The sequence below is a fragment of the Paraburkholderia sp. UYCP14C genome, from assembly GCF_004197395.1.
Lineage (GTDB): Bacteria > Pseudomonadota > Gammaproteobacteria > Burkholderiales > Burkholderiaceae > Paraburkholderia.
On sequence record NZ_SELS01000020.1, the window covers coordinates 1 to 55,381 of the forward strand.

Here is a 55,381-nt window from a genome sequence, read left to right on the forward strand (position 1 = left end):
TCTTCAACATCAACTACTCCAGTTTGGATCACACGTTTTACCCCAACTCTGTGTCCAGAAAAACCGGAGCCGCCGCAAGGAATTGAAGTTCTCTCCAATCGGTTTGTAATCACCTCGTCCGGGCGGCGCCAGTTCGTAAGACAGCCTCATCTCCGCACAGGCAACTTCAATGTTCTCCTTCGACGGAGCCGATCATGGCAAGCGAAGGCGATGCGTTGCTGGTCGTATCCGTTTATGACGGCGAGTTCTTCGGAGACTTGTCATCTCTCGTCAAGATTTGCGTCATCGAAGGAAGCACCACCTGCTGTGACAGGGAGTCCTTTTCGACCCTCGAAGAGACTTGGAAGTTGTTAGAGATGTGGGCCGAGAAGTGCGCGACACCGCCCCCGCGAGGCGACTGTTTCACTATTTTTATCTGTCGCAAAGACCGAGGCGATACGGAGGTCGAGCCGTTGGCACGGCTGGACGTGTTTGCGCACAACGGCGAAGCCACCACCTGCGTCGTGAGTCGGACTCCGAGTTGGGACACGGAGCGAGTTTGCTATCAGCCCGATGACGGCAGCGTCGCGATTGTGCTCAAAATCTTGCGGGCGAACCTGGGTCACACGGAATACTAGGTTGGTGTGCCGTCAAGTCTCCGCAATACGATGGTGGCTGTCGGTTCAACGAGAGAGTGTCCCGTTCGGGACACTTTGAGACCGCCCCCGAGTCTCCAACCGTGGGCACTGCTCACAGCATAGTCCAAGCCCCCATAACGCAACCTCGGCTTCAACGCCGCTATAGGCCGACCTTCGCACCTGCGCCGCCATCTTGTTTGCGTGGATGAAAGTAGCGGGCTCGGAACCCTCTGTCAACGTTCTCGAGCATCAACCGTCCCCCAGTTCGCCGCGCGACTTCAGAGACAATGGAAAGCCCAAGTCCGCTGCCCACCGACGTTGAATGGTCCATCCGATAGAAAGGTTCAAGCACCCGTTCCAGTTCGCCCTGTGGGATGCCCCTACCAGAGTCAAGAACCTCAAACATCACTTCGGTTTCCAGACACGAAACTGAGATATCAACCTTGCCGCCAACGGGAACATAACGCACGGCGTTATCAACAAGGTTTCTAAGAATCACGGCAACGGCCGCCTCGTCGAGCATCACCATGGTCTCGTCGAATCGCTCGAAGCCCTGGTCGACGTCCCGCTCGCGCGCCATAGGGAGGACGCTATTGACCGCGTCGGTCGCCAAGGCGCGCAGTGACACCGTCTGCATCTCTCGCGGTGTGGCCTGCTCTGAACGTGCAAGCTCGAGCAACTGCTCGACCAGTCGATGTGTTCGGCGAAGTCCGGATTGAAACGCCTTCAGTCTGGCACTCGCGTCGGTCGTGGAAATAGCGCTTCCGAGATTCTCGGCCTGCAGTGATAGCGCTGCCAACGGCGAGCGAAGTTCGTGTGCGGCACTCGCGACGAACCGGCGCTGATGGGTAATCGCAATGCGCAGGCGTTCTATCAGGCGGTTAATCGACCGGACAAAAGGCAAGACTTCGAGGGCAATGCCCTCCTCAGACAGCGTGTCGAGCGACGCCTCGGTCTGACGGTCGACCGCACCTGAAAGTCGAGTCAAGGGCGCGAGCTTCTTGCGCACGATAACGACGATAACGACGAATAGCGTAGGCAGCAGCAATAGCGTTGGAAACAGTGTTCTCATCGCGCCGTCACGGGCAATTTCATCGCGCAGCGCCGACGGCTCGGCAACCGCAATGCGTTCCCCGCTGCCGAGCGTCTGGATATTGACCCGCCATGTCTGTCCGCCACTTTCCATGTCATGTAACCCGTCGGAAATTGTCGCGGGAAAAATGAGTCCGGTTGCCCGCAGCATGCCCGTCGTGCCGTCACCGATTCTGTCGATAACGACTCTGACATCGTCGTTCGGCGAACTCACCACGGGTGTGGCCGAACCCGGGAGCGTCATCGCATGCCGGCCAATCAGTGCCGCAATTTCCTTTAGCTGGCCGTCCTGAAGCTCACTTGCCTCCTGGTAGGCGAAGACGAACGAAAGTCCGCAAGCAACAACGCCCGTTACGACAATGAAGCTGCCAATCCAGACCAGCAGCTGAAAAGTCAGCGAGCGTGGCCGATTCACTTGTCCACCAGCCATCCCACACCCCGTACGTTACGAATAACAGATGTCCCAAGCTTCTTCCGGATGCCGTGAATAAGCACTTCGACAGTATTGCTTTCGGCGCGCTCTTCCCATGCGTACAGCTTCTGTTCGAGCTGCTCGCGCGACAGAACAGTTCCGGGCCGCATCAGCAGGGCACTGAGCAAGGCGAACTCGCGGCTCGTGAGACGTGACTCCCTGCCTTCATACGTCGCAATATGAGTGGCTGCGTCGACCGTCAGATTTCCGGAGCTCATCGTCGAATCGTGATGCTCACCTAGCCGTCGGGTAACGGCCCGCAGCCGCGCAAGCAGTTCGCCGATTTCAAATGGCTTGACGAGATAATCGTCTGCGCCCGCATCGAGACCCACGATTCTGTCTTCGAGGCTATCGCGCGCGGTCAGAATGATGACGGGAACCCGGCTCCGCCCGGCTCTCAATGCACGCAGCATTTCCACGCCATCGCGCCCGGGCAGGTTGAGGTCGAGCAGCACGACATCGTGCTCTCGCCCCAACAATGCGCCCGTCGCGGCCTCACCATCTCGCACCCAATCGGGCGCGTAGGCGGCGTCCTTCAGCGCCTGGACAACCGCTTCCCCAATCATTTCGTCGTCTTCTATCAGAAGCACTCGCATGCGTCCCAGCGGCCCAGACCGCCTCTTAAGTGAAAAATAAGTGTCCCGACCTACCATCCGCAGCGTCGTTTTGCCGGATGTCCATCGTGGTCCACTGTTCGTACGATAGCAAACACGAATCATCGAATCTCGCGGATTCGGTGTCATACCCGCGCCGGGCGTGGCGAATCCTGCTCGCCTGTACTGGCTTGCTGGTCGTGGTCGGCTGTTCCAGCTACGAGCCCCGCCCGCTACCGGATTCGCCGCGATGGGCGACCGACATGGACGCCGGGGCCGCTCCGCTAACAGTCGACCAGGTCGTATCCGGCGCGCTCGGAGCCAGTCCGGATGTCCGCCGCGCCCAGAGAGAAGTGGACGTTGCCAAGGCCAGACGCTACGCGGACGGCCTGCTACCAGACCCGACACTGAGCTTCAGTACCGACCGTCCCGGCGCTGAGGGCTTCGTTCCGGCCTTCATGGTTGGGTTGAGCTATGAGTTGTCGGCGCTCGTCGACCGGCCCGCCAAGAACCGCGCAGCCGACGTCTTTCTCGACGAGAAGCAGCTCGCGCTCGAATGGACACGATGGCAGGTGGCGAATCACGCCTACGCGCTGTATGTGCAGAACGTCAGTCTTGAGCGCCTCGAGGCCGAGTCGGGACAGATGACCGCTCACCTGAACGATGTCTCAACCCGGATGGACACGGCGCTTGAACGCGCTGACGTGACACGGGACGCTGCCATGCTCGCACAAGCGCGCTATCGCGACAGCGCACAGGAATCCGGTGCGTTGCGGCAGGAGCATCTGAAGGCGATACAGGAACTCAATACGCTGCTGGGCCTACGCCCGGGCACCCGGCCCAAGCTCGCCGCTCCCCCTGAACCATCCGAGATTCCCCAGGATGTCATTGCACAGGCGCTCGTTGACGTGGGGCAGCACCGCCCTGATTTACTGGCGCTGCGCGCGGGCTACGACGAGCAGGACGAACGCTACCGGGCTGCGCTGCTGGGGCAGTTTCCAAAGCTGGATGTTGGCGTGACGCGTGGTCGCGACACCTCGGCCATCTACACGTCGGGCCTCACCCTCTCAGTGACGCTGCCTCTGTTCAATGGCAATCGAGGCAACATCGCCATCGAGAAGGCGACGCGGGAAACCCTATACGAGGAATACGTACAACGACTCAATGACGCATATACCGCCGTAGAGGGCATAACGGCAGACCTGAGACTGCTTCAGGAACAGCTGCGCACCGAGCGCGCGTCCGAATTTGCGCTCGAGGGTTCGCTCGACAAGGCGAAGCGTGCGTATGCTCGGGGAGACCTTGCGCTACCTGCGCTGGCTGACCTCGAGTCGCAGTACCTCACCCAGCGCATCGCCTCCGAAAAGCTGGCGAACTCGGTGCTTCAGCAGCATGTCTTGCTCTGTACGCTAATCGGTGTGAGCGCCATCGACCATCAACCGCTTCAACGGGCACTTCCATGAAGCTCAGCCAAATCATGACGCTTGCTGCAGTCATCGCCCTGCTTGGCAGCCAATATGCATCCGCTCAGGATGTCGTGGCGATGCCTGCCGTCCAGAGACATATGACGCAGACCCTGTCGGCACCGGCTCGTGTTCAAGCGGCATCGAACATTGTGCTCACGGCTTCGACTGCGGGCACGATATCTGGTCTGAGCGTCCTGCCCGGTGACACCGTGCGGCATGGGCAGGTTATCGCGCGCCTGACCGGGCCGGCGGTGCGCGCCGAAACCGCGCGTCTGACCTCCGAGCAGAAGTCGGCGGAAATCCGGGCAGCCACGGCCATGCAGGCGGCTACGATTGAACAGCAGAAGCTCGAAGACCAGCTCAGCACACGGGACGCCGCCGTTCGCGCACAGGCAGACCGCGATACGGCCCGTCAGCAGCTCTCTGCCGCGAAGGCGTCGGCCCGAAACTACGAAAGCCAGCTCTCCGTTGCGGCACCCCAGGCAGGTGTCGTGACCGCCGTGAGCGCGGCAGACGGACAGATGGTGAGCACCGGGCAGGCGCTCGTGACCGTAGCACCTTCCAGTGGTCTGTACGTCGTTGCGAATTTCTATGGCAACGATGCCTCGCGCGTCACGCCAGGCACCGAAGGCACTTTTTTGCCTGACGGTTCAAACGGGCCGCTTCAAGTTGTTGTGCAGCGCACGTCCCTGAGCGCAACCATGCCAGGACAGATGGACGCGTGGTTGAAACCAGTTGATGGTCGTGTTCTTCCCGCCGGCGCAGTTGGCACCTTGTCACTCAGCGCCACGACTGAAAAGCTTGCCGTTCCGGCCAGTGCGCTCGTGCTCGACGGTGGCCAATGGTGGGTTCTGGTTCACGACAAACGTGGCAACCAGCGCAGGCACGTCACTCCGGGGACTTCCGACAAGGGATGGACAGCTATCCAGCAGGGGCTCGCACCGGACGAACGGGTCGTGACGCAAGATGCCTATCTGCTCTTTCATCAGGACTTCGCCAAACGTTACCAGCAAGCCGACTGATGCCCAGCCAGAACATCCTCAACGACATCGTCAGGCGGCCATTGCTGTGGGTCATGCTCTATGCGGGCCTCATCGCATATGGGGTCTACGCACTCGTCAACATTCACGCCGAGGTCCTGCCGCAGTTCAACATGCCACAGGTGAGCATCGTCGCCCAGCTTCCTGGCGCAACGACACTCGACCTGGAGGGTCTCATTGCCCGTCCCGTCGAGGCGGAACTGACGTCGCTGCCATCGCTGAGCGACGTGCGGACAGTGATTGGACAAGGTTCAGTCAAGATTGAAGCACGCTTCACCGAGGGGACGACCGCGGCCAGCGCGCTGCAGGACGTGAATGGCGTGATTGGTCGCGTCAGTAGCAACTTGCCCAAAGGCGCCTCCCTGACGAGTGAGATTTCCGGTAACGCCATCAACGAAGTCGCAGACTACGCCGTGCAGATTCCGCCGGGAGTCGATTCATCGCGCGTGCAGCGTGTCATCGAAACCGATATCGTCCCGCGCATCCGGGCGGTTCAGGGTGTGCAGAGGGTGTCGGTCGCTGGACCCGGTGCCGACGCGATATGGGTTCGACCTGACCTGGCAAAAATGCAGCGATTCAACGTCTCGGTGTCGACGCTCGCGTCATCCCTCGATGCGGCAACGGCGATGGTTCCAAGCGGATATGTGGACCTCGGACACCAGGACATCTTCATCGAGGGACGCAGCCTTCCGGTGACGCCAGCCCAATATGCCGGCGTTGCCGTGCCTGCGTCCGGCGGCACGGTTCCGTTAAACGCGGTTGCCGACGTCACGCGGGCGGCGCCCCCTGCCCACCACGCAGTCACGCTCGACAACCAACCGACCATCGCACTGATTGTTTTCAAGCAGCCGGGTGCTTCCACCGTGCCTGTTGTCAAAGCCGTCGACAAGGCGCTGCATGAACTCGAACCGCAGTTGCCGGGTCGCTCGCGATTCGTGCAAATCTATAGCCAAGGCCATATTGTCGGCGTGGTGTCGGCCGATTTGACGCGCAATCTCGCCATCGGCGCGGTGCTGGCTGTGGCGGTCCTGTTCTGGATGCTCGGGGCGAGCCGCGGCATCTGGGCGCTCGCATTGAGCATTCCGCTGTCCCTGCTGCTTGGTATCGCTGGCCTGCATCTGACAGGCCAGAGCCTGAACCTGCTGACCTTCGGCGCCCTGTCGGTGGCGGTCGGTCTGCTCGCGGATGACGCCATCATCGTGCTCGAAAGCATTTATCACCGGTGGGAAGCCGGAGATGGTCGATGGGAAGGTGTCGCGCGCGGTCTGCGCGACATCGCGGGACCCGATATTTCAGGCACGATGACCACGGTTGCAGTCTTCCTGCCGCTTGCGTTTGTCGGGGGGCTGGCGGGGCTCTTCTTTGTCCCGTTCTCGCTGGCGATGACGCTCAGCCTGATTGCCTCGCTCCTCATCTCGCTGAGCCTGATTCCGCTCGTCCTCGGATTCGTGGGTCCGCGAATCGAGACACGGCCGACGTCCGGCTCGCGTGCGGTCGCCTGGCTCAAGCGTCACAATCTGCGGCTCTTTGAGTTTGCACTGCGCCGCCCGAGAATGTCACTCTGGGGCTGCGTCATCATCTTCGTCGTCTCGGTTGTCGGGCTTGTCCTTGTGCCAGTCGATTTCCTGCCGCTGCCGAACGAAGCGGTGTTGCTCGAAAGCTTTACGCTACCGCCCGGCACTGCATTGCATGACGCCCAGGATGCGGCAGACCGCATCTCGACACGACTTAAAGGGCTTCCGTCCGTCGCGCACGTGTTCGCGCGTGTCGGGTCGGCCTCGGGTACCTCGTACACCGAACCCGCGTATGCTGGGGAAATCCAGGTCGCGCTGAAGCCCGACGTGAATGTGGGCAACCTCAACGAAATCGGCAAGCAGATTCTTGATGCTTCAAATCTCCCCGGGGTCCAGACGATTGTCGGCACCCCGACGCTGGAGCGACTCGGCGAAACGCTTTCGGGCCTGCCTCAACCGTTCGTCATCGACCTGTATGGCAATTCCGTCGAGACGTTGCAGTCATTGTCGACCGAGGTCACGCAACGCCTGTCGACGGTTTCGAATCTTTCGGACGTATTTAACAACGACGGCTATCCCGTGACCGAACTGCAAATCACGCCGAGGACGGAGGCTCTTTCGCTTCACGGCATCACCGCCGCACAATTGTTCTCCCAGTTGCACATGCTGCTGGCAGGACAGACGGTCGCGACGGTGCCCGAGGGCAATGGACACCTAGACGTCTATGTCCGTCTTGCCGACCCGACCCATCTCTCGGTCGAACAACTCCGGCAGATTCCTGTGATGGCCAACGGATGGGCCGCCCTGGGCGACCTGGCGAACGTGTCGATGAAGACGGGTCCCAATGTCATCCGGCATCTGGACGGCCTGCGCGCCATCGAGATTCTCGCGACGCCCACCGCACCGCTCGGCCGGGTCATCTCGGAAGCAAAGAAGTCGCTTGCGACGCTGAAATTGCCGGCAGGTTACCAGGTGCAGTTCGGCGGTCTGTATCCGCAACTTGAGCGAGCTGCGCTGAATGTGGCCATCGCCGCCGTCATCGCGCTGGCACTCATGCTCGGCATCCTTACGCTGCAGTTTGATGGCTTCCTGGTCCCTGGCCTCCTGCTTTTGCAGATGCCGCTGGCATTTTCGGGAGGTGCAATCGCGCTTCTGGTCAGCGGCGTTGGCCTGAATGCCATTGGGCTCATCGCGTTTCTCACGCTGATTGGTGTGAGCCTGAATCACGGCATCGTTCTGCTGCAGATGGTTAAGCGCAACGAAGCGCAAGGGTTGACGGTTGTCGACGCGGTGAGGGAGGCGGTTGAGGTACGGTTCCGGCCCATCCTGCTGACAGTGCTGACCGCTTCGCTCGGCCTGCTGCCCACGGCACTGGGGTTCGGCAAAGGTGCAGCACCGGAGCAGGGACTGGCCATCGTCACGCTGGGCGGCTTAGCCTGGAGCGGCCTGCTTAGTACGAACCTGTTGCCCGCGTTGTATGTCTACCGGCGAGAGAAACAGTTACGTAAGGGTTCAACGGTGAGATGACGGCACGCATCCAATTGCATGGCATTACCGTGGGCTTGCGCCGTTGACCCACATCAATGCGACCGAGCCGTAGATAGCCGGTAATGGATGTACGCAGGAATCGAGCCATCGGGGACCGCTCTCCGCTTGGCGTTCAGGTAACGACTGGATATTTCCTTGACCATGCCGGCGCCGGACAATCGCAAATCGGGTCGCTTCCACTGGCGCGCCGGAGCGTCATCGACGGAAAAATCGGGCACGCAAACACTTAAAGCAAGGTCCGTCGGCGACATTATCCGAAGCAACGTCTTCACGAGGTTCAACGCCCTGCTTGGTGGACTATGTCTGGTCGTGCTTATTGCTGGCCAATGGCAGGATGCCCTATTCGGTGGCGTTCTGGTTGCCAATACGGCAATCGGCATTCTTCAGGAACTACGCTCAAGGCAAAAACTCGCGCGACTCGCATTGCTCAGCCAACCCAAAGTGCGGGTCCGTCGGTCGAGCGCAATGGCGGAAGTGAGCGCGTCGGAACTTGTCGTCGGTGACCACATTGAAGTGGCAGCAGGAGACCAGATAGTCGTGGACGGTATCGTCTCCGAGTCAGGCTCCCTCGAGATAGACGAATCCCTTCTGACGGGAGAGTCAGAGGCGGTAGCAAAGACTGCAGGCGCTAGCGTCATGTCGGGCAGCTTCGTTGTATCCGGTCAGGGCAACTATCGCGCAACGCGGGTCGGCTCGGACGCGTACGCCCATCGACTGGCAGCCGAAGCAAGACGATTCGAACCGACGCGGTCCCAGCTGCGAGCAGGCATTGACATCATATTGCGTCACGTCGGCTGGGCAATCGCTCCCGTTTCGCTTCTTCTGGTGGTGAACCAGCTGTCAGCTGGTGTGTCGGCCGCGAAGGCAGTCGTTTTCTCCGCCGGTGGCGTTGTCGGAATGGTGCCGGAGGGACTCGTCCTGCTTACAAGCGTTGCGATGGCCACTGGCGCCATGCGGCTCGCCAAGCGAAACGCTTTGACGCAAGAGCTCGCCGCGACCGAGACACTCGCGCGGGTAGATGTGCTTTGCCTCGACAAGACAGGTACCTTGACGACCGGAAAGCCGTTTTTCGAGCGGGTCGAGATGCTTACGCCGAATACCGATGCAATCAGTGCGCTCGGTGCGCTGGCGGGCGCGGACCTCGCGCCGAACGCCACGCTTCGCGCAATTGCGGTCGCATGTCCGGCACTTTCTGATTGGCGTGCGACGGAAGCACTGCCGTTCTCGGCCGCGCGCAAATGGTCCGCGGCGAGCTTCGAGGGAAGGCAGACGTGGGTTCTGGGCGCTCCAGATGTTCTTTTGCCTTCTTCGGCACCGAATGAGGGTGCGCTGCAACTTGCCGCCCAGTACGCGAGTTCGGGCAACCGCGTGTTGCTCCTGGGGACGTCACCGCAGCCTCTCCGGGAGAACGACCTTCCGACAGATCTTCAGCCGGTTGCGTTGGTCCTGCTCGGAGAAGAACTCAAGGAGGACGCGCTTGCCGCACTGGGTTTCTTTGCAAAACAGGGAGTGGCAGTAAAGGTCATCTCGGGGGACCACGCGGCAACGGCAGGCAATGTTGCGAGACGAGCGGGTTTGAAAAATTCCGAAATCGCCTTTGATGCCAGAAATCAACCTGAGCACCCGGAGTCGCTGAAGGATGCGGTTGAGCGCCATACCGTATTCGGACGAACGACGCCCCAGCACAAGAAGGCAATGGTCGCCGCGTTGCAGGCAAACGGTCATACCGTCGCCATGATAGGCGACGGAGTCAACGATGTGCTTGCGCTGAAGCAGGCAGACATTGGTATCGCAATGGGTAGCGGTTCAGGGGCCGCCCGCACGGTCGCGCAACTTGTGCTGGTCGATGACCGTCTTGCGTCGCTACCGGCTATTGTGGGCGAGGGGCGGCGAATCATTGGCAACGTCGAGCGTCTGGCAAACCTCTTCGTGACCAAAACTGTATACGCGATGCTGCTCGCAATTGCCGTGGGTATTGCCGACCTGCCGTTCCCTTTCCTTCCGCGGCACCTCACTCTTGTGGGCGCATTGACGATAGGCATACCTGCCTTCCTGCTATCCATGGAGGCCGGTGGCGACCGCGTCAAGCCCGGCTTCATTGGGCGAGTGATGCGATTCGCCGTTCCGGCAGGTCTTGTGGCCGCCATTGGCACATTCGCAGCCTATTTCACGGTGTTTCAATATGAAAACGGAGGCCTTGAAAGCGCGCGGACAATGGCCGCCATCGCATTGTTCTGCGTCGCATTGTGGACCCTATACCTGTTGTCCAGGCCGGTGAATCTTTTTCGGGCGCTATCGATTGGCGCAATGACTGCATGCTTCGTCCTGGTCGTCGCATTGCGGCCACTCCGAACGTTCTTCAACCTCTCGCTGCCGTCACCGATGATGCTGCTCACATCGGCCGTCGTGGTGCTGGTAGCCACCTTTGCACTCAAGCGGGTCGTCGACAAACTTTCGGCCGCGACATTTGCGCCCGGAAGCGAGATTGGCATGTCCAGCGGACAGAGGATTACCTGGCATCTGATTTACGAGCGCATCGGCGTCCGCAACCTGCTTGTTGCAACTGTACTGGTGATTGGTGGCGTGTGGCTCTTCTTTGGCGTGCTCGAGGATGTCGTCAGTCATGACCCGCTGGTAGACGTGGACGTTGCTATTCACGCCGCCATGCAGCGCCTTCGCTTTCCCGCCCTCGATTCGGTGATGGTCGCTGCGTCGGAACTCGGCGACGCGGCGGTCACCGTCCCTGTGATTTTCGTCGTGCTCGGCTGGTTCGTCTGGCAGCGCGAATTGCGAAGTGCTCTTTACTGGATAGCAGCAATCGGGTTAGCTGAAGTCTTCGTCGAGACGGTGAAGTTCGTCATTCAGCGGCCCCGGCCGACGTTGATTTACGAGGGTGTGCACAGTTTCTCGTTCCCGAGTAACCACGCAACACTGAGCGTCGTCACCTACGGTCTTCTTGCTTACTTCGTCGCGCGTACCTATCGCGGCGTATGGCGCCAGCGCATTGCCATAGCAGCGGGCCTTCTCATTGCGCTCATCTCATTTTCGCGTCTCTACCTCGGAGCCCACTGGTTCTCGGACATCCTCGCTGGCATCAGTTTTGGTATCGCGTGTATCGCCTCGGTGGCCTTACTTCACCATGTTGGCGACGGCGGCAGAAGCAAGACGCTTTCCCTGGGTGTTGCGACAATGGTCGCCCTCTTGCTCACCGCGGGCACATACATTTTCATGCAACACAGTGCCGACCTGATTCGGTATGCGCCGAGGTAGCTCGGCTGCGTCCGCTATCCGATTTTGGTTCATATCCTCTCCATTTAGTTGCAGCTTCTGCGAAAATTGCCCGCGCTCGTGAGCGACCCGCGACGCATCCTTAAAGTTTGAAAGGTTCTGGAGTGCTTGGGCATGCAACCTGATGGGCAATTGCAATCAAACTCGACGACATCGAATACGGGCCATACTCGACCTGAAGAAAACCACTCGTCTCCGTGGTTTCTGTTTTTGCTCTTTCTCCGGCTTGGAATGACCAGCTTCGGTGGTCCCGCGGCCCATCTTGGATACTTCCGCAACGAATTTGTGACCCGCCGTCAATGGATTGACGAGCACACATACAGCGATATCGTCGCGTTATGTCAGTTCCTGCCGGGTCCGGGAAGCAGTCAGGTGGGGATTGCGATTGGGCGCCTGCGCGGTGGCATCATGGGTGCGTTTGCCGCATGGCTCGGATTCACGCTGCCTTCGGTGATATTGCTCGTCTGCTTTGCATATGGGTACGGGCGCCTGGCCGATACGGCGTCCAGCCATTTACTTCACGGGCTGAAGCTGGCAGCTCTCGCAGTTGTCGCGCAGGCGGTATGGTCGATGGGTCGGTCTCTGTGTCCCGACAAGGCACGGGCGACGATTGCGGTCCTGGCTGCCGTGCTGGTCGTTACCCTCGGCGCAACGACCGGGCAAATTGCCGCTATTGTTCTCGCCGGCATCTGCGGCGCGGTGTTCCTCCACTCCGTCACAGAAGTCCCGCCGTCGCCAGTAGGCATGCCGGGCACGCGAAGCGAGGCTTTCGTTTGCCTGATATTGTTCATCGGGCTCCTTGCAGGGCTCCCTGTGGCTGCAGCCCTTGCCCATCAATACTGGCTGGAACTTTTCGCGAGTTTCTATCGCGTTGGGTCTCTGGTATTCGGTGGCGGTCACGTCGTCTTGCCGATGCTTCAGGCCGTTGTTGTTCCCCACGGCTGGGTGTCGGCCAATCAATTCCTTGCGGGCTATGGCGCAGCTCAAGCCATCCCTGGCCCACTTTTCACGTTTGCTGCATTCCTTGGCGCCGTAAGCCAAGGCCGCCCAAACGGGCCTGTTGGCGCGGCATTGGCAACAGTGGCGATTTTTTTGCCGTCCTTTCTGCTTGTGGGTGCGGCATTGCCCCTATGGGGAAAGCTTCGCAGCCTTCGCGCCATGCGCCGAGCCATGGCAGCAATCAATGCGGCCGTGGTTGGAATTCTTCTCGCTGCTCTGTACAACCCCGTATGGACAAGCGCTGTTCACAGCGCACCTGACTTCTGTCTTGCCGCTTTCGCACTCTTGCTTCTTACGTGGTGGCGTTGTCCATCGTGGGCGGTCGTATTATTGACCTCAGTCGCAGCGTGGTTCTTCGCTTGATGCACACGTATCAACGTTGGATATAGATGATTCACGTTTCAGCTTTGCCTGTCGCCGGGACCTGTCATTGAGAACCTGATGACGGCGGTGGTCGGTCATCTTCTTCCATTCCCGGATTTCTTCGCGCGTTCGAAGACAACCAACACAGAAGCCTGTCTTGCCATCAAGGGTGCATACATCAATGCACGGCGAATTTACTGCCATTGCTCAGACCGCCATTCGCGTCGGATTCACTTCCACTGTCACGTGCGAAAGTCCCTTGAAACGCCTTAGAGCCGCGTGATAGAAGCTCGGACCGCGCTGCGCTTCATTAGTCGCAACCGATATGACAGCACTCATGTGGCCTGGACCGAGGCGCCACACATGAAGGTCGAGCACCTTGTCACCGTTGTCTTCAATCGCGTGACGGACGTTGTCAGCCATTCGTCGGTCCTGACTCATGTCGAGCAGAATGCCCCCTGTATCGCGCATCAGGCCCCATGACCAGTTCGCAATCACCAGTGCGCCGATAACGCCCGCGAGCGGGTCCATCCAGAGCCAGCCATATGCGCGTGCGAGCAAGAGGCCGATGATTGCAAGAACCGACACGGCTGCGTCTGCCATGACGTGAATGTACGCGGACCGAATATTGTGGTCACGAGTCGCAGCAGCCTGTGCATCATCGTGAGTGTGCTCATGCTCTTCGAATTCGATTTGATGTTCGCCATCTGGCAGGCGAACGACCGCTTTGAATGCATGAGGCTCTGGAATCGCTTCTTTCGATTCAAGGTAATCGCCCCAATCAGCAAACGAAAAGGTGTGACGCGTGCCGTCAGGTCGAATCGTCGTGACAGAAACAGCATCCGCGGTCAGCCTCGAAGTCGTTGCCTCGGGCGTAATCCGGAACACCGGCGGTACGCCATCTTCAAAGATGGACACGGCGAACACTCCGGAGCTATTGAAGATGCGTTGAACCTCATCCTCGTGGGTGTGTTCGTCTTCATGGGCGTGGACGTGGCTGTGCCCATGACCGTGGCTATGTCCATGACTGTGACCATGATGACCGCCGCTCAGCAACCAGACACTGGCAAGATTGACCAGCAGGCCGACCACGGCGATGGGAATCGCCTGGCTGAAGTGGATGGGCACGGGTGAGATGAAGCGCAATATAGCCTCGTATCCAATCAGCAGGGCAATCATGGCCAGCACGATGGCGCTGGTAAAGCCTGCAAGGTCACCCAACTTGCCAGTCCCGAAAACGAATCGCGAGTCCGTAGCGTGCTTGCGGGCATACGTGTAGGCCAGCGCCGCTATCAACATCGCGCCGGCATGCGTCGACATGTGCAAACCGTCGGCGACGAGCGCCAGTGAGCCAAACAGGCTGCCACCCACGATTTCAGCCACCATCATCGCGCTGCACAGCGCAATAACCATCCAGGTCCTGCGCTCGTTCTCTTCGTGGCCTGCACCCAGGAAGATGTGGTCGTGTCCCGCCCCGAAGGCGGTGTTCTCAAACTCGTTCATACCCGTCTCACTTGAAGTAGCTGTGGACTACTTCGATTAACTGCTCGGTCCCACTGCCATGTTCGTCGTTTGGCTCGGCGTCCACGAGATGAGTGCGTATGTGGTCTTCCAGCACGACGGCAAGCAACCCATTCATCGCGCCTCGACAACTGGTGACTTGCTGCAGCACGTCCATACAGCCGCGCTCTTCCTCTAGCGCGCGCTCAATGGCCTCAACCTGCCCCTTTATTCGACGAATGCGGTTCAGTAGCTTCTGCTTCTCGCGAATCGTATGGCTCACATTTAACCTCCCGTTTGCGGCCGCAGTGTAGCATCAATAGGGTGGGGGGGTATACTAAAATGAGATTGACCGTCGCACACACTCGCCTGTAGAATCGCAGCACTCTTCGGGGAGTAGCCGCTCCGGACGCGATGTCCGGGGGCACACGTCAACATACTTGTTTGCCTTCGGGCGACATGGCGCGTGCAGCATGAGCCTGGCAAGACCGACGACGTACATCCCCACCTAGCCGGGTCGCGGGGTTGTGTGTCGTCGCGTATTGACCGTGCGGCCCGGTTACGAAAAACCCAATGGAATCCTTTCTCGTCTCGACTAGCGTCGTGGCCCTCGCCGAAATTGGCGACAAAACCCAACTGCTTTCGCTGGTTCTCGCTGCGCGTTACCGCAAGCCCGTTCCAATCATTCTCGGCGTCTTCGTTGCAACACTAGTCAACCACGGATTTTCAGGCGCGCTTGGTGCGTGGCTCGCCAGTGTTATCGACCCCAAAGTGATGAACTGGGCAGTGGTTGCTTCGTTCGGGCTGATGGCCATCTGGATTCTCATTCCTGACAAGCTCGACGAGGCGGATGCTGTCACAAAGGGGCATATGGGCGTGTTCGGCACCACGGTGGTGACGTTCTTTCTCGCGGAAATGGGCGACAAGACGCAGATTGTGACGGTGGCCCTAGCCGCGCGCTTCCATGAATTTTTCGGGGTCGTCGCCGGTACGACGCTAGGCATGATGCTCGCCAATGTTCCGGTCATTTATCTGGGTCACAAATTCGCGGACCGACTGCCAACAAAGGCTGTGCACGCAGTGGCAGCTGTCATTTTCGTTGTTCTAGGAGGCTTTGCACTTAGAACAGCGCTGTATCCGCAGGCACACCCGATGTTTTGACGCATCGCTGCACTACAGTGCTCGCATTGCAACTATCTCTGTGGGAGTTGGTCCTCTAGCGCCGCCGCTTGCGGGCTCGACAACACGCGTCGCGCTGATACGAAGAAATCCGAGGGAGACTCCCGTTGGGGAGCGGTCGATGGCATCGGGTGAGAAGCCATCTATTGCGCCGTTGAGGCTCGGCTCATCTTTACATCTGTGGTGGTCAGCGATGCGTTTCGTCTTGGCAGCCCTCGCACCATGCGTAAAGCGCGTCGTACATCACCATCCCGTATCGGAGCATTTCATGGTCGTCAGAAAATTTCTTGGACAGACCAAGCGATATCGCGTACAGCCCGGCTGACTGTGGCGTCAGGTCAAGCCGGGATGTGTCCGCGCCTCGCACAATAGCCGCAAGTCGCTTAAGCGGTGGGGCATTGAGCTTGTACTTTGCGAGTAAGGCATCGAAGCTGCACAACTCGCCGACATGTGAAAGTTCGACGCCCGGGATGTCATAAGGCACCGCGCCTTGAGCCTCTGCTACAGCAAGTACGTCCTTTGCCGGAACGTAGATGAATTCCGGAGCGTCGTCGATGAAACGCGCGATGAGCCATGGGCACGCAACGCGGTCAATCTTCGGTCGCTCTCGCGTGACCCATTTCATGACTGCCTCCGGCTCATCTGCGCAGTCTGCAACCGCAAAGCCGCGTTGTCCCAGTTGAGGAGACTCGTCAACTGGCTGAGATACTCGGCTCGCTTGTTCTGATACTTCAGGTAATACGCGTGCTCGAAGACGTCGAGAACCAGCAACGGCTGGATGCCCCAGGCCGTCAGCTTCTGATGGTTCTCACATTGAAGAATCATTATCCGGTCAGTCGTGGGGTGATATCCGACAATACCCCAGCCGGACGCTTCGACAGCAGCAGTCGCGGCAAGGAGTTGCGCCTTGAACTTGGCGTACGAGCCGAAGTCGCGGTCTATCGCTTTAGCGAAAGCCCCTGATGGTTCACCACCCTTGCCCGAAATGCTCGTCCAGTAGACCGTATGCAGGATATGACTCGAGAGCTGATATGCCAGCTCTTTCGTGTAGTACTTCACGAGCGCGAAATCGTTGGATTCGCGTGCCTTGGCGAGCGACTCTTCTGCCTTGTTCGCAGCTGTGGCTGCCGGTTTGTGATGAAAGGTGTAGTGGAGCTCGACTGTGCGCGCATCTATATGCGGCTCGAGCGCATCATAGGCAAAGGGCAACGGTGCAGCCTCGTATTTCCCGTTCGCATCCGTCAGCCTGTCCATGTAGCCCGCGGTCTCGGTGGCACCTGCACCAGTGGTTGCCATCATGACCCCTGCACCGGCGAGGCCCGCCTGCTGAATGAAATCTCTTCGTGTTGCCATGATGCCTCCGTGAATACGGCAGCAAGTTTTCAGCCGGGGGGCGCGTGCAGTAGCGGATAAGCGACAAGGCCGAAGACGGCAGCTGCGATGACAATGACGGGCTCCTGCAGCTTCTTGAAACGCCAGAGCAGTAAAACCGTTGCGAGCATCACTACTGCAGTCGGCACATCAACGATTGAACGTTTCGCGATGACCAGCACGGAGCCAGAGATAGCGCCAATAGCCGCCGCCGTGATGCCGTCGACGAATGCCTTGACGGCGGGTAGGTGGCCATATTTCTTGACGTAAGGCGCGGGTAGAACAGTGAACAGATAGCAAGGGAGAAAGGTGCCGAGTGCCGCAACGCAGGCACCAGCCAGACCGGCAACCAGATAACCGATAAACCCGACCGTAATAACGACGGGGCCCGGCGTAATCATGGCAACGGCGACCGCGTCGACAAACTGTCGCTCGGTCAGCCAGTGGTGTTCCGTGACGACACCTCCATAGAGGAACGGTACGATAGCGAGCCCCGAGCCGAAAACGAAGGCACCGGCCTTCGCAAAGAAGACACCTATTTGCCCGAGAAGCGAAAGGTCCAACCCACTTACCAAGCCGCTTATCAAAGGTAGATTTGCGAACGTAAATCCATTCAACGTGCCCTTGTGCAGCCACCTCGGAGGTGCGCGTAGAAACCAACCGATAAGACCTGCAGCGATGAACAGCCACGCAATCTCAGACTCGCTAACGAACGTAACAACCAGAAGAGTTACATAGATTGCCCAGAGCAACCGGTCCGAGCCTACGGTCTTTCGTGTGAGCTTGTACGCGCTCATCGCGATGATGCCGACGACGGATGCGCCAACACCATAGAAGACTGCCTGCATCCACGAAAGGCCGCCGAAATGAGCGTACGCCCAACCAAGGGCAATGACCATGAGGAATGATGGCAAGACGAACGCAATGCCAACCAGCGTTGCACCCAGAATTCTGAAGTGCACATAACCAAGGTACATGGCGAGCTGCGCCGCCATCGGTCCGGGCGCCAGTTGTGCGAGCGTGAGCCCCTCTTTGTAGTCAGCCTCGGTAATCCATTCACGCCTCTCGACCAGGTCCCGGCGCATGTAGCCGGCGAGCGCGACGGGCCCGCCAAATCCGAACGTGCCGAGACGCAGCATGTACATGACGAGCTGGGTCAACGTGTAGGCCGGCACCGATTGGTTGCCTCGGTTCATCGTTTGCCCCCCGACTCGGCTTTCGCGTTCGCCGCAAAATGTGCAAGCAGCGAGTCGAGCACGAGGCTCATCTCTGACAGCATTTCGTTGTCGTTCAGACCGCGCTGCTTCGCCCCGGTCATCACGGCTTCGAAGCCAACGGCTTCGGGCACCGCTGGACCGCCTATATCGAGCGCATGAACCATCTTCCCGAGCTCGACCAATCCAGGTTCCTCGTCGAGACCAAAACTCGCGACAAGTACTTCGAACGTCACCCGGTCTCCGACGTGCGTGAACGGAGCACCATCGAAATCAAAACCAAGCGCGGCCGGCGGACAGTCAGCCGGAGAAGACAACCACAGGAAGGTCGGACTCTTATCGATGAAGCGATGAATAAGCCACGCACTCGCCACCCGGTCGACCCACAGCCGCTGCCGCGTCGCCCATGTGCGGCCCTGGTAATCCTCCCGACGCAGAGAACGGATGTCGGCTTCCGCGGAATGCGGTTCGCCGGGCGACAGAATGGTGTCCGCCAACGCTACGAAGTCCTGCCAGGCCGCTTCAGCGCGGGTTCCTGCTTCATTGGGAAAGAAATCGACGGCAACAAGGGCGTCGTAGTCCTTTCTCGTCCGTCGCAGCAGTCGTTCGACTTCCGCCGGCGAAAGCGCCGAAAGGGTCTTCCGGGTGTCTGCTAGAGCACGCACGAAGGCGCTGTATTCCTCACTCCTGTCAAACAGGGACTGAAACAGGCGACGCTGTTCCTCGTCCCTGCTGCCTACGCGGATGAGATGAGCCGTTCCACCGGCATCGTCGATTCCACGCGCCAGCTCGAGGAGCTCTACTTCCGGAGCGGCTGTAACAGGCAGCAGGTAAGCGCCGTCCCGCAGGACGGCACAGCCTCTGGCTTTTAAAGCTCGCCAGAACCGCATCCGAGCAGTGGCGTTATCGGTCGGAAAGGTCAGGACCAAGAGAAACCAGTCAACGATTGAGGTCATGTAACTTAGTCTACTTCACTGTAGAGAGCGTTACAATATGCCGGTAGCGTAATGGGTCGTCCCTGAACCCGGCCGGCTCGCACGCCAGCAGCAGCCATCTGGTGCCAGACCGAAACGCGACCGAGCAACGGCGCTTTCGGTCGCTGATATCGAAGAGTGAGCATGTCCTTTTCCGCAAATGCTCGAAGTTTTCGCGGATTGGCCTCGCGTCTCGTGTTGCCGCCCGGCACTGGCGGGGAAACCTCTCGAGTCCTTGCGGGACGGTCTTTGCGCGGCTTTTGCGATGGGTACGTGGCCGTGCTCTTGCCTGTGTATTTGCTCGCACTGGGATTCGGGCAGTTGGAGGTCGGCCTACTCAGCAGCGCTACGTTAATTGGCTCAGCACTGGCGACCACTGCTGTCGGCATCATTGGGCATCGGTACCCGCTTCGCCGGATGTTGCTTGGTGCCGCCGTCCTGATGACTGCAACCGGGTTGGGCTTCGCCGGGCTGTCTTCATGGTGGCCGTTACTCCTCATCGCATTCGTCGGAACGCTCAACCCCAGTTCTGGGGATGTCAGCCTGTTTTTGCCGCTCGAACAGTCGCGCCTGTCCGAGACGGCCGAACCGGACGTGAGGACCGCAGTTTTCGCACGCTACAGTCTGGCTGGGGCTTTATCAGCCGCGGTCGGAGCTTTTGCGGCAGCAATGCCAGCATGGTTGGTTTCGCGCGTGGGATTCGACATGCTGACCGGACTGCGGATGATGTTCGTCGTTTACGCCCTCGTTGGAGCACTGCTTTACTGGCTCTACCGTGGCCTGCCAGAATCCAAAACGAGCTCAAATCGGGTCGGTGTTCCGCTGGGGCCATCTCGCCATGTTGTAACCCGATTGGCGCTCCTCTTTAGCGTGGATGCTTTTGCAGGCGGCCTAGTTGTGAACTCGTTGCTCTCGCTGTGGTTGCTGCAGCGCTTCGGAGTGTCACTTGGCATTGCGGCACAGTTCTTTTTCTGGGCCGGATTGTTGACTGCGGTTTCCCAGTTGGTAGCCGTTCCGTTGGCGCGGAAAGTGGGGCTCCTCAACACGATGGTGTTCACGCATATTCCGGCGAGCATCTGCCTAATTGGCGCAGCGTTTTCCTCTTCTCTATGGGTGACCCTTATGCTTTTGCTGGTGCGCAGTGCCCTTTCCCAGATGGATGTCCCCACTCGCACGGCGTACGTAATGTCCGCGGTAACGCCGCCAGAGCGTCCGGCCGCAGCGAGTTTCACTGCGGTACCACGGAGCCTCGCCTCGGCAATCGGACCAACGCTGGCCGGCGCGTTGCTTGCAGCGGGATATGTCAGCGCTCCGCTGGCGGCATGCGGCGTGCTAAAAATCACCTATGACCTCACGCTGCTGCGCGCGTTTCGGCGCGTGAAGCTTGCACACTAGAGCATTTACCGCTTGGCTCGCAGAACCACTGACCGGACATTAGATAGGGTTTCAGCGTGCCGGGTCTTCCAGCTAGCAACTGCAGGTCGGGGGCTACCTGACCACATCCTCAGAGGTGACATTCTATTTGCAAACATTATATTGATTAATATAACGTATTTGTATATATTGAATGTGGCTATGAAACTGTCCCATCTGACCATCGACCTCGCCACGATGCAGTCCGCAGCCTCGGACGCGTGCGCCTTGCTGAAAGTGCTCGCCAATACGGACCGTCTGCTGCTGATGTGCCAGCTTTCCCAAGGCGAGCTGTCCGTTGGCGAGCTGGAGGAACAGCTCGGCATCCGGCAGCCAACCCTTTCGCAGCAGTTGGGCGTGCTCCGGGAAAACGGTCTCGTGGCGACGCGCCGTGACGGCAAGAGCATTTTTTATTCGGTGGCAAGCCCGCAGGCGCTTGCCGTCATGGCCGTGCTGTATGAACAGTTCTGCGCCAATCCTTCTCGGGGCAAATGATGCTGATTGACCTCACCCATTTCACGCCCGGCCTGTCGCTGACGGGAGGCCTTCTCATCGGTCTGGCTGCGGCCATGCTGGTGCTATTCAATGGCCGCATTGCCGGCATCAGCGGCATCTTCGGTGGCCTGCTGACCTGGCCGCGCAATGACATCGGCTGGCGCGTCGCATTCGTCGCAGGCCTCATCGGTGCTCCGGTCATAGCAGGCCTGCTTGGCAAACCAGCAGTAGCGGATATCGAGGCGGGCTGGGGCGAAATCCTCGTCGCCGGATTTCTTGTGGGCATCGGCACCCGCTATGCCAGCGGCTGCACCAGCGGCCACGGCGTCTGCGGTCTGTCACGCGGCTCCGTCCGCTCGCTGGTCGCCACCGCGACCTTCATGGTGGCGGGTTTCCTGACCGTCCTTGTGCAACGACATCTGATTGGAGGCTGACGTGGCAGCCCTCACCGCACTTCTCGCAGGCCTGCTTTTCGGGTTTGGCCTGATGGTTTCTGGCATGGCCAACCCGGCCAAGGTGCTGGGATTCCTCGACCTCGCAGGCCGGTGGGACCCGTCTTTGGCGTTTGTGATGGCAGGAGCCATCGCAGTTGGGTCACTTGCATGCTTCTTTGCGCGTCGCACCAAGAGGTCACTCCTCGGGTTACCGATGCAGCTTCCTACCAGCAAAACCATCACCCTACGCCTCGTCCTCGGCAGCGCCGCCTTTGGTATCGGCTGGGGTCTGGCAGGTTTCTGTCCGGGTCCTGCGTTGGTCGCCCTAGGTGCCGGCTACCCGAAGGCCATCGGATTCGTGGCAGCGATGGTGGCGGGTATGGTCGTCTTTGAACTCGTCGAACGGACGAAACCTGGCGTGCAACGGGCTTAGGCAAGATACACGGCAACGGGGTCTCGCTGGTCGCACGGAACCCGTATCGTGAAACCGACGATTTGGTCTGGTGAGACTGTCGGACCCGGTGCCGGAATCGCGTGGCCAAGTGGCCAAGTCGATAGCCGCTTACCTGGTTCGCTCTGTCTTCGATTCCGGATTTGCCGTTAGACCTTTGATAACCGGAGGAATGGCTGTGAGTAACTGCCTGCGTCAGTGAGGGTGAACGCCACAATATGGACGCAAGGCGAGTCCGGCTATGGCTACGGCATTTGCTGGTATGTATAAAATGGCCCTTGCCGAGGAAGAGCCGCGCTCAGTTCAGTCCGCTACCAATCACAGGCTGTCGAGGAACTGCAGCGGCAAATCAGTCGTCGTCCTCGTGATGATGGTGTTCCCATCCACGGTGCCGGCCGTGGTCATGCCATCGGCGCTCGTCGCGGTAATCGTCGTCATAGCGATATCCGTAGCCATAAACCGGAGCCGGCGCGTAGACCACCGGGGGCGGCGCTTCATACACGACCGGCGGTGGTGCGACATACATTGGCCCAGGAACGCCCAGATAAACGCCGATGTCCGCGTGAGCGAAAGCCGCGCTCGAAGCACAGGCAGCGGAAATTCCCACTGCGATAAGAAGATTAGTGCGATTCATGGAGTTGTCCTGCGCTGTCGGGTTCTGGCGGGTGCCAGACAACGACGAACGACGCTGATTGTGGGGCTGCCAAGCCGCGGAAGATACAGTCGGATTGTCAATTCTGTAACCGGCAGTAAGCGTAAAGGTCTCGCCTATATCGCAGGGTGATTACGACGCGCTGAGGGAGTCGCCCGAGACATGAACGCGCTCACCGACCTGGACCTGTGGCTGCGTCGAATAGTTGAAGTTTCGGTAGCTGCCGTCCTGCATCCTCACCTGTACCTGGTAGCTCGTCGCTTTGCGTACAGCATGCTCGATGCCATTGCCCGCAAGACCACCGCCGACGGCACCGGCAATCGTTGCCACAACGCGACCGCGTCCTCCGCCAATCTGATTTCCCAACAGCCCACCGGCGACTGCCCCGCCTACGGCCCCGAGACCCGTGGTCGCCTCGGGTTCCTGAAGTGTATTGACGGCGACGACTTCGCCAACGTTCGGGTCAACGGCGACTGACCTCGGAGCGTGTTGTGCCGACGATTGATACGCGTCGTTGTTCGCATACCTTTGGGGCTGCTCAACTGACACAGTATGGTGATGATGGACGCTCGGCTGGGGCGCTTCCTCCCGGGTCACACGTTGCTTCACGTCCGGTTGCGGCGAAGCAGCCGGTGCGCTGGCAATTTGTGCCGCGACGGGCATCGCTTGCGTCGGCGGAACCGTCACAGCTCGGGACGTCGGAAGAATGCCTGTCATCGCCGCGATACCCGTAGCGCTGGCGAGGATGACCGCCACGGCTGCGCCAGCAACCAAAGGGTGAATGCGACTACGCTGCGGTGAACTGGAAGTCAGGTTGGTGCTCATGTCGCGCTCCGTTGAGGTGTGTCAGCAAGAACGCCACAGGCGAGTGAGCGGTGCACCGGACCAGTGTGAGATTTGTAAGCAGTTGTAGTGCTCCACGGAGGGTTGAAGGAAAAGTGTCCTCAAGGGCGAACCGTAGAAGAGTCAAGGACAGCCACGCCAGGGCGAACTCTGTATTGCATCTGTCCGTCCAAGATAGTCCGCACGAGTAAATTGCACGCAGTCTTGGCCGACACCTACGTTGTCCCCGGCAGCGGACTGGAGACGAGAACGGCAGCCGTGACGAGCACACCAGCCAGCACAATCGATTCGACGTGCAAGACAGCTGCAAACCGCTTCAGCGGTCGGGCAGCAAATTCCGAAGACGCTTCTCTCAGGGATGGGAGCAGTTGAGGCATTCCGAAGAACCGGTTATGTCCGCCAAGCGCGGCGGCAATACCCACGAGAGCGAGCTTTAGCAGCAGCACTCGCCCGTACACGGACGTCAACAGGTACTCTGGTGCGTTGACTCCGCGCCAGCCGCTGTACGCGCCGGTGATGACGAGGATGGCCAGCGCGAACGTGGCGGCGTCGGAAAGCGACTGAATGAACGTCGCAGTGTTCGCACGCTCAGCGGCAGGTGCACGAGATATGCGGGGCACCACGACGTACGTTGCAACAAGTACGAGTCCCACCCACGCGCTGATAGCAAGCAGATGCACCCAATCCACCCATACCGGAAGACTAAATGCGCCCGCATCGATGGGGTGTCCGCCATGACTGCGCGCCAGCGCAGCAGCTACGAGAGTGAGCCCCAGAGCGGCCTTGAAACGAATCGGACCTCGAGACTGCACGACCGACAAAATTATCGTCACAAGCATGACCCCTGCGACCGCGAGCCACGCATGGCCGAAGTCGGTTTCCACGAGCATTGAGCGAACGGCTGGACCTGCCTCTCCGAGCGTCGATTCACTCATCAGCGCGCAATGAATCCAGAACGCGAACGCACTGGACACCAGCGCGGTAAAAGAAGCGATGCGGAAGGTGAGGAGAAGACGCCCACTGACGCTAGCTTGCCAGCGCGACGTGCTGCGAGATACCCACCTGTCACTGAGCAGTGCGCCCACAAGAACTGCGAAACTGATGTTCTGTAGCGCCACCAATGAGAGCCGCAAAACGCCGAGGAAACCGTCATTCATCACTTCACCGCGAATGTGTAGGTGCCTTTTGTCTTGTGAGCATCATGCGTCATGACCGCCCATTGGACGGTGTACGAGCCGGAAGCAAGCTTCGGGACTGCAACGATGAGCACGCGTGGGTTCGATGAATCGACCTTGGCCTTGTCCTTTGTCGCAGACGCCCCCGATGCATCGACCAGCTTTATTGTGCTGAACGACGACTCGAGGTCTTCATTGAAAGTCAGACGCAGCATTTCAGGCGAGATATCGACTGCGCTGCCCGCCGCTGGTGTGGCGCTCTCCAGCTTGCCGTGGGCAAACGTGAGAGCGGGTGAGAGCACGGCGACTGTGGTCGCTGCTGCAGTGACCAACAGTTTGTGTATATTGGTATTCACGATTGTTTCCTCCCAAAACCAAATCGGGGCGTAGCCTGTACCGCGCCGCTGACACCCCATTTAAATTGCTCACTGCTTCTGCAGCTTCGTCACGGTGAGTGCGCCGTCGATGTCTTCGGCCACGAAGTCAATCTTGTCGCCCACCTTCACCTGTGAAAGCATGGCCGGGTCCTTGACCTTGAACACCATGGTCATGGCCTCCATATCCAGGTTTCTCAGCGGTCCGTGTTTGATGGTCAGTTTTCCGGCGGAGGTATCCACTTTCTTCACCTCGCCATGCGACATGTTGTTCGTCGCTTCCGCGCCCTGTTGCGCGCCGCTTGCCGTGTTCATGTTTCCCGCGTCACCTGCGGCAAACGCGGTCGCAGATACCCCGACGGCACAGCCCAGCAAAATCGAAGCAATTGCCTTCTTCATCATGTTCTCTCCCACAGTTGGATTAACAAATATCGGCCGGAGCCACGTCCGGCTCGCCACGAAATCAGCTATCCGGTAGTTCACCGGTGTACTCGTACGCTACGGTTCCCTTCGGGTGTTTGAACCAGCCCGGGTCACGGTAGTCGTTGCGGCCGAGACCCTCGCGTACCTTCACGACGCTAAACATGCCGCCCATTTCCAGGGCGCCGAACGGTCCAGTCCCCGTCATCATTGGCAGTGTGTTATCGGGTAGCGGCATCTCCATGTCGCCCATCGAACCGCCTGCGCTGCCCATCGCCATGTAGTCCGGCACGAGCTTGTTGATACGCTTCGCGAGGTCTTTCTGCGGCACGCCAATCAGGTTGGGAACCTGATGACCCATCGCGTTCATCGTGTGATGTGACTTGTGGCAATGAAATGCCCAGTCGCCCGGCCGGTTCGCGGTGAACTCGATGACACGCATCTGCCCGACTGCGACGTCGGCGGTGACCTCCGGCCAGCGTGCAGAAGGCGGAATCCATCCGCCATCCGTCCCGGCGACCTCGAAGCTATACCCGTGCAGATGGATGGGATGGTTGGTCATCGTCAGGTTCCCGAAGCGGATACGTACGCGGTCTCCGGCTCGTACTGGCAGCGGGTCGATATCCGGAAAGACCCTTGCGTTCCACGTCCACATGTTGAAGTCGGTCATTTCATTGACGCGCGGCGTGAAGCTGCCCGGGTCGATGTCATAGGCCGACATCAGGAACACGAAGTCGCGGTCCACCGGCATGACGCCACGGTCCTTCGGATGCACGATGAATGTCCCCATCATCCCCATCGCCATCTGCACCATCTCGTCGGCGTGCGGGTGGTACATGAACGTGCCGTGCTTCTCAAGCTGGAACTCATAGACGAAGGTCTTGCCCGGCGGAATGTGCGGTTGAGTGAGACCACCGACACCGTCCATTCCGGACGGCACGAGCATCCCGTGCCAATGAACCGTGGTGTGTTCCGGCAGTCTGTTGGTCACGAAGATGCGGACCTTGTCGCCTTCGACCGCTTCGATAGTCGGACCAGGAGCCTGGCCGTTGTACCCCCACAAGTTCGCCTTCATACCAGGTGCCATTTCGCGGACCACTGGCTCGGCAATCAGGTGGAATTCCTTCCAGCCGTTCTTCATGCGCCAAGGCAGAGTCCAGCCGTTCAGTGTGGCCACGGGTGTATAGGGGCGTCCGTTGGGCGGCACCAGCGGTGGCTGTGTCGCGGTCTTTTCCATCGTGGGTGCTTCTGGGAGAGTCGCCGCGCCAGCCTTGCTGACCATCGCCGCACCAAGCAGCGCAGCGCCCGAGCCGCCGAGAAATGTTCGACGTGAGACCATGTTCATTTACCTTCTGAATTCGTCGGCGATGCCGGGTGGGTCGCGGAAGCAGGCGACGGCGAGTCCTGCGCCGGGGAAGGCGGCGTTTGCGTCGCCGGTATCTGTGCCATCGCAAGCGGTGGAAGCTTGCCGCCGAGCGACTGTTGCAGGTCCGTCTCGGCAAGCCAGTAGTCCTTCAGTGCGTCGATGTATCCGTTGACGGCAGCGACCTGGTCGCGCGAATCGGCAAGCAGCTCGAACACGCTGGCGAGCATGCCGTTGTAGCGCAGCAGCATTTCATCCGAGATAGCCTTACGTATTGGCACCACCTCGTCGCGGTAGTGCTTTGCGACGTCGTAGCTCGTCACATAAGCGGAGTACGACTCACGTACTTCGGAGCGGGCATCAATCGCCGTTTGCGCGAGCCGGTTCGCCGACTGCATATAGGTGGCTTCAGCGCGTGCCACTTTCGCGCTACCCCAGTCGAGGATGGGAATCTCGACACTGATTTCGTACCCACGCTCATGCCCTTTGTCGGTCTCGAAATTGTTGAGATACCCGACGTCCAGTGCATTGATGAACCGGGTTGCCTTGCTGAGCCCCAGAGACGTAGCGACGCTCTGCGTTCTCAGCTTCGCCGCCTGAATGTCCAGGCGGTTCTGCATCGCAAAGCTTTCGAGGTTGTTCAGTTCCGGTCTGTCCTTTGGCAGGTCAGGCAGGCGCTCCGGTAGCGTGAACTGGGTTCCTGAACCCCATAGGCCCATCGTGCGCGTGAGCTTCTCGCGGGCCATGACTGCTTGCTGCCGGGCCCTTGCCAACTGCGCGACCGACTCCGCGTAAAAGGCCTGCTCGCGCGCATAGTCGAGCTTGCTGAAATTACCCGCCTGACGCATGCGCAGCGCGAGTTCCGCACCGGCCTCGCCTGAATCCTTGACCTGTTCGGCGTACAACGCCGCCTGCTCGGCAGCGACGGCGCTCACGTAAGCCTTTCGGGCGTCCGCGGCTACCGAGAGCATTGCGTTGGACGTCTCGAGCTTCGTCTGTTCGAACCGGCGGCTCTCGATGTGCGTCGCCACGGGTAGCGTGAGTACGCCCAGCACGCCCATGGAGAAGGTCCGACTGATGCTGATGCCATCGCTCCAGTGCGTCCGGCTGAATGTGAAGCCCGGATTGGGCAGACGGCCCGCCTGGACGAGGTCGGCCTCGGAGATACCAAGCTCGCCGTAGGACGCCTGAAGACCCCGGTTGTTCAGCAGCGCGACCTGGACGGCTTCGTCCATGCCGAGTGGCTTCGACAGCAACTCCTGCGTCCGCTTGTAGACAGCATCGCGGTCTTCGTCGCTTTTTACATACACGGCGTCTTTGCCAAGGCGTTCCGACGCAGTCGTCGATACGGTGTTGAATCCACCGTCCTTCGAAAAGGTCGTGCAGCCGGCCAGGAACAGCGTCGCTAGAGCAATGCATGTCACTCGGCTGTGCGCGAGCAGTCGCATCATTTCGACTCGCCCCCGTGTTCGTTGTCCTCCTTCCCGTTGGATGCACCACCTGATTGGTGACCGCGCGTCATCCCAGCCATGCCGCGAGTTGGAGTAACGTCGCGGTTCAACTGCTGCCAGCTCGGTGCTTCGCCGTCCTGATACGACCTGTAGCCGTCGAAGGTGGATTGCACAGTGACTGCTGGCACGGATGCCCCTGCATCCGTCGGGTCGGGAGTTGTCGTTGTGGCATGGGCGAGCAACGGCAATACTGCGCCTGCGCTCATGAGCGCCGCAGAAATTGTTCGCATGGATAGTTCTCGTCGTGAATCATCCGGAGACCGATAACGGACTCCAGAAATACTTGCCGGTCGCAGCGCATGGCTGCGAGTGCACGGATTAGACGAGAGTCAAGCGTGGAGGACGTTCGATGCCGCCAGTCAGGAACGACACGACAGCGACAGCAGGGGGCAATGGGACGGGAAAGTGAGCCAGGTCGGCCGAAGCGAAAACCGCAGGCACGACCGGAAGCGCCGCACTGACACAGCAGGAGGCACAGGTCAAACACGCATGAACGTGATGGGCGCCGGTGTGGTCGTGGCCATGATGGTCATCATCGTTGGCCACCAGCGCATGTCCATCAGCTGAATCGTCCAGAAGGGCATGGTGAGCAGTCGCTTCATCATCGACCGCTTCGGAGGCGGCACAAATCATCGAGACGGCCGCAAACGACTGAACCGGAAGGCTCAGTGCAAGCAGAACGACAAGAAAAAATTTGCGCCAGTAGGACATAGATGAAAAGTCTAGCACGGGGTGAAGACCTCTGTAACCGCACGAAAGTGTCCGTGTGTAACGGCGCGCCGACTACGTCGCGGCAGTTCCAATTGCGCGCGGGCGGAAGTTTGCGATTCAAGTCGACAGTTGCGTTCGTGTAGTCACTCGCCGGCGACATGTAATCGACGAACCGTGGGATTCTCCTCACCCGTTGACCTTCCCACCGTGGGAAGGTGCAAGCTGAAGTCATTCACAGTTTGGCGGAGGCAGGAAAATGGAATTCAACGTAGCGGACATGGCCTGTGGCGGATGTGCGAGCGCAATCAGCAGGGCAATAGCAAACATGGACCCGACAGCGAAAGTGCAAATCGACGTCGCGACAAAAACGGTGAAGGTCGAGTCATCGATGAAACAGGAGCAAATTGGCTCTGTCATCAAGGCTGCGGGCTTCCATCCCGTAGCAACCGCGCCCTGAGCGTCGGGAAATGGTGGCGTGCGAACTGTATTGGTAGCGTTGGTTTTCGCGTTCGCGGTCAGGTGCCCGTGCGCGCGGAAACCGTCATCGTCCTGAATTCGGGCGCCGTGAGCGTGAGCCTTATCGACGAGGTGAGCCGGAAAGTGACCCATACCGCTTCCGTCGGAAAGGAATCCCATCATTTGATGGCGATGCCTTACGGTCTCCGCGTTGTGACGCCATAGCAAAGGAGCGCTGCGAGCCACACCGCTGTCAGCGCCAATAGGGCGAACTTGAAATGCGAATTGATGAACAGGTTCGCGACTGACATCAATCCGGTCGTGAAGGCGCCGCTCAGCCCGGCCACCAAAAGAGCGTACGGTTTGCGTTCGGCAAATGCGCCCAGTGCCAGATGCACGAGTAGCACTCCCGCCCCCACGATGTAACCACCGAGAACAAGGAAGACCAGTCTGAGCCAAGACGTGAGTTTGGGCACTGTTGCCAGCAAACGCTCACTGGACATCCCTATGTATTGCAGGTCTTCCGGTAGCAGGGGCGGCCGGACGAATATGAAATAGATGCCCATGAGGATTGTCGCAACGCCGACGGTCGCGAGAAGCCACGCGCACAGAGGCCGACGCAATGTCCGGTGCTTTCCGGTCACGGTATGTAGCACTGGCCACCTCCCTCGCGCGGAACGGCATTAAGCGTTTGGCCCGGCACAGAGCGGGTTCTGAGTGCGATAGGGCGAGCGAGAAACGCTCGAACCGCGACTGGTGCGACGGTCGTGTGCTACGTCCGAGCGGTCCGTAGCCGCAGCGCGTTACCGATGACAGAAACCGAGCTCAACGCCATCGCGGCACTGGCGATAATCGGGCTGAGCACAATACCAAGCCACGGATAGAGCACACCAGCCGCCACCGGAATCCCCACCGCGTTGTACGCGAACGCAAAGAACAGATTCTGGCGAATGTTCCTCATCGTTGCGACGCTCAATGCGCGCGCTCGCGCGATGCCGCGCAAGTCACCCTTAACCAGTACCACACGCGCGCTGTTCATCGCGACATCGGTTCCGGTGCCCATTGCGATACCAACATTGGCCTGCGCCAGCGCCGGTGCATCGTTCACGCCGTCCCCGGCCATCGCGACGACGTGCCCCTTTTGCTGAAGCTCCTGGACATGCTTGTACTTGTCTTCAGGAAGGACGCCTGCTTTGACACCGTCGAGCATTAGCGCCTTTGCGACCGCGTATGCAGTTACCGGGTTGTCCCCGGTCAGCATCACAATCTCGATGCCAGAAGCTCTTAACTGCCGGACCGCATCGGGTGTTGTGCCCTTCACCGGGTCGGCCACCCCAATGTACCCGGCGAGTATGCCGTCTGTTGCGAGGTACATGACTGTCTGCCCGGCCTCGCGCAACCTGTCCGTATCGACCGCTACCGAAGAGCAGTCAACGGCCATGTCATCCATCAGCCGTGCATTACCAAGCGACACGGCATGTCCCTCGATTTTGCCCTTCACGCCTTTGCCGGGAACCGATTCGAACGAGTCGACCCTGCTCATTGTCGTGGCCGACTCCTTCGCACGATTGATGATTGCCTGAGCCAGCGGATGTTCACTGGCACCCTCGAGGCTTGCCGCGTAGCCCAGTACGAGCGATTCTGGTTGACCGCTTGCCGCGACAACCGTCTGGACGCGTGGCTTCCCTTCTGTGAGGGTGCCGGTCTTGTCGACAACGACGGTATCAACTTTCTCCATCAATTCGAGCGCTTCCGCATCCTTGATGAGCACGCCTTCCCTGGCGCCGCGACCGACACCGACGATGATTGAAACGGGGGTCGCGAGTCCGAGCGCGCAGGGACATGCGATGATGAGAACGCTAATGGCAACAACCAGCGCGTTGGCAAGGGCCGGGGCGGGGCCGGCGAAAGTCCAGACGAGGAATGCGACGACCGCCATGCCGATGACCGCGAGCACGAACCAGCCGGAGACCTGGTCAGCGAGCTTCTGTATAGGCGCGCGTGAACGGCCCGCCTCCGCTACCATTTGCACAATCCGCGCGAGCAGCGTGTCAGAGCCGATTTTCTCCGCCCGCATCAGAAAGGTCCCAGTCTGATTCACCGTGGCACCAGTGACCTTGCTTCCGGCGAACTTCTCTGCAGGAATCGATTCGCCGGTAATCATCGACTCGTCGACGCTCGAACGTCCATCGATGACCACACCGTCTACGGGTATCTTTGAGCCCGGCTTCACGCGGAGTGTGTCGCCCACGGCGACCGACTCCAGGGGAACGGTCTCCTCGCTACCGTCCTGTTGAACGCGAACTGCCGTCTGAGGTGCAAGCTTGAGCAGGTCGCGAATGGCGCTAGACGTGCGTGAGCGTGCACGAAGTTCGAGCACCTGGCCAAGCAGAACCAGAGTCACGATTACGGCCGCCGCCTCGAAGTACAGCGGCAATTCACGTCCGTGCCTGAACGCTTGTGGCAACGCATCGGGAAAGAACAGCGCGAAGACGCTAAACACATAGGCTGCAGCCACGCCCAGCCCAATGAGGCTGAACATGTTCAGCTGCCACGTAACGAAAGACTTCCAGCCGCGTGCCAGAAAGGGCCAGCCACACCACAGGACGACGGGTGTCGCCAACAAACCCTGAACGCATTGCGACCAGGATGCCTTCATCCAGTGTGGCGCCCCGGAAAACAGTCCGTTCAGCACCGCATCAATGTCGAAAGGCAGAATCATCCTGCCCATTGTCATGAAGAGCAATGGAATGGACAGGACGAGTCCTACCCAGAAGCGTCGCGTCATCGACTCGAGCTCGACGTTGCGCCCCTCCGCTATGACCGGAGTAAGTGGCTCGAGTGCCATTCCACAAATGGGGCATGCACCCGGCGCGGGGGCCCGTATCTGCGGATGCATCGGGCAGGTGTAAATGACGCCAGTGGTAGGTTCAGGCGCTGGCGTCTTCGTCGTCGGTCGGATGTATGTGTCGGGGGACGCCTGGAACTTTGCCAGGCAGTTGATGCTGCAGAAATAGTACGGTTGCCCCTGATAGGCGTGGCGAAGAGCAGAGTCGCTATCAACCTGCATGCCGCAAACGGGGTCCGTCATCTGGGCAACACTACGCTTCGCGGCGCTGCTCTCATGCTCGTGAATCGAGCTTTCATGTGGATGGGCATGTGAATGAGCCATCGCAGCCGCCTCGCCAGTGTCAATGTACGTGTACCGTATCGTCTTGCGAGAGTCGCGGGATGAAGCGCGGCGTATGTGCTGCATACTCGCGCCATGATTGTCCGAACCGCGTCTCAGAGTCGCGCTCTTCCTGTATCGCAAGCCGCACGTACATATAGACCAGCACCGGGAACATCAGGAGCGTGACAAGCGTCGGCCATTGCAGCAGGAAGCCAAACATGATGACCACAAACGCGACATACTGCGGGTGGCGCACTTTTGCGTACGGACCTGAGGTCGCAAGTTTGCCGTTTCGCTGGGCCTCGTACAGGACATGCCATGCCTGCGACAGCAGATAAAATCCGCCGAACACGAAAACGAAGCTGAGGATGTGCGGCAACGCGAAGTGCGGGTTGCCGTGCCGGCCGGTCATCATCCACCAGATGTGACCAGAGTCGTGAGAGAACAGGTTCGTCTGTGGAAACCTCGCTTGCAACCAGCCCGACAGCAGATAGATGGTGAGCGGAAATCCGTACATCTCCGCGAAGAGCGCGACGATAAACGCCGAGAAGCCGCCAAACGTCCTCCAGTCCCGCTTCGTCGCCGGTTTGAAGAAGCTGAATGCGAAGATGATAAAAACAAGGGAGTTGATGAGGACGAGACCCCACAGGCCGTAGCCGCTACCCATGTTAGTCATGGCTGTCTCCCGAATCCGACGGCGGTTCCTTCCTGAGTGCCCCGTTATGCCTGTGTCCGTGACCATGGTGCATGAAGAGATGCATCAGCGGACAGGACAGCAGCAGAAGGTACGGCAGCACGCCGAGAAAATGCGCCCGGTGTTCGGAGAAAAGCAGGAACAGGGCAATAGCTGCAAACCCCAGCAGCGCAATTGCGGAGCGTGATTTCCAGAAAGGACGCGTGCCGTGATGGACCTCGTTCATCGAACCTCTCCCCTACTGAATCTGCGTGACCGATGAGTCCCAACTCACTGCGTACCGGCGGGGGGTTGCCCCATCCAGTAGTGTTGATGCCACATCATGTTGGTCATCATCTCCTGCTGCATCTTGAGATATTGGTCGGTCATGTACTGGCGTTGCCGCAACTGCTCGGGGGTGAGGTTTGAGTAGTACCCGCCCGTATGCCCCCAACCCGGACCAGAGCCTCCCATCATTCCGTGTCCCATCATGCCTGGCCCCATCATCCCGCTGCCCCACATGCCGTGCATGATGTTCATCGCGCTCTGCATTGTGTCCCAGTGCTGCTGCAGCAATCTCTGTCGCTCCTGCGGGTCCTGAGTCTTGCGAATCTGGTCCATCTGACCTTGCATCTGGGTCATCAGTTGCTGCAGCTTCGCGAGATTCTTGTCGAACTCAGCGGGCTTCTGAACCTGAGGTTTGGGAGTGGCTTGGGCAGCACCAACGTCTTGCGACGCGGCGTGCAGTAAAGGCGAAAACAGAGTCATAGCGATGACCGCTGTTGACAGGATTATCTTCATCACCAACTCCTCGTAGTCGTCCGGCCGTAAGACAGATGCGTACCAGCTTTCAAGTTACGCGCAGAGAAAAGGACGGAATTGATGCACATCAAGGCTGCATCGGTCCGAGTGCGCCAGCCCCGCCTGGAATACGCTCATGGGTGTCTCCACTGGAATTCGCCGTTCAGCGAATTCCAGCCACAGAAGCTGCGGAACTGGTTGACCTGTGTCAAAAAGGGCGGGTACCGGCGGTGTACCGTTTGTTCATTTCGGACACGTTGCGTTGGCACGGTCGCCAATAGTTTGTCGTGGCGTTTCACGAGGCGCCCAACGTTACCTGGTTACTTACATTCCGCACAGAGACATGAGAATGCGAACGCTCTTCGGGTTGCTATTTGTAGCAGTCGTGCTCGGCCTGTCCGGATGTGGGTATAACGCCATCCAGACCCAGGACGAACAGGTCAAGGCAAGCTGGTCGGAAGTCTTGAACCAGTATCAGCGGCGGGCCGACCTAGTGCCAAATCTCGTCAATACGGTTAAGGGATTCGCCAACCAGGAGAAGGAAGTTTTGACGAAGGTGACCGAGGCTCGCGCGCAGGTCGGCTCCATCAAGGCGACCCCGGAACTGCTAGCTGACCCGCAGGCGTTCGCGAAATTTGAATCGGCGCAGGGACAGCTCACGTCCTCCCTCTCCCGTCTGCTCGTAGTGTCGGAAAACTACCCGCAACTCAAGTCCGACGCGAACTTCAGGGATTTGCAGGCCCAGCTCGAAGGAACCGAGAACCGGATTGCGGTCGCGCGGACCCGCTACATCAAGGCGGTGCAGCAGTACAACTCCACCGTCAGGTCGTTCCCGGACAACCTGATTGCAAAGGCGTTCGGTTATCAGGAAAAACCGAACTTTTCCGTTGCAAATGAAGCTGAAATTTCAAGGCCGCCACGTGTCGACTTCGGGGCGACACCGGCGTCGGCGGGCGGGGCAAACAATTGACCTTCATCCGCATACTGTTCATGGTGGTCGTCGCGGCGGTTGCGTTCGCCGGGGCCGACGTTCATGCCGAAGTACCCATCCCGTCGCTGACCGCCCGCGTGACGGACGAGACGGGAACGCTGACGAACGAGCAACGTTCTGCCCTCGAGCAAACTCTCAAGGACTTTGAGGTCCGCAAGGGAACTCAGATTTCGGTCCTTATCGTCCCCACGACGCAGCCCGAGACAATCGAGCAGTATTCAATGCGTGTGGTTGAACAATGGAAGCTTGGGCGGCAAAAGGTTGATGACGGGGCGTTGCTGATTGTCGCCAAGAACGACCGGTCGCTGCGCATCGAAGTCGGATACGGCCTTGAAGGCGCACTGAACGATGCGACCAGTAGCCGGATTATCCGTGAGGTGATTGTCCCCAGGTTCAAGCAGGGCGACTTCTACGGCGGCATCGCTGCGGGCGTTGACAGCATTATCAGTGTCGCCAATGGTGAACCGCTACCCGCTCCGGCACAGCGCCGAGATGAGACCGAGGGCATTGGACGGCTACTCCCGGCACTGTTTGTGATGGCAGTCGTCGCGGGTGGTTTGCTGCGTGCCTTGCTCGGCCGGTTGCCCGGCGCCGTTGTAACGGGCGGTGTTATCGGCGTGCTGGCGTGGATACTTTCTGGCGCGGTCTTCGTCGCCGTCGTCGCCGGGGTAATCGCGCTCATATTCACGCTTGTCGGCAGCGGCATGGGTGCATACGTGGGGGGGCGGTACATTGGTGGCGGGCCAGGCGGGTTCGGCGGCCGCTCCAACCGCGATATCTTCCGAGGCGGTGGCGGCGGATTCGGCGGTGGTGGGGCTTCAGGAAGGTGGTGAACGTGGACCTGAAACGTATCGTCCGGCACCTGATGATGACCCATTGGCGGGTCAAGGCAGCGTTTTCACCGCGTTCCCTGTCGGCCATCGAGAAGGCCATTCAGGAGAGTCACAAAGCCCACGTCGGCCAAGTGAGGTTTGTAGTTGAGGGCGCGCTGCATAGTGCCGCTCTCTTCGATGGACTGACTGCACGTGAACGGGCGATTGACGTGTTTTCCCAGCTTCGGGTGTGGGACACGGAGTACAACAACGGGGTTCTAATCTATCTGCTTCTCGCGGACCGCGACGTTGAAATCATTGCGGACCGAGGCATCCATTCGCGAGTCCCTCGTGAAGAATGGGAGGCTGTCTGCCGGATGATGGAGTCGGAGTTTCAGCGCGGGAAATACCAAGCGGGTGCCGTACGCGGAGTCGACCAGGTCACGGCACTGCTCAAGAAACACTTCCCGGCGCATAGGCCGCCTCGAGAAGACCTGCCAAGTTCTCCTGTCTTGATGTAGGAGCGTCAAGCCCAACTGAACAGTGACGAACGCGATGCCGACTTGGACGCGGCCGTCCTGTTTCGCATTTAGGGGAATACCCCTGACGAACACGATGGAAGCAGAGATTTACAAGGGATATGCACTCTACGGGCACTCAATCCACGAGGGCGAGGTCTTTGCCACCAGTGGGACGGTGCTTCGCGCCGGGCGACTAGTTGGGACCAGCGGTGTACTCGAGTTTTTTCAAACGGAAGTGATTGCGTGTTCCGGTAAAGTTCAGTCGGCGGTTCACCGAGCCCGCAACGACATCCGCGAGCTGAACCAGAGCGCTATTTTTCGAAGAAACCGCAACGATAGACTCGAGTATCAGCTCATCGCCGTGTCGATTTTGAAGACCATCGTGAATGCGCTGCTTCATTCCCTCGATGGCAATCTGGTCGAGCGACTGTTCTTCGTCCAGCGTGACAGTGACATATCGCGGTAGCCCGACCCGCCCGCTGTTCACCTCATGCTCAAGCCCCTTGAGCAGCATGAATTCGTGCAGACGTTGCACGGCGTCTTCGATACTGCGTTTCAAATTGTCTCGACGGACCGCGATGAGCTTGAAGCTTAGATACTCGCGATTCACCTCGATGACATCGAGGTAGTCTGCAATCGCGTCAATGTCCCCTTTCCCGAACCTCGCAAAGTGCAGTTCCCGCTTTGCAAACGTGGAGCTGGCCTTCCACGTGTTGATGGCCTGCGTCACATCGAATACTGCGCGGCCGTTCAACACCCAGACGGCGCCCACGATTACGTGGGCCTCGGTCTTGCCCGTTTCGTCGGCAAACACCTGGAGCGTCTGCCTCGGCGTCGCATCCTCGAGGACTGCATCGCGCATTTCGTCTTCAAGGCCCCTGCGGCGGCGGCGTACCTTCACGTCGGCTTGGAATAGCTCGTATTCGTTTTGAATCTTTGCCCGCGCTCGCACGAGAAGCGGTACGTGTTCAAGCTCGAAAAGATGTTCGGGCTTTATACCATCGGGATTGAAGAACGCAGGCTGGAACTCCGCCCAATATTTGAGCGCCAGAACGATGTCGCTGTTCCGGGCCGCCGGATACATATTCAAAATATATGCGACGCGAGCTCTCTGAGTCGAGAAGTCACCACTGGCGAGCGAGTCGATGAGCTCACGCTTTTCTTTGCGAAGACGTTGCGCCTTCTTCTCCGCAGGGTCTATGACGGCTTCTTGTTCGTCTCCGGCGGGAGCCGCCGCTTGGGTTTCGCCGAGTTCGAGCAGGTCTTCGCTTGTGGACATCATGCCTCACCTTCAACCTTTGGAACTTCAGTTTATCGCGATATTCGTCTGCCGTATGGGGCAGGAAAACGGATGTTAGATGCCGTGCAACCGGAGCCGAACCCCGGGCAGCATATTGCGCAATCAAGGCGAGGTGATACTGGGCGAGCAGCAGGAGCGAGCCGCTAGCGCGGGATGCAGGATGGGAAGGTAGACGCAACGGAAGGAGATGAGACCGGGGCCGAAGCCCCGGGCGACCGCTCATTGCGAGGTCATTTCTGTGCCATTTTTAGGAATTTCCCCCTCGAAACACGGGCGATTTGTCGCGGTGGGAATAGAAGCGTTTACCTCGTAAAAACAATTACCTAGATGCAGAAATCGGCTCCGGAAAAGGGAGATGCGTTTACACGTATACGCTTCTAATTCAAACGTGCACGACGTCCGATTAAGCCTTATGCCGGAGTTGCACTGAACCATCGTTTCCGATTCATCCCGCTCGGAGAGCAACGATTCAACATCCATTCGCTGGAGATCACACGAAGTTGGGCACCCGGATCAAATCGACGGCGTCAACAACCTTGTGCACATCGTAGGTAAGCCGGGGGCCGAGGCCCGGGGAATAACGCGCGCGCGTCAAACTTTGTCAGAAGTTTTCGAGGATGCGCGGGCATTGCGCATTGGCGCGCCCAGAACTTTCAAAAAGCCCACCAGGGGTTACTGCGCCCATGCGGGGAAGTGGCGCGGACACTTTGGCCTGATTGCAATTTTTCGAATAGGCTCCGCGACGCCAGTCGTGACGGGGCCTCCAGACTTACGAAATTCCGGTGCCAAAATGTGTGGGTCCGCGACTCGCGCGGACCTCTTTCCAAGTTCCTATGCGCCGTTACGTCTTCTGCTTCGTCACTCCACCGTCACCGATTTCGCCAGGTTGCGCGGCTTATCCACATCGGTGCCACGCGCGCAAGCGGTGTGATACGCGAGCAACTGCAGCGGCACGACGTGCAGGATCGGCGACAGCAGGCCATAGTGCTCCGGCATGCGGATCACGTGCAGCCCTTCGTCGTTGACGATCTTCGTATCCGCATCGGCGAACACATAAAGCTCGCCGCCACGCGCGCGTACTTCCTGGATGTTCGACTTCAGCTTTTCGAGCAGCGCGTCGTTCGGCGCGACCGTCACCACCGGCATCGCTTCGGTCACGAGCGCCAACGGACCGTGCTTCAATTCGCCGGCCGGATACGCCTCGGCGTGGATATACGATATCTCCTTGAGCTTCAGCGCGCCTTCGAGGGCGATCGGATAGTGCAGGCCGCGCCCGAGGAACAACGCATGTTCCTTGCGAGAAAACTCCTCCGACCACGCGATGATCTGCGGCTCCAGCGCGAGCACGCTGTTGAGCGCAGCCGGCAGGTGGCGCAGCTGCTTCAGATAGCTCGCTTCCTGCTCGTCGTTCAGACGTCCGCGCAGCTTCGCGAGCGTTGCCGCCAGCGTGAACAACGCGACCAGCTGCGTCGTGAACGCCTTGGTCGACGCGACGCCGATCTCGCGCCCCGCGTGCGTGAGGAACGACAACTCGGTCTGCCGCACCATCGCGCTCGTGCCGACGTTGCAGATCGCGAGCGTGTGCTTGTGGCCGAGCGCCTGCGCGTGCTTGAGCGCCGCGAGCGTGTCGGCGGTTTCACCCGACTGCGAAATCACCACCACCAGCGACTTCGGATTCGGCACCGACTCGCGATAGCGATACTCGCTCGCAATCTCGACCTGAGTCGGAATCTTCGCGAGCGATTCGAGCCAGTACTTGGCAGTGAGCCCCGAGTAGTAGCTGGTGCCGCACGCGAGAATCAGCAAACTGTCGATGTCCGCGAACACCTCGCCCGCGCCTTCGCCGAAGATCCACGCATCGAATGCATCGGCTTGCGGAATCGTGTCGGTGATCGCTTGCGGCTGCTCGAAAATTTCCTTCTGCATGAAGTGGCGATACGGGCCGAGTTCAACCGCGCCGCCATACGCCGCGACCTGACGCACTTCGCGCTGCGCGGCCTCGCCCTGGCGATCGGCGATCCGCACGCCATCGAGCGACAGTTCGCAGACGTCGCCTTCCTCGAGGAAGATGAAGCGCTCGGTGCTGCCCGCGAGCGCAAGCGCGTCCGACGCGAGGAAGTTCTCGCCGTCGCCGAGTCCGACCACGAGCGGCGAGCCCTGGCGGGCGCCGACCACCGTGTGCGGCTGGTCCCTGTGCAGCACCGCGATCGCGTACGCACCGTGCAGCTGCGCGATCGCCTCGCGCACCGCGGCGAACAGATCGCCGCGATACAGGCTATGGATCAGGTGCGCAATAACCTCGGTGTCGGTCTGCGAGACGAACTCGTAACCCTTGCCACGCAGCATTTCGCGCAAGGTCTCATAGTTCTCGATGATGCCGTTGTGTACCAACGCCAGCGCATCGCGCGAGAAGATCGGGTGCGCGTTGTCGGTGACCGGTGCACCATGTGTGGCCCAGCGCGTATGCGCGATGCCCGTCACGCCTTCGAGGCGACCGTCGCGCACCTGCCCGTCGAGGTCGGCGACACGCGCGACGCTGCGCGCGCGGCTCGGTCCGCGAGCGCCGAGCACGGCGACGCCGCACGAATCGTAGCCGCGATATTCGAGGCGCCGCAGTCCTTCGATCAGGACGGGAACGATGTTACGTTGCGCAACCGCGCCGACAATGCCGCACATGGTGAATTCCTTTTCAGTGCCGGATTCAGTGAGCGCGCCTCGTGGGCACGCCGTATCGATCAGGTTTTCTTTTTGACCGGGCGCACGTAGCCCGTCCTGCTCGTTTGGGTTTTATCGTTCAGCACCAGCGCGCCGGCCGCGACGTCTTTCCATACCGTGGTACCGGCCGCGATCGTCGCGCCGCGCTGCACGCGCACCGGTGCGACCAGTTGCGTGTCCGAGCCGACGAACACGTCGTCCTCGATCACGGTGCGGAATTTGTTGGCGCCGTCGTAGTTGCAGGTGATCGTACCCGCGCCGATATTCACGCGCGCGCCGACATCCGCATCGCCGATGTAGCTGAGGTGGTTCGCTTTCGAGCCATGGCCGAGCACCGCGTTCTTGACCTCGACGAAGTTCCCGACGTGCGACTCGTCGTGCAGCGCCGCACCCGGGCGCAAGCGCGCATATGGACCGATAACGGCCTTCGCGCCGACTTCCGCACCCTCGATGTGCGAGAACGCATCGACGCGTGTACCGACGCCGATACGCGCGTTGCGGATCACGCAGTTCGGACCGATGCAGACGTTGTCGGCCAGCGTTACGCGGCCTTCGAACACGCAGTTCACGTCGATCGACACGTCGCGGCCGCATTCGAGCGTGCCGCGCACGTCGACGCGGGCTGGATCGACGAGCGTCACGCCCGCGACGAGCAGCGCGTCGGCCACATTGCGCTGATGAATCCGCTCGAGCTCGGCCAGTTGCTGCTTGCTGTTCACACCGAGCGTTTCCCACTCGTGCTCGGGCTGCGTGGTGACGACTTTCAGGCCGGCTTCGATCGCCATCTCGACCGCGTCGGTCAGATAGAACTCGCCTTGCGCGTTGTCGTTCCTGAGCGCCGCGAGCCAGCCGGCGAGACGCCCGGTCGGCGCGACGATGATGCCGGTGTTGATTTCGGCGATCTTCAGTTGCTCCGGATTCGCGTCCTTCTGCTCGACGATGCGCTGCACGTTGCCGTGCTGATCGCGCACGATGCGGCCATAGCCGGTCGGGTCGTCGAGCGTGACGGTGAGCACGCCGTAGCCGTTCTGGCCGGCGCGTTCGGTCAATGCGCGCAGCGTCTCCGCGCGCGTCAGCGGCACGTCGCCATACAGCACCAGCGTGGGCAAGGAAGGATCGAGCAGCGGCAGCGCCTGCTGCACCGCGTGGCCGGTGCCGAGCTGTTGCTCCTGCACCGCGAACCGGATATCGGGCGCCGCGACGGCTTCACGAACGGCTTCGGCGCCGTGGCCGATCACGACGATCAGGCGCGCGGGCTGCAGCGCGCGGGCGGTGTCGATGACATGAGCGAGGAGCGGCCGGCCGGCCAGAGGATGGAGCACCTTGGGAAGCGCGGACCGCATGCGCTTGCCGGTACCTGCCGCCAAAATGACGATGTTCATGGCGTCGGCAACTAGACGAGTTTGGAGCGCACGATTCTATCATGCTGCACCTGCAAAAAAGGCCGCTGACGCGGCCTCGGCGGGGCTTGCAAGCCGGCGGAAAAGCGCCGGAATGCAGCCGGAACAGGCACTGTTCGCGCGTTACAGGTCGTCGAACTGGACCAGCGAAATGGTCTTCGCGCCGGTGAGCGGCGCGCCTTCGTCGCCGCTCGAGCACGGTTCTTCGTCGAACGCGATATCGCCTTGCGGGTCGGCCTCGCCGGTCGCGCGCAGCCCCGCGAACGGAAACAGCTGGTGGTCCATCAGATGCGAAGGCACCACGTTCGACAGCGCGTTGAACATGTTCTCGATGCGGCCCGGGAAGCGCTTCTCCCAGTCACGCACCAGCGCTTTCATTTCCGCGCGCTTCAGGTTCGGCTGGCTCCCGCACAGATTGCACGGAATGATCGGGAATTCGCGCAGCTCCGCGTACTTCTCCAGATCGGTTTCCTTCACGTAGGCGAGCGGCCGGATCACGATGTTCTTGCCGTCGTCCGATTGCAGCTTGGGCGGCATGCCCTTCAGCTTGCCGCCGTAGAACAGGTTCAGGAGCAGCGTCTGCAGGATGTCGTCGCGATGATGGCCGAGCGCGATCTTGGTCGCGCCGAGCTCGCCCGCAACGCGGTACAGGATGCCGCGCCGCAGCCGCGAGCACAGCGAGCAGGTGGTCTTGCCCTCCGGCACGAGCCGCTTGACGATGCTGTAGGTGTCCTGGTTCTCGATGTGAAACGGGATGTCGAGCTGGGTCAGATACTCGGGCAGCACGTGCTCGGGAAAGCCCGGCTGCTTCTGGTCGAGATTCACCGCGACGATGTCGAAATTGATCGGCGCGCGCTCGCGCAACCGCATCAGGATGTCGAGCATCGCGTAGCTATCCTTGCCGCCCGACAGGCACACCATCACCTTGTCGCCGTCCTCGATCATGTTGTAGTCGCCGATCGCCTGGCCGACCTGGCGCGCGAGACGCTTGAACAGCTTGTTGTTCTCGTACGCTTCCTTCTGCTCGCGGCGTGTGAGCGGCGATTTCGGGGCGCGTGCGGCGCTCGGCGCCGCGCTGGCCTCGGCGGCCTGGTTGGCTGCGTTCAGCATGTCCGGTGCATTCATCGCTCAGTCCTCCTTGATGCGGAAGACTTCGACGCCGACCGCATCGCAGTCCGGATACACGTCCGGCTTCTCGGTCGACACGCGTGCGCCGCGCACCTGCGGATGTTCGAGCATCGCGCGCACGAGGTCGTCGCACAGCGTTTCCTGCAGATGGATATGGCCTTGCGACACGCGTTTGGCGATCGTCGAGCGCATGAAGTCGTAGTCGACGACTTCGGTGAGCTTGTCTTGCACCGGCGTGGACATCGCGAGCGGCACGAACAGTTCGACGTTGATCACGACGCGCTGCTCGCCGCGCTTTTCGAAGTCGTGCACACCGATATTGATGTGCACTTCGTAATTGCGCAGGAAAAGCCGGCGGCAATCGGCGAGCCGGGGGTGTGAAAGAGCGGCAAACATGTTCGTTCCAATCAAAAAAGCGTGCGGGGCACGCAAAGGGGCGCTTCGCTACCGGCGACGGCCGCCTCGAAGGCCGGCCGCGGGCGTGTCAGGCGCCCGTCAAAAACATCACGTCGCGCGGCAGCGGCACGAGGTGCTGCCCGCCGTCGACCACCAGCGTCGTTCCGGTGACGCCGGCTGCATCCGCGAGATACAGCGCGGCGGCGACGATATCCTCGGGCCGCGACGCACGGCCAAGAGGCGTCATACGGTGAGCGGCCTCGAACCCGTCCTGGGTCTGGTCGCCCGATTGCATGGTCAGGCCGGGCGCAAGCCCGACCACCCGGACCTTCGGTGCGAGCGCCTGGGCGAGCGCGACCGTCGCGGTCTGCAGCGCCGCCTTCGACAGCGTGTACGACAGATAGTCCGGGTTCATGTTGTACAGCTTCTGGTCCAGCACGTTGATCACGACGCCGCGCTGGCTTTCGTCGCGCAGCGCCGCATTGGGCGTCGCGTCGTAAAGCATGCGCGCGAGCACCAGCGGCGCGCCGACGTTCATCGCGGTCAGCTTCAGCAGCAGCTCGTAGCCGACGTCGCGCGCCGTGTCTTCCTCGAAGCGTGACGCGTTGTTGACGATGCACGATGGGCGCCCGAGCGCGGCGGTGCAGTCCGGCAGCAGCCGCGCGACCTGCGCCTCGTCGCCGAGCTCGGCGTGCAGCGCAACCGCGCGGCGGCCCAGCGCGACGATCTGTTCGACGACTTCGTCGGCTTCCTCACGCGAGGCGCCATAGTGCACGGCCACGTCCCAGCCGCGCGCGGCGAAGCCGAGTGCGAGCGCGCGCCCGATGCGGCGCGCCGCACCGGTAACCAGCACGACGCGGGGCGGTTCAGTCGGCGCTACGGCCGCGCGGGCAGCGATGTCCGGAGAAACGGTCATTTACAATGCGGGGATGAATCCGAAAGCTCACCAACCCGATAGTTTACCTGCTCCCGGCCCGAGCGCGCTTGCGCAGTCCGATGCGCTGGTCGCCGAGATCCGTGCGCAGCTCGACGCGGCCGGCGGCTGGCTGCCGTTCGACCGCTACATGGAGCGCGCGTTGTATGCACCGGGGCTCGGCTACTACAGCGGCGGTGCGCGTAAATTCGGCCTGCGCGCCGATGACGGCAGCGACTTCGTCACCGCGCCGGAATTGTCGCCGCTGTTCGCCGCGACGCTCGCGCGCCCGGTCGCCGAAGCGTTGGAGGCGAGCGGCACGCGCGACGTGATGGAGTTCGGTGCCGGCACCGGCAAGCTCGCGGCGGGGCTGCTCAATGCGCTCGACGCGCTCGACGCCGAATTCGACAGCTATTCGATCGTCGATCTGTCGGGTGAGTTGCGCGAGCGGCAGCGCGAAACGATCGCGGCGGCGGCGCCCGCGCTGCTCGCCAAAGTGCGTTGGCTCGACGCATTGCCGGAGCGTTTCGAAGGCGTGGTGATCGGCAACGAGGTGCTCGATGCGATGCCGGTGCGGCTCTTCGCGCAAAGCGGCGGGGTCTGGCACGAGCGCGGCGTGGTGTGGCGCGACGGCGCGTTCGGGTTCGACGACCGTCGCGTCGTAGCCGCCGCGGATCTCGCGCTGCTCTCCGAAATCGATGCGATCCGCGAGCCGGCCGCCGACGACTACCTGACCGAAACGCACGAAGCCGCGCGCGCCTTCACGCGCACGATCTGCACGATGCTCGCGCGCGGCGCGATCTTGCTGATCGACTACGGCTTTCCGCGCCACGAGTACTACCACGACCAGCGCGCGCAGGGCACGCTGATGTGCCACTACCGGCACCGCGCGCACGGCGACCCGTTCCTTTATCCCGGTCTGCAGGACATCACCGCGCACGTCGAATTCACCGGCATCGCCGAGGCCGGCGTCGAGACCGGCGCGGACCTGCTCGGCTTCACGTCGCAAGCACGCTTCCTGCTGAACGCGGGCGTCACCGAGGCGCTCGGCGAGATCGATCCCGACGACACCGCGCGCTTTCTGCCCGCGGCCAATGCGGTGCAGAAGCTGCTGTCCGAGGCGGAGATGGGCGAGCTTTTCAAGGTGATCGCGTTTTCGCGCGGACTCGACGATACACTGCGCGCCTTTTCGAGCGGCGATCGCTCGCATACGCTGTGATTGTGGATCCGCTCTGGTTCGAGGACTCGCGATGATTCGCTGGCTTTTGACTACCTTCGTTGCGGTCGCGGTGCTGTCGTCGTGCTGGCCGTGGCTGCGCAAGCTGGGCATCGGCCGGATGCCCGGCGACGTGACCTTGCGGCTGTTCGGCCGCGAGTATCCGTTTCCGTTCATGTCGACGCTGGTGCTGTCGATGCTGTTGTCGCTGCTGGCGCGGGTGTTGTAGACGCCGTCGCGCTACTTCACACCCGCGCGACTTCAAGCCAGCGCAGCCTCCACCGCTCGCACCCGCTCCTCGTGCACGGCATCCTTGATGCCGGCCGGCGCGTCGGCGAGCCGCTGCGCCACTGCCCCCGCATCCACGCCTCGCGCGGCCACCAGCGCAACCCTCAGCCGCTCGGCCTGCGGGTACTCGCACATCTCGAAGCCGAGCCGCCCGCGCGCGTCGGACTCGCAGGCTTGCAATGCCTCGGCGAAGCGCGCCGGCTTCCTGATCGCGTCGCTGCGCTCCAGCAGGCGCACCAGAGCCGCCGCCCCCATCTCCATCACGCGACGAATATTGCCGTGCTCACGCGCGACCAGCACCGCGAGATCGCGGCACTCATTCGGCACGCGCAACCGCTCGCACAGCGGCTTCAGCAGATCGACGCTGCGGCCCTCGTGCCCGATGTGCCGCGGCAGCACGTCCTCCGGCGTGGTGGCCTTGCCGAGGTCGTGTGTGAGCGCCGCGAAGCGCACCGGCAGCGCGTAGCCCTGCTGCGCGGCATGGTCGAGCACCATCATCACGTGGACACCGGTATCGACCTCGGGGTGATAGTCGGCGCGCTGAGGCACGCCGAATAGCGCGTCGATCTCGGGCAGAATCCGCGCGAGCGCGCCGCAGTCGCGCAGCACGTCGAACATCCGCGACGGCTTCTTCTCCATCAGTCCGCGCGACACCTCCTGCCACACGCGCTCGGCCACCAGCGCATCGGCTTCGCCGTCGGCGACCATCCGGCGCATCAGCGCCAGCGTTTCCGGCGCGACCGTGAAATCGACGAAGCGCGCCGCGAAACGCGCGATGCGCAGAATCCGCACCGGGTCTTCGAGGAACGCATCGCTGACATGGCGAAAGAGGCGCGCCTGCAAGTCGGCCCTGCCGTTGAACGGATCGATGACCGGCCCAGTCAGTTCGCCGTCGGGGCGCACCTCGCGTGCCATCGCGTTGACCGTCAGATCGCGGCGCGCGAGGTCTTCCTCCAGCGTCACGTCGGGCGCATAGAAAAACTGGAAGCCGTGATAGCCGGCCGCCGTCTTGCGCTCGGTGCGCGCGAGCGCGTACTCCTCGTGCGTCTGCGGATGCAGAAATACCGGAAAGTCCTTCCCCACCGGCCGATAGCCCTGCGCGACCATCTGCTCGGGCGTCGCGCCCACCACCACGTAGTCGCGGTCCTGCACCGGCACGCCGAGCAACTCGTCGCGAACCGCGCCGCCTACCGCGTAAATATTCATGGGCATTCGTCTTGATAGGCGATCGCGTGCGTTTCGCGGCGCGAGGCGTCGATCCATGCATTGACCGCGGGCAGCGCGCCAAGCCGCTCGACATAGGCGGCCGCGGTCTCCGACAACGCCGGCTGCCACGTGTTGAAGCGCATCGCGACCGGCGCGTACATCGCGTCGGCAATGCCGAACTCGCCGAACAGGAACGGACCGCCATAGGTTTCGAGGCAGTCGCGCCAGATCGTTTCGATCCGCGCGATATCGGCGAGCGCGCCCGGCGTCGCGTTCTTGCCCGGAAACGACGCGCGGATGTTCATCCACATCTTCGAGCGCAATTCGCCGAAGCCCGAGTGCATTTCGGCACTGACGCTGCGCGCATGCGCGCGCGCCGCCGGGTCGCGCGGCCACAGCGCGTGCTGCGGGAAGCGCTCGGCGAGCGTTTCGGCGATCGCGAGCGAATCCCACACGGCCTGCCCCGCGTCGTCGATCAGGCACGGCACCTTGCCCGGTCCGCGCGGTGCCTGAGCGCGGATCTTTGCAGTCGTGTCCGCTTCGTACAGCAGGATCAGCTCTTCTTCGAACGGAATGCCGAAGTGCGTGAGCAGCAGCCACGGACGCATCGACCACGACGAATAGTTCTTGTCACCTATCAGCAGTTTCATACTTGTTATCAGGAAGAGAGAGGAAAAGGATCTAGCGCCCTGCGCTGGCGCGGAACGTGTCGAGCCGCGAACCCGAGGCCGCGCCGGTCAGATACGTCGGTACGATCGCCTCGATGCTGACCGGTTCGAGTCCGAGCTCCGGCGCGAGCGGCCCGCTCAGAATATTGGCGACCTTCATCGAATCGAGATTGTCGCGCGAAATCACCGGTTCGCCCGGCGCCAATTCGAAGCTCAGCGCCTGCAGACGCGCGAGCGGCTCCGGCAGACGGATGATGCGCGCATGCTTGCCGATCACGTCGCCGCAGTACGAAACCAGGTCTTCGAGCGTGTAGACGGTCGGGCCGCCGAGCTCGTAGGTGCGGCCGCTGGCGCCGTCGAGATCGAGCACGTTGACGATCGCCTTCGCGACGTCGCCGACGTAGACCGGCTGGAACTGCGCGTCCGGCATCGCGAGCGGAATGGCCGGAAACACGCGCTGCAAAAACGCGAACTTGTTCAGAAACGCGTCCTCGGGGCCGAACACGACCGACGGCCGGAAGATCGTCCACGCAACATTTGCCGCATGCACGGCTTTCTCGCCGTCGGCTTTCGAGCGCGAATACATGCTTGGGCCGTTCGGATCGGCGCCGAGCGCGCTCAGATGAATCAGCCGATGCACGCCCTTGCCTTCGCAGGCGGCGACGATGCGCGTCGGCAGCTCGACGTGCGCATGCGCGAACTCCTTTCCATAGGGCTTGCCGCGTTTGCCGTTCAGGATGCCGACGAGGTTGATCACGCAATCCACGCCTTCGACGAAGCGCGCGAGCTGCACCGGATCGAACACGTCGGTTTCGAGCACGTCGATCGGCTGCATGGTCAGATGGCGCGCGTTGTAGCGTCGCCGTGTGGCGACGCGCACGTCCTTGCCCATCTCGACGAGCGCGTTGATGAGGTAGCTGCCGATGAACCCGGAGCCGCCGATGACCGCGATGGCTTGATGTCGCATTTTTCGACTCCCTGATGGAAGCCGCGGCAACGGCTGGCGAAGCGCGCCGCAATCTCTGAACGAGGTTGCGGCGGCAAGGCGCTTACGGTGCGATGTAACCCAGGCGCGCCTTCAGCGATTGCGGACGGCCTTCGAACAATGCCGCGTAGTAGACCGTGTTGGACAACACATTCTTCACGTAGTCGCGCGTTTCCTGGAACGGAATCGCCTCGGCGAAGACCGCGCCTTCGACCGGCCGCTGCAGCGACTGCCGCCAGTTGCGCGGACGGCCCGGACCTGCGTTGTATCCAGCGGTGGCCAGCACGGCGGATCCGTCGAACTGATTGTAGATCATCGCCAGGTAGTTGGTGCCGAGCAGGATGTTGGTGTTGATGTCGTTCATCTGCTCGCGCGATATCGGCCCCAGACCGATCTTTTTCGCGACCAGTTGCGCGGTGGCGGGCATCAGCTGCATCAGTCCGCCCGCACCGACGTCCGAGCGCGCGTTGATGATGAAGCGCGACTCCTGGCGAATCAGCCCGTACGCCCACTCGACGTCGAGCCCGCTCGACTGCGCGTCCTGCTCGACGATGTTGCGGAACGGCGATAGATAGCGCAGCGAGAAATCGTGCTCGCTCTTCGTGCGGTCCGCGGTGTTGACGGTGCGGTCGTACAGTTCGATGCGGCGAGCGTACTCGGCGACCGCCAGCAGTTGCCGGTCGGACATGGTGCGCAGCGGCCAGTTCCACTCGCGGTTGCCTTCGATCCGCAGATTCAGCGCATAGAAGCGCTGCGCCAGATCGAAGCCCGGCGTGGTGCCGGCCTGCTGCACTTCGGCGTCGGTCACGGTGGTTTTCGGCGGCACCGTGATCTTCTGGCCGAGCTCTTCGAGCGCGAGCTGACCGTAGAAGTTGAAGTTCGACGCGATCGACTGGAATTCCTGGCTCGCCGTGGCCGTGTCGCCGGCCTGCTTCAGCGCGCGCGCATGCCAGTACACCCACGACGGCTGCTTGCGCAGCGACTCGGGCATCTGCTCGATCGACCAGCGCACCATGTTCCAGTCGCCGGCGAGCAGCGCGCTGCGGGTGCGCCATTCATACGCGGGATTCGACAGCGGCGCGTTCGCCGACAGCCTGAACCAGTCAACCGCGCCGGGCATCTGCTTGAGCGCGCCCTGATAGCCGATCGTGCCCCAGCCGATCGCGCGCTCCGGCGAATTCAGCGACGGCGCGACCGACGCGAACGTGGCCGCGGCCATGGCCGGATCGTTGCGCGCCATGCGCGTGATCGCGAGCAGCGCCAGCTGATGCGATTGCGGATCCGGCCCGACGCCGCGCGCGAGCAGCAGCGGCGGCGTATTGGCCGCCTGGTCGAACAGGACCGGGTCGGGCGGCTGGTCGCCGAGCGCGTCGACGAGCTTGCTGCCGGTGCTCGTGTAGTTCTGCTCGTACGCGAGACGGATTTGCGCCCAGATGTCGTCGGCGCTGAACTGATGGTTCACCCCGAGCACCGTGATCAGATCGACGCAGCCGTCGCCGTACCATTTCGGATCGACGAGCAGCGCGCGCGCCGCGTCCGCGACGTTCTCGCCGCGCGACGCGCGCGATTCGAGCGCGTAGCACTTGACCTGGGTGTCGTCGTCGAGCACGAACTTCGCGTACTGCTGGTCGAAGTTGCGCCAGTCGTGGCGCGTGCCGAGCACGGTCAGGTAGTCGTTGCGCATGCGATCGGCGATCGCCTGGCCGTCGTACTTCTGCAGGAACGCGAGCACGGGCGCGTCCGGCGCGTCGACGCGCGCATGGCCGGTCGCATCGAACAGCTGCGGCTTGATCTGGAAATACTCCAGATACGACGGCGCCGGATAGTTCGGGATCATGCTCGCGAGCTGGGCCGCACGCGCCGCGTCGTTAGTACGCGCGGCTTCGCGAAGCTGGATGAAAATCTGGTCGTCGTTGGTGAGTTGCGACTGCGGGAGGGGCTTGACGGCCGAGGCGGTGCTGCAGGCTACGAGTGCCGCTGCGGCCAGCGCGATACCGGCCGCGCGATATACTCGAAAAAGGCGTTTTGACATCGTTGTTTCTGGAGCGCGAATTGGACCCAAGCATAGCATGCAACCCTGTCCCGGCAACGAAAAAGGCGCTGCGCCGGATGTTGCTGGAAAGCCGTCTGCAAGCGGCTTCCGAGCCGGCGAAGAATGCCGCGCTCGGGCGTCGAATGCTCGACGCGCTGAAGCACTATGCGGTACGCAGCGCGGGATTCTACTGGCCCCTCGCCGGCGAGTTCGACGCGCGCGGCGCGATCGCGATCTGGCTCGCGGCCGACCCGCATCACGAAGCCAGTCTGCCAATCATTAAAGAACGTGGCATGGCGCTCGAATTCCATGCATGGACGCCTGCGACGCCGATGAAAATCGGCCATCACAAGATTGCCGAGCCGACCTCGGGGCGCGTCGTGCTGCCCGAGCTGCTGTTCGTGCCTTGCGTGGGTTTCGACTCGGACGGCTATCGTCTCGGCTACGGCGGCGGCTATTACGACCGCACCCTGGCCGGCTGGCCTGCTGCGCGCAAGCCGGTCACGGTCGGCATCGCGTACGAAGCGTGCCGCATCGACACGCTGGAGCGCGAGGCGCATGACATTCCGCTGGATCTGATCGTCACCGAGGCGGGGTTTCATCCGCCGCTGCCGGGCTGAACGCGCGCTGTGCCGCAGGTGGCACGCAGCGCTCGCGCGCTATCCGGTCGTTACAGCGAAGCCGCCGCGCGCGCCGCCGTGTCGTACAAGCCCGACGCGTTGCGCATCAACTGCGCGGCCTCGCCGATCTGCTGGTTGGTCAGCCCGCTTTCCTTGAGTGTCGAGATCAGGCAGTTTTCGCGCACCTCGCGATATTTCAGGCATAGCTCGCGGCCGGCGTCGGTTGCGGAAAAGAACACTTCCTTGCCGGTCTTTTCGCTTTTTACATACCCTCTAGCTACGAGCTTTTTCAACGCGTAAGTCGCGACGTGCGTGTCTTCGATGTTCAGCACGAAGCAGATGTCCGCGAGCTTCTTGCGACGTTCGCGATGGCTCACGTGGTGCAGCAGCGACACCTCGATCGCGGTCATGTCCTTGTCGCCGGCCGCCGACATGCAGCGCACCATCCAGCGGTTGAACGCATTGCCCGCCATGATCAGCGCGTATTCGAGTTCGGACAGTTCCGCGCTGCTCTCGGAGACGAGATGTTCCGACGAAACGATCTTGGTGGGATGACGCGTCATTCGAGGTTCCCGGGATGAATATGGGCTGGAAAAGTGTCGCAAGTGTACGACGATGCCCCGCCGCCGACGAGCCTGGCAAAAACGCTTATTGGTAAATCGTCGATATTTTATTGATAATGTACGCTCCAAACGTCGCCGACTCCGTGCCGGGCATGCGCCAACGCGCTGCGCTGTCCGCCTCATTTTCCGACTCGATCCGGGCCGCCCAGTCATGAGCCAACCACGAATCTTTCCGCTCGGCGATGCCGCGCTAGTCTGCGAGGCGCCGCCGCCCGCCACGCTGGAGTGCCAGCAGCGCGTGTGGGCCGCCGCCGAGGCCGCGCGCGACTGGCCGCAGGTGCTCGAAGTCGTGCCCGGCATGAACAATCTAACGCTCGTATTCGACCCGCTCGCGACCGACGCCGACGCGCTCCGCGAGCAGTTGCTCGCGGCCTGGAACGCGGCGGCCAAAGCCGCCATAGCGGGGCGCGACGTCGAGATTGCGGTGCAGTACGGCGGCACATTCGGCCCCGACTTGCAGGCGGTCGCCGAACATACCGGCTTGAGCGCGCGCGAGGTCGTCGAGCGTCATGCGGGCGGCGCCTACGTGGTGTTCTTTCTCGGCTTCCAGCCCGGCTTCGCCTACATGGGTGGGCTCGATGCCGCGCTGCACACGCCGCGCCGCGCGTCGCCGCGGCTCGAGGTGCCGGCGGGTTCGGTCGGCATCGGCGGCGAGCAGACCGGCATCTATCCGGCGGTGTCGCCGGGCGGCTGGCAGTTGATCGGCCGCACCGAGGTGCCGCTGTTCGATCCGGCGCGCCGTCCGCCCACCCTGCTGCAGCCCGGCGACCGGGTGCGCTTCACGATCGCGGGGATCCACGCATGATCGACGTCATCCGCGCGGGTCTCCAGACCACGATCCAGGACCTCGGCCGCCACGGCTACCGGCATCTCGGCGTCGCGATGGGTGGTGCGCTCGACCGTCTGTCGCTCGAAGTCGGCAACCGGCTGGTCGGCAACCGCCCCGACGCGGCCGGCCTCGAAATCACCTTCGGCCCGACCGTGCTGCGCTTTCTGCGCGCGACGCGCGTCGCGATCACCGGCACCGAGTTCGGCGCGACGCTCGACGGCAAACCCGTCTATTCATGGTGGAGCCTGCCGGTGCAGGCCGGCCAGGAGCTCGTGCTGAACGCGGCGAAGCGCGGCATGCGCGGCTATGTGTGCGTGGCGGGCGGCATCGACGTCTTGCCGATGCTCGGCTCGCGCAGCACGGACCTCGCCGGCCGCTTCGGCGGACTCGGCGGCCGCGCGCTCAACGACGGCGACCGCCTGCCGGTCGGCGCGCCGCCGCAGCGCGGCCACCTCGGCTTCACGCCCGAGGCGCCCGAGTTCGGCGTGAAGGCGCCCGCCTGGTGCAAGTTCGTGCTGGTCCACGAGCCGCTGCGGCGCGGCCGGCATCCGTCGGGCGTGCCGTGGGCGATACCGATCCGCGTGCTGCGCGGCCCCGAATACGACAGCTTCACGGCGGACGCGCAGCAGTCGTTCTGGTCCGACGAGTGGCTCGTCACGCCGAACAGCAACCGCATGGGCTATCGCCTTGCCGGCACCGAACTGAAACGCACGCACAAGACCGATCTGCTGTCGCACGCGGTGCTGCCCGGCACGATCCAGGTACCGCCGAACGGCCAGCCGATCGTGCTGATGAGCGACGCGCAGACCACCGGCGGCTATCCGAAGATCGGCGCGGTGATCCAGGCCGACCTGTGGAAGCTCGCGCAGGTGCGCCTGAACGCGGCGGTCCGTTTCATCCCGACGACGCCCTACGAGGCGCGCCAGGCTTTGCTGGAAGAACGTGCGTATCTGCGGCAGATCGATGCCGCGATCGCGATGCATGAAGAGCGTTGCGCGCGCCAGGCGGCGCTCGCGACGCTGTAACAGTGAATAAAGGAGTCCCCATGGAAATCGATCTGAACGCCGATCTCGGCGAAGGCTGCGGCTCCGACGAGGCGCTGCTCGACCTCGTGAGCTCGGCCAACATCGCGTGTGGCTGGCATGCGGGCGGCCCCAACGCGATGCGCGACTGCGTGCGCTGGGCCGTGCAGAAAGGCGTGTCGATCGGCGCGCATCCGAGCTTCAACGATCCCGAGAATTTCGGCCGTAAGGAAATGGATCTGCCGGCGGGGGAGATCTACGCGGGCGTGCTGTATCAGCTCGGCGCGCTGTCGGCGATCGCGCAGGCCGAGGGCGGGCGCATCGCGCACGTGAAACCGCACGGCGCGCTGTACAACCAGGCCGCGCGCGACGCGAAGATCGCCGACGCGATCGTCTCCGCGGTGCACGACTTCGATCCGTCGGTCGCGGTGTTCGCACTCGCCAACAGCGGGCTCGTCAGCGCCGCGCGCAACGCGGGCCTGACCGCGATCGAGGAAGTGTTCGCCGACCGCGGCTATCGAGCCGACGGCTCGCTCGTGCCGCGCAAGGAGCCGGGTGCGCTGCTCGACGACGAGGACGAAGTGCTCGCGCGCACGCTCACGATGATCCGCGAGCAACGCGTGAAGGCCGTCGACGGGCAATGGGTGCCGTTGAACGCGCAGACCATCTGCCTGCACGGCGATGGCCCGCACGCGCTCGCGTTCGCGCGACGCATCCGCGGCGCGCTCGCCGAGGCCGGCATCGAAGTGCACGCGGCGAGCGCCGCGCGCGTATGAGCGTTCGCATCACCGCCGTCCCCACCGCGCGCGCCGATCCGATCCGGCGCGCGTGACCGATCCAGCGCCCCGCTCCCACGCGGGGCGTTTGCCAGCCGGGGCATGAATCGCAATCGCGATGCCGGCTGCCAACCCGCGGATGCCGACGCACACGCATCCGCGGGGCAGGAAAAGAGAGTTCGACGCGGCCGCAGAGCCGCGGCAGCACGCCGGCGCATGAAGCCGCATGCACCGGTTGGTTCACGTCAGCCGCCATCCGCGGCGAAGTTGAATGACCTCTTTGGAGACCCTGATGCAGACAACCGTCAGTCTTTGGCCGCTCATCGGTGTGGCCGTGATCATCGTTGGCTTTCTGTTGCGTTTCAATCCGATGCTGATCGTGGCCGTCGCCGCGATCGTCACCGGCTTCGCCGCGCAATTCCCGCCGGAAAAGATCCTCGCGCTGATCGGCACCGGCTTCATCAAGACCCGCAACATCCCGCTGATCATCCTGCTGCCGCTCGCGGTGATCGGCCTGCTCGAACGACACGGCCTGCGCGAGCGCGCGCAGGCGTGGATCAGCGGCATCAAGGCGGCGACCGCCGGGCGTCTGTTGATCGTCTATCTGGCAGTGCGCGAGCTGACCGCCGCGGTCGGCCTGACCGGGCTCGGCGGCCATCCGCAGATGGTGCGTCCGCTGATCGCGCCGATGGCCGAGGGCGCGACCGAAAACCGCTTCGGCAAGATTGGCGACGAGGTGCGCTTCCGGCTGCGCGCGTTCTCGGCC

General features: G+C 61.6%; 56 protein-coding genes and 1 riboswitch (1 of these 57 cut by a window edge). Of the genes, 22 read left to right on the plus strand and 34 right to left on the minus strand.

What is annotated here, in order from left to right:
• Positions 1–194 precede the first annotated feature (194 nt).
• A complete protein-coding gene (locus EVC45_RS19470) occupies positions 195–617 on the plus strand; it encodes a hypothetical protein (RefSeq protein WP_248295186.1) in 423 nt (140 codons plus the stop codon).
• A 160-nt stretch (positions 618–777) separates the two neighbouring features.
• Here EVC45_RS19470 and EVC45_RS19475 read toward each other — a convergent pair whose 3' ends face one another.
• Both EVC45_RS19475 and EVC45_RS19480 read right to left on the minus strand, forming a co-directional pair.
• Positions 778–2,139, minus strand: coding sequence for a cell wall metabolism sensor histidine kinase WalK (locus tag EVC45_RS19475; protein ID WP_129959733.1), 1,362 nt, complete (start codon positions 2,137–2,139; stop codon positions 778–780).
• Positions 2,121–2,777, minus strand: a complete 657-nt coding sequence (locus EVC45_RS19480; RefSeq protein ID WP_129959735.1) for a response regulator transcription factor — start codon at positions 2,775–2,777, stop codon at positions 2,121–2,123. Before EVC45_RS19480 ends, EVC45_RS19475 begins: the two co-directional genes overlap by 19 nt.
• A 260-nt stretch (positions 2,778–3,037) precedes the next feature.
• Between EVC45_RS19480 and EVC45_RS19485 the strand changes: the two genes are divergently transcribed.
• The 5 genes from EVC45_RS19485 to chrA all read left to right on the plus strand — a co-directional run bounded on the left by EVC45_RS19485 (position 3,038) and on the right by chrA (position 12,992).
• Positions 3,038–4,237 carry a TolC family protein gene (locus tag EVC45_RS19485; protein WP_168991502.1) on the plus strand — a complete coding sequence of 400 codons (1,200 nt, stop codon included), beginning with the start codon at positions 3,038–3,040 and terminating at the stop codon, positions 4,235–4,237.
• Positions 4,234–5,262, plus strand: a complete 1,029-nt coding sequence (locus EVC45_RS19490; protein WP_129959739.1) for an efflux RND transporter periplasmic adaptor subunit — start codon at positions 4,234–4,236, stop codon at positions 5,260–5,262. Before EVC45_RS19485 ends, EVC45_RS19490 begins: the two co-directional genes overlap by 4 nt.
• The gene (locus EVC45_RS19495) at positions 5,262–8,321 is read left to right on the plus strand and encodes an efflux RND transporter permease subunit (RefSeq protein ID WP_248295187.1); all 3,060 of its coding nucleotides are present in this window, start codon (positions 5,262–5,264) and stop codon (positions 8,319–8,321) included. Before EVC45_RS19490 ends, EVC45_RS19495 begins: the two co-directional genes overlap by 1 nt.
• Before the next feature lie 162 nt (positions 8,322–8,483).
• Positions 8,484–11,612, plus strand: a complete 3,129-nt coding sequence (locus EVC45_RS19500) for an HAD-IC family P-type ATPase (protein WP_248295195.1) — start codon at positions 8,484–8,486, stop codon at positions 11,610–11,612.
• Positions 11,613–11,744: 132 nt separating this feature from the next.
• Positions 11,745–12,992, plus strand: a complete 1,248-nt coding sequence (gene chrA, locus EVC45_RS19505) for a chromate efflux transporter (RefSeq protein WP_129959743.1) — start codon at positions 11,745–11,747, stop codon at positions 12,990–12,992.
• Here chrA and EVC45_RS19510 read toward each other — a convergent pair.
• Genes EVC45_RS19510 through EVC45_RS19520 form a run of 3 tightly spaced genes read right to left on the minus strand, consistent with a single transcriptional unit; the run spans position 12,966 to position 14,775 of the window.
• On the minus strand, positions 12,966–13,196 hold the full coding sequence (locus EVC45_RS19510) for a DUF1289 domain-containing protein (protein ID WP_129959744.1): 231 nt from the start codon (positions 13,194–13,196) through the stop codon (positions 12,966–12,968). The genes chrA and EVC45_RS19510 overlap by 27 nt on opposite strands.
• Positions 13,197–13,199: 3 nt before the next feature.
• Positions 13,200–14,495, minus strand: coding sequence for a CDF family Co(II)/Ni(II) efflux transporter DmeF (dmeF, locus tag EVC45_RS19515; RefSeq protein ID WP_129959746.1), 1,296 nt, complete (start codon positions 14,493–14,495; stop codon positions 13,200–13,202).
• Between the two features lie 7 nt (positions 14,496–14,502).
• Positions 14,503–14,775: a metal/formaldehyde-sensitive transcriptional repressor gene (locus EVC45_RS19520; protein ID WP_129959748.1), complete on the minus strand. Its 273-nt coding sequence runs from the start codon at positions 14,773–14,775 to the stop codon at positions 14,503–14,505.
• A 96-nt stretch (positions 14,776–14,871) separates the two neighbouring features.
• Positions 14,872–15,053: riboswitch (yybP-ykoY riboswitch) on the plus strand.
• A 12-nt stretch (positions 15,054–15,065) separates the two neighbouring features.
• Between EVC45_RS19520 and EVC45_RS19525 the strand changes: the two genes are divergently transcribed.
• Positions 15,066–15,653: a TMEM165/GDT1 family protein gene (locus EVC45_RS19525; protein ID WP_129959751.1), complete on the plus strand. Its 588-nt coding sequence runs from the start codon at positions 15,066–15,068 to the stop codon at positions 15,651–15,653.
• A gap of 205 nt (positions 15,654–15,858) precedes the next feature.
• Here the strand turns inward: EVC45_RS19525 and EVC45_RS19530 are convergent, their stop codons facing one another.
• The 4 genes from EVC45_RS19530 to EVC45_RS19545 are packed head-to-tail and all read right to left on the minus strand — an operon-like array spanning position 15,859 to position 19,212.
• Complete coding sequence (locus EVC45_RS19530; RefSeq protein WP_129959753.1) at positions 15,859–16,296, minus strand: chromate resistance protein ChrB domain-containing protein; 438 nt, start codon at positions 16,294–16,296, stop codon at positions 15,859–15,861.
• Positions 16,293–17,024: a superoxide dismutase gene (locus EVC45_RS19535; protein ID WP_248295188.1), complete on the minus strand. Its 732-nt coding sequence runs from the start codon at positions 17,022–17,024 to the stop codon at positions 16,293–16,295. Before EVC45_RS19535 ends, EVC45_RS19530 begins: the two co-directional genes overlap by 4 nt.
• Positions 17,025–17,053: 29 nt before the next feature.
• A complete protein-coding gene (locus EVC45_RS19540) occupies positions 17,054–18,238 on the minus strand; it encodes a chromate transporter (RefSeq protein ID WP_129959755.1) in 1,185 nt (394 codons plus the stop codon).
• The gene (locus EVC45_RS19545) at positions 18,235–19,212 is read right to left on the minus strand and encodes a chromate resistance protein ChrB domain-containing protein (protein ID WP_129959757.1); all 978 of its coding nucleotides are present in this window, start codon (positions 19,210–19,212) and stop codon (positions 18,235–18,237) included. The genes EVC45_RS19540 and EVC45_RS19545 overlap by 4 nt, the downstream gene beginning before the upstream one ends.
• A 162-nt stretch (positions 19,213–19,374) precedes the next feature.
• On the opposite strand from EVC45_RS19545, the gene EVC45_RS19550 reads away from it, so the two are divergent.
• The 4 genes from EVC45_RS19550 (at position 19,375) to EVC45_RS19565 (ending at position 22,005) form a co-directional block, all read left to right on the plus strand.
• Positions 19,375–20,625: an MFS transporter gene (locus tag EVC45_RS19550; RefSeq protein ID WP_129959759.1), complete on the plus strand. Its 1,251-nt coding sequence runs from the start codon at positions 19,375–19,377 to the stop codon at positions 20,623–20,625.
• A 180-nt stretch (positions 20,626–20,805) separates the two neighbouring features.
• Positions 20,806–21,138, plus strand: coding sequence for a metalloregulator ArsR/SmtB family transcription factor (locus EVC45_RS19555; RefSeq protein ID WP_129959761.1), 333 nt, complete (start codon positions 20,806–20,808; stop codon positions 21,136–21,138).
• Positions 21,138–21,572, plus strand: coding sequence for a YeeE/YedE family protein (locus EVC45_RS19560; RefSeq protein ID WP_129960006.1), 435 nt, complete (start codon positions 21,138–21,140; stop codon positions 21,570–21,572). Before EVC45_RS19555 ends, EVC45_RS19560 begins: the two co-directional genes overlap by 1 nt.
• 1 nt (position 21,573) lies before the next feature.
• On the plus strand, positions 21,574–22,005 hold the full coding sequence (locus EVC45_RS19565; RefSeq protein ID WP_248295189.1) for a YeeE/YedE family protein: 432 nt from the start codon (positions 21,574–21,576) through the stop codon (positions 22,003–22,005).
• Between the two features lie 367 nt (positions 22,006–22,372).
• On the opposite strand, the gene EVC45_RS46780 is transcribed toward EVC45_RS19565, so the two are convergent.
• The 9 genes from EVC45_RS46780 to EVC45_RS19610 form a co-directional block, all read right to left on the minus strand.
• Positions 22,373–22,657, minus strand: a complete 285-nt coding sequence (locus EVC45_RS46780; protein WP_129959763.1) for a hypothetical protein — start codon at positions 22,655–22,657, stop codon at positions 22,373–22,375.
• Between the two features lie 150 nt (positions 22,658–22,807).
• Positions 22,808–23,500 carry a glycine zipper 2TM domain-containing protein gene (locus tag EVC45_RS19575; protein ID WP_129959766.1) on the minus strand — a complete coding sequence of 231 codons (693 nt, stop codon included), beginning with the start codon at positions 23,498–23,500 and terminating at the stop codon, positions 22,808–22,810.
• A gap of 233 nt (positions 23,501–23,733) precedes the next feature.
• Complete coding sequence (locus EVC45_RS19580) at positions 23,734–24,675, minus strand: copper resistance D family protein (protein WP_129959769.1); 942 nt, start codon at positions 24,673–24,675, stop codon at positions 23,734–23,736.
• A complete protein-coding gene (copC, locus tag EVC45_RS19585; protein ID WP_129959772.1) occupies positions 24,675–25,049 on the minus strand; it encodes a copper homeostasis periplasmic binding protein CopC in 375 nt (124 codons plus the stop codon). Before copC ends, EVC45_RS19580 begins: the two co-directional genes overlap by 1 nt.
• Positions 25,050–25,118: 69 nt before the next feature.
• Positions 25,119–25,469, minus strand: coding sequence for a copper-binding protein (locus tag EVC45_RS19590; RefSeq protein ID WP_129959774.1), 351 nt, complete (start codon positions 25,467–25,469; stop codon positions 25,119–25,121).
• Positions 25,470–25,530: 61 nt separating this feature from the next.
• Positions 25,531–26,826 carry a copper oxidase gene (locus tag EVC45_RS19595; protein ID WP_129960007.1) on the minus strand — a complete coding sequence of 432 codons (1,296 nt, stop codon included), beginning with the start codon at positions 26,824–26,826 and terminating at the stop codon, positions 25,531–25,533.
• A gap of 2 nt (positions 26,827–26,828) precedes the next feature.
• Positions 26,829–28,301 (minus strand): TolC family protein, encoded by a 1,473-nt coding sequence (locus EVC45_RS19600; protein WP_129959777.1) that lies wholly within the window; start codon positions 28,299–28,301, stop codon positions 26,829–26,831.
• Positions 28,298–28,591, minus strand: coding sequence for a hypothetical protein (locus EVC45_RS46785; protein WP_129959780.1), 294 nt, complete (start codon positions 28,589–28,591; stop codon positions 28,298–28,300). The genes EVC45_RS19600 and EVC45_RS46785 overlap by 4 nt, the downstream gene beginning before the upstream one ends.
• Positions 28,592–28,679: 88 nt before the next feature.
• A complete protein-coding gene (locus EVC45_RS19610) occupies positions 28,680–29,072 on the minus strand; it encodes a hypothetical protein (RefSeq protein ID WP_129959783.1) in 393 nt (130 codons plus the stop codon).
• Positions 29,073–29,328: 256 nt separating this feature from the next.
• Here EVC45_RS19610 and EVC45_RS19615 point away from each other — a divergent pair, with 256 nt between their 5' ends.
• Complete coding sequence (locus tag EVC45_RS19615; RefSeq protein ID WP_129959786.1) at positions 29,329–29,529, plus strand: heavy-metal-associated domain-containing protein; 201 nt, start codon at positions 29,329–29,331, stop codon at positions 29,527–29,529.
• A gap of 196 nt (positions 29,530–29,725) precedes the next feature.
• On the opposite strand, the gene EVC45_RS19620 is transcribed toward EVC45_RS19615, so the two are convergent.
• From EVC45_RS19620 to EVC45_RS19640, 5 genes are all read right to left on the minus strand, one after another.
• Positions 29,726–30,094 carry a hypothetical protein gene (locus EVC45_RS19620; RefSeq protein WP_248295190.1) on the minus strand — a complete coding sequence of 123 codons (369 nt, stop codon included), beginning with the start codon at positions 30,092–30,094 and terminating at the stop codon, positions 29,726–29,728.
• A 206-nt stretch (positions 30,095–30,300) separates the two neighbouring features.
• On the minus strand, positions 30,301–32,700 hold the full coding sequence (locus tag EVC45_RS19625; protein ID WP_129959792.1) for a heavy metal translocating P-type ATPase: 2,400 nt from the start codon (positions 32,698–32,700) through the stop codon (positions 30,301–30,303).
• Between the two features lie 19 nt (positions 32,701–32,719).
• Positions 32,720–33,376, minus strand: coding sequence for an isoprenylcysteine carboxylmethyltransferase family protein (locus EVC45_RS19630; RefSeq protein ID WP_129959795.1), 657 nt, complete (start codon positions 33,374–33,376; stop codon positions 32,720–32,722).
• On the minus strand, positions 33,369–33,620 hold the full coding sequence (locus tag EVC45_RS19635; RefSeq protein ID WP_129959798.1) for a DUF2933 domain-containing protein: 252 nt from the start codon (positions 33,618–33,620) through the stop codon (positions 33,369–33,371). Before EVC45_RS19635 ends, EVC45_RS19630 begins: the two co-directional genes overlap by 8 nt.
• Before the next feature lie 44 nt (positions 33,621–33,664).
• Complete coding sequence (locus tag EVC45_RS19640) at positions 33,665–34,174, minus strand: hypothetical protein (RefSeq protein ID WP_211193445.1); 510 nt, start codon at positions 34,172–34,174, stop codon at positions 33,665–33,667.
• Positions 34,175–34,517: 343 nt separating this feature from the next.
• On the opposite strand from EVC45_RS19640, the gene EVC45_RS19645 reads away from it, so the two are divergent.
• The 3 genes from EVC45_RS19645 to EVC45_RS19655 are packed head-to-tail and all read left to right on the plus strand — an operon-like array spanning position 34,518 to position 36,498.
• Positions 34,518–35,144 carry a LemA family protein gene (locus EVC45_RS19645; protein WP_129959804.1) on the plus strand — a complete coding sequence of 209 codons (627 nt, stop codon included), beginning with the start codon at positions 34,518–34,520 and terminating at the stop codon, positions 35,142–35,144.
• A gap of 20 nt (positions 35,145–35,164) precedes the next feature.
• The gene (locus EVC45_RS19650; RefSeq protein ID WP_129960008.1) at positions 35,165–35,998 is read left to right on the plus strand and encodes a YgcG family protein; all 834 of its coding nucleotides are present in this window, start codon (positions 35,165–35,167) and stop codon (positions 35,996–35,998) included.
• The gene (locus EVC45_RS19655) at positions 35,995–36,498 is read left to right on the plus strand and encodes a TPM domain-containing protein (RefSeq protein WP_248295191.1); all 504 of its coding nucleotides are present in this window, start codon (positions 35,995–35,997) and stop codon (positions 36,496–36,498) included. Before EVC45_RS19650 ends, EVC45_RS19655 begins: the two co-directional genes overlap by 4 nt.
• A gap of 193 nt (positions 36,499–36,691) precedes the next feature.
• Here the strand turns inward: EVC45_RS19655 and EVC45_RS19660 are convergent, their stop codons facing one another.
• From EVC45_RS19660 to EVC45_RS19685, 6 genes are all read right to left on the minus strand, one after another.
• Positions 36,692–37,780, minus strand: coding sequence for a DUF3800 domain-containing protein (locus tag EVC45_RS19660; RefSeq protein WP_248295192.1), 1,089 nt, complete (start codon positions 37,778–37,780; stop codon positions 36,692–36,694).
• 876 nt (positions 37,781–38,656) lie between these two features.
• A complete protein-coding gene (gene glmS / locus EVC45_RS19665) occupies positions 38,657–40,474 on the minus strand; it encodes a glutamine--fructose-6-phosphate transaminase (isomerizing) (RefSeq protein ID WP_129959807.1) in 1,818 nt (605 codons plus the stop codon).
• Positions 40,475–40,533: 59 nt separating this feature from the next.
• The gene (gene glmU / locus EVC45_RS19670; protein WP_129959810.1) at positions 40,534–41,895 is read right to left on the minus strand and encodes a bifunctional UDP-N-acetylglucosamine diphosphorylase/glucosamine-1-phosphate N-acetyltransferase GlmU; all 1,362 of its coding nucleotides are present in this window, start codon (positions 41,893–41,895) and stop codon (positions 40,534–40,536) included.
• A 141-nt stretch (positions 41,896–42,036) separates the two neighbouring features.
• On the minus strand, positions 42,037–43,038 hold the full coding sequence (ttcA, locus tag EVC45_RS19675) for a tRNA 2-thiocytidine(32) synthetase TtcA (RefSeq protein ID WP_129959813.1): 1,002 nt from the start codon (positions 43,036–43,038) through the stop codon (positions 42,037–42,039).
• Between the two features lie 3 nt (positions 43,039–43,041).
• Positions 43,042–43,437 (minus strand): dihydroneopterin aldolase, encoded by a 396-nt coding sequence (locus tag EVC45_RS19680; RefSeq protein WP_129959815.1) that lies wholly within the window; start codon positions 43,435–43,437, stop codon positions 43,042–43,044.
• Between the two features lie 88 nt (positions 43,438–43,525).
• The gene (locus tag EVC45_RS19685) at positions 43,526–44,353 is read right to left on the minus strand and encodes an SDR family oxidoreductase (RefSeq protein WP_129959817.1); all 828 of its coding nucleotides are present in this window, start codon (positions 44,351–44,353) and stop codon (positions 43,526–43,528) included.
• 13 nt (positions 44,354–44,366) lie between these two features.
• Here EVC45_RS19685 and EVC45_RS19690 point away from each other — a divergent pair, with 13 nt between their 5' ends.
• On the plus strand, positions 44,367–45,569 hold the full coding sequence (locus tag EVC45_RS19690; RefSeq protein WP_129959819.1) for a class I SAM-dependent methyltransferase: 1,203 nt from the start codon (positions 44,367–44,369) through the stop codon (positions 45,567–45,569).
• A gap of 31 nt (positions 45,570–45,600) precedes the next feature.
• A complete protein-coding gene (locus EVC45_RS19695) occupies positions 45,601–45,795 on the plus strand; it encodes a DUF2905 domain-containing protein (protein ID WP_018418711.1) in 195 nt (64 codons plus the stop codon).
• Between the two features lie 32 nt (positions 45,796–45,827).
• On the opposite strand, the gene EVC45_RS19700 is transcribed toward EVC45_RS19695, so the two are convergent.
• From EVC45_RS19700 to EVC45_RS19715, 4 genes are all read right to left on the minus strand, one after another.
• Positions 45,828–47,060 (minus strand): multifunctional CCA addition/repair protein, encoded by a 1,233-nt coding sequence (locus tag EVC45_RS19700; protein ID WP_129959821.1) that lies wholly within the window; start codon positions 47,058–47,060, stop codon positions 45,828–45,830.
• Entirely contained in the window at positions 47,057–47,710 is a 654-nt protein-coding gene (locus tag EVC45_RS19705) for a glutathione S-transferase family protein (protein WP_129959823.1), read from the minus strand. The genes EVC45_RS19700 and EVC45_RS19705 overlap by 4 nt, the downstream gene beginning before the upstream one ends.
• A 31-nt stretch (positions 47,711–47,741) precedes the next feature.
• Complete coding sequence (locus EVC45_RS19710; protein ID WP_129959825.1) at positions 47,742–48,695, minus strand: complex I NDUFA9 subunit family protein; 954 nt, start codon at positions 48,693–48,695, stop codon at positions 47,742–47,744.
• A gap of 82 nt (positions 48,696–48,777) precedes the next feature.
• Positions 48,778–50,745 (minus strand): lytic transglycosylase domain-containing protein, encoded by a 1,968-nt coding sequence (locus tag EVC45_RS19715; RefSeq protein WP_129959827.1) that lies wholly within the window; start codon positions 50,743–50,745, stop codon positions 48,778–48,780.
• 77 nt (positions 50,746–50,822) lie between these two features.
• On the opposite strand from EVC45_RS19715, the gene EVC45_RS19720 reads away from it, so the two are divergent.
• Entirely contained in the window at positions 50,823–51,365 is a 543-nt protein-coding gene (locus EVC45_RS19720) for a 5-formyltetrahydrofolate cyclo-ligase (RefSeq protein ID WP_248295193.1), read from the plus strand.
• A 50-nt stretch (positions 51,366–51,415) separates the two neighbouring features.
• On the opposite strand, the gene EVC45_RS19725 is transcribed toward EVC45_RS19720, so the two are convergent.
• The gene (locus EVC45_RS19725) at positions 51,416–51,928 is read right to left on the minus strand and encodes a winged helix DNA-binding protein (RefSeq protein ID WP_018418717.1); all 513 of its coding nucleotides are present in this window, start codon (positions 51,926–51,928) and stop codon (positions 51,416–51,418) included.
• A 211-nt stretch (positions 51,929–52,139) separates the two neighbouring features.
• Here EVC45_RS19725 and pxpB point away from each other — a divergent pair, with 211 nt between their 5' ends.
• The 4 genes from pxpB to EVC45_RS19745 all read left to right on the plus strand — a co-directional run.
• Complete coding sequence (gene pxpB / locus EVC45_RS19730) at positions 52,140–52,793, plus strand: 5-oxoprolinase subunit PxpB (RefSeq protein ID WP_129959831.1); 654 nt, start codon at positions 52,140–52,142, stop codon at positions 52,791–52,793.
• Positions 52,790–53,842, plus strand: a complete 1,053-nt coding sequence (locus EVC45_RS19735; protein ID WP_129959833.1) for a biotin-dependent carboxyltransferase family protein — start codon at positions 52,790–52,792, stop codon at positions 53,840–53,842. The genes pxpB and EVC45_RS19735 overlap by 4 nt, the downstream gene beginning before the upstream one ends.
• Before the next feature lie 20 nt (positions 53,843–53,862).
• Entirely contained in the window at positions 53,863–54,615 is a 753-nt protein-coding gene (gene pxpA / locus EVC45_RS19740) for a 5-oxoprolinase subunit PxpA (protein WP_129959835.1), read from the plus strand.
• Positions 54,616–54,907: 292 nt separating this feature from the next.
• Positions 54,908–55,381, plus strand: the 5' portion of a protein-coding gene (locus EVC45_RS19745) for a DUF969 domain-containing protein (RefSeq protein WP_129959837.1). The gene runs 300 nt beyond the window's last position; only the first 474 of its 774 coding nucleotides appear in the window; it begins with the start codon at positions 54,908–54,910; its stop codon lies beyond the right edge, outside the window.

What these genes read in the sequence shown, in the direction of transcription:
- EVC45_RS19495 (WP_248295187.1), top strand. Translation starts at nt 5,262, where the DNA reads ATGCCCAGCCAGAACATCCTCAACGACATCGTCAGGCGGCCATTGCTG.
- EVC45_RS19630 (WP_129959795.1), bottom strand. Translation starts at nt 33,376, where the DNA reads ATGACTAACATGGGTAGCGGCTACGGCCTGTGGGGTCTCGTCCTCATC.
- EVC45_RS19645 (WP_129959804.1), top strand. Translation starts at nt 34,518, where the DNA reads ATGAGAATGCGAACGCTCTTCGGGTTGCTATTTGTAGCAGTCGTGCTC.
- EVC45_RS19690 (WP_129959819.1), top strand. Translation starts at nt 44,367, where the DNA reads ATGAATCCGAAAGCTCACCAACCCGATAGTTTACCTGCTCCCGGCCCG.
- EVC45_RS46780 (WP_129959763.1), bottom strand. Translation starts at nt 22,657, where the DNA reads ATGAATCGCACTAATCTTCTTATCGCAGTGGGAATTTCCGCTGCCTGT.
- EVC45_RS19650 (WP_129960008.1), top strand. Translation starts at nt 35,165, where the DNA reads ATGGTGGTCGTCGCGGCGGTTGCGTTCGCCGGGGCCGACGTTCATGCC.
- EVC45_RS19685 (WP_129959817.1), bottom strand. Translation starts at nt 44,353, where the DNA reads ATGACCGTTTCTCCGGACATCGCTGCCCGCGCGGCCGTAGCGCCGACT.
- EVC45_RS19660 (WP_248295192.1), bottom strand. Translation starts at nt 37,780, where the DNA reads ATGATGTCCACAAGCGAAGACCTGCTCGAACTCGGCGAAACCCAAGCG.
- EVC45_RS19620 (WP_248295190.1), bottom strand. Translation starts at nt 30,094, where the DNA reads ATGGGCATCTATTTCATATTCGTCCGGCCGCCCCTGCTACCGGAAGAC.
- EVC45_RS19525 (WP_129959751.1), top strand. Translation starts at nt 15,066, where the DNA reads ATGGAATCCTTTCTCGTCTCGACTAGCGTCGTGGCCCTCGCCGAAATT.
- EVC45_RS19590 (WP_129959774.1), bottom strand. Translation starts at nt 25,469, where the DNA reads ATGATGAAGAAGGCAATTGCTTCGATTTTGCTGGGCTGTGCCGTCGGG.
- EVC45_RS19695 (WP_018418711.1), top strand. Translation starts at nt 45,601, where the DNA reads ATGATTCGCTGGCTTTTGACTACCTTCGTTGCGGTCGCGGTGCTGTCG.
- pxpB (WP_129959831.1), top strand. Translation starts at nt 52,140, where the DNA reads ATGAGCCAACCACGAATCTTTCCGCTCGGCGATGCCGCGCTAGTCTGC.
- EVC45_RS19560 (WP_129960006.1), top strand. Translation starts at nt 21,138, where the DNA reads ATGCTGATTGACCTCACCCATTTCACGCCCGGCCTGTCGCTGACGGGA.
- EVC45_RS19490 (WP_129959739.1), top strand. Translation starts at nt 4,234, where the DNA reads ATGAAGCTCAGCCAAATCATGACGCTTGCTGCAGTCATCGCCCTGCTT.
- EVC45_RS19530 (WP_129959753.1), bottom strand. Translation starts at nt 16,296, where the DNA reads ATGAAATGGGTCACGCGAGAGCGACCGAAGATTGACCGCGTTGCGTGC.
- EVC45_RS19705 (WP_129959823.1), bottom strand. Translation starts at nt 47,710, where the DNA reads ATGAAACTGCTGATAGGTGACAAGAACTATTCGTCGTGGTCGATGCGT.
- dmeF (WP_129959746.1), bottom strand. Translation starts at nt 14,495, where the DNA reads ATGAACGAGTTTGAGAACACCGCCTTCGGGGCGGGACACGACCACATC.
- EVC45_RS19600 (WP_129959777.1), bottom strand. Translation starts at nt 28,301, where the DNA reads ATGATGCGACTGCTCGCGCACAGCCGAGTGACATGCATTGCTCTAGCG.
- EVC45_RS19480 (WP_129959735.1), bottom strand. Translation starts at nt 2,777, where the DNA reads ATGCGAGTGCTTCTGATAGAAGACGACGAAATGATTGGGGAAGCGGTT.
- EVC45_RS19470 (WP_248295186.1), top strand. Translation starts at nt 195, where the DNA reads ATGGCAAGCGAAGGCGATGCGTTGCTGGTCGTATCCGTTTATGACGGC.
- EVC45_RS19710 (WP_129959825.1), bottom strand. Translation starts at nt 48,695, where the DNA reads ATGCGACATCAAGCCATCGCGGTCATCGGCGGCTCCGGGTTCATCGGC.
- EVC45_RS19485 (WP_168991502.1), top strand. Translation starts at nt 3,038, where the DNA reads ATGGACGCCGGGGCCGCTCCGCTAACAGTCGACCAGGTCGTATCCGGC.
- glmS (WP_129959807.1), bottom strand. Translation starts at nt 40,474, where the DNA reads ATGTGCGGCATTGTCGGCGCGGTTGCGCAACGTAACATCGTTCCCGTC.
- ttcA (WP_129959813.1), bottom strand. Translation starts at nt 43,038, where the DNA reads ATGAATGCACCGGACATGCTGAACGCAGCCAACCAGGCCGCCGAGGCC.
- EVC45_RS19575 (WP_129959766.1), bottom strand. Translation starts at nt 23,500, where the DNA reads ATGAGCACCAACCTGACTTCCAGTTCACCGCAGCGTAGTCGCATTCAC.
- EVC45_RS19715 (WP_129959827.1), bottom strand. Translation starts at nt 50,745, where the DNA reads ATGTCAAAACGCCTTTTTCGAGTATATCGCGCGGCCGGTATCGCGCTG.
- EVC45_RS19635 (WP_129959798.1), bottom strand. Translation starts at nt 33,620, where the DNA reads ATGAACGAGGTCCATCACGGCACGCGTCCTTTCTGGAAATCACGCTCC.
- EVC45_RS19580 (WP_129959769.1), bottom strand. Translation starts at nt 24,675, where the DNA reads ATGAATGACGGTTTCCTCGGCGTTTTGCGGCTCTCATTGGTGGCGCTA.
- EVC45_RS46785 (WP_129959780.1), bottom strand. Translation starts at nt 28,591, where the DNA reads ATGCGAACAATTTCTGCGGCGCTCATGAGCGCAGGCGCAGTATTGCCG.
- chrA (WP_129959743.1), top strand. Translation starts at nt 11,745, where the DNA reads ATGCAACCTGATGGGCAATTGCAATCAAACTCGACGACATCGAATACG.
- EVC45_RS19500 (WP_248295195.1), top strand. Translation starts at nt 8,484, where the DNA reads ATGCCGGCGCCGGACAATCGCAAATCGGGTCGCTTCCACTGGCGCGCC.
- EVC45_RS19595 (WP_129960007.1), bottom strand. Translation starts at nt 26,826, where the DNA reads ATGGTCTCACGTCGAACATTTCTCGGCGGCTCGGGCGCTGCGCTGCTT.
- pxpA (WP_129959835.1), top strand. Translation starts at nt 53,863, where the DNA reads ATGGAAATCGATCTGAACGCCGATCTCGGCGAAGGCTGCGGCTCCGAC.
- EVC45_RS19680 (WP_129959815.1), bottom strand. Translation starts at nt 43,437, where the DNA reads ATGTTTGCCGCTCTTTCACACCCCCGGCTCGCCGATTGCCGCCGGCTT.
- EVC45_RS19475 (WP_129959733.1), bottom strand. Translation starts at nt 2,139, where the DNA reads ATGGCTGGTGGACAAGTGAATCGGCCACGCTCGCTGACTTTTCAGCTG.
- EVC45_RS19640 (WP_211193445.1), bottom strand. Translation starts at nt 34,174, where the DNA reads ATGAAGATAATCCTGTCAACAGCGGTCATCGCTATGACTCTGTTTTCG.
- EVC45_RS19535 (WP_248295188.1), bottom strand. Translation starts at nt 17,024, where the DNA reads ATGGCAACACGAAGAGATTTCATTCAGCAGGCGGGCCTCGCCGGTGCA.
- EVC45_RS19545 (WP_129959757.1), bottom strand. Translation starts at nt 19,212, where the DNA reads ATGACCTCAATCGTTGACTGGTTTCTCTTGGTCCTGACCTTTCCGACC.
- EVC45_RS19720 (WP_248295193.1), top strand. Translation starts at nt 50,823, where the DNA reads ATGTTGCTGGAAAGCCGTCTGCAAGCGGCTTCCGAGCCGGCGAAGAAT.
- EVC45_RS19615 (WP_129959786.1), top strand. Translation starts at nt 29,329, where the DNA reads ATGGAATTCAACGTAGCGGACATGGCCTGTGGCGGATGTGCGAGCGCA.
- EVC45_RS19625 (WP_129959792.1), bottom strand. Translation starts at nt 32,700, where the DNA reads ATGGCTCATTCACATGCCCATCCACATGAAAGCTCGATTCACGAGCAT.
- EVC45_RS19700 (WP_129959821.1), bottom strand. Translation starts at nt 47,060, where the DNA reads ATGAATATTTACGCGGTAGGCGGCGCGGTTCGCGACGAGTTGCTCGGC.
- EVC45_RS19610 (WP_129959783.1), bottom strand. Translation starts at nt 29,072, where the DNA reads ATGTCCTACTGGCGCAAATTTTTTCTTGTCGTTCTGCTTGCACTGAGC.
- EVC45_RS19735 (WP_129959833.1), top strand. Translation starts at nt 52,790, where the DNA reads ATGATCGACGTCATCCGCGCGGGTCTCCAGACCACGATCCAGGACCTC.
- EVC45_RS19555 (WP_129959761.1), top strand. Translation starts at nt 20,806, where the DNA reads ATGAAACTGTCCCATCTGACCATCGACCTCGCCACGATGCAGTCCGCA.
- glmU (WP_129959810.1), bottom strand. Translation starts at nt 41,895, where the DNA reads ATGAACATCGTCATTTTGGCGGCAGGTACCGGCAAGCGCATGCGGTCC.
- EVC45_RS19550 (WP_129959759.1), top strand. Translation starts at nt 19,375, where the DNA reads ATGTCCTTTTCCGCAAATGCTCGAAGTTTTCGCGGATTGGCCTCGCGT.
- EVC45_RS19540 (WP_129959755.1), bottom strand. Translation starts at nt 18,238, where the DNA reads ATGAACCGAGGCAACCAATCGGTGCCGGCCTACACGTTGACCCAGCTC.
- EVC45_RS19725 (WP_018418717.1), bottom strand. Translation starts at nt 51,928, where the DNA reads ATGACGCGTCATCCCACCAAGATCGTTTCGTCGGAACATCTCGTCTCC.
- EVC45_RS19510 (WP_129959744.1), bottom strand. Translation starts at nt 13,196, where the DNA reads ATGGCAGTAAATTCGCCGTGCATTGATGTATGCACCCTTGATGGCAAG.